The organism is Streptomyces sp. NPDC060049, assembly GCF_042736715.1.
GTDB lineage: Bacteria > Actinomycetota > Actinomycetes > Streptomycetales > Streptomycetaceae > Streptomyces.
In genome coordinates this window covers 55,851-112,317 of sequence record NZ_JBHWVV010000013.1, presented here as the reverse complement: position 1 = coordinate 112,317, position 56,467 = coordinate 55,851, and the positions used below count along the sequence as shown (strand labels likewise).

Below are 56,467 nucleotides of genomic sequence, written 5' to 3'. Positions count from 1 at the left end.
GGGTCCGGGGAGGGGCTGCCCGTGGGCCACCAGTCGTCGTCGCCCAGGCGGTTCTCGTAGGCGTACCAGAGGGCGTCACGGCCGAGTCGGAGCTGGCGGGAGGAGCCCGTGAGGCGGTTGCGGTCGGGGCGGAACGTGCCCTGGGCGGCGGCTATGAGCGCCGGGCGGGCCCGGTCGAAGGGGCCCGCCGGCGGGTCCCACGGCTCTTCGAGGGCGAGCAGCGCGGGCAGGGCGCCCTGCCTCCAGGCGGCCGCGCCCCGGGCTAGGTCGGTCGTACTGCGGCCCGTGGCGTGCGCCAGCTCCCGGTAGAGGGCGCGGGCCGCGCCGGTGAGCCCGGCCGTGGGATGCGCCGAGGCGAGCCGGACGGCGTCCTGCCAGCGGGTCAGCCCGGCCATGGGATCCTCGCCGGTGGTCAGCAGGGCCAGGGCGCGGGCGGCGGCGTCCGCGGCGAGCTGGTCCAGGGCCAGCGGGTCCGGGGCGGCGGGGTCGGACGGATAGGCGGGCGGCACACCGACGGCTGCGGGCGCCGCGAGCGCGGCGGGCAGAGGCGGCAGGACGGCGCGGCCGAGCGCCTCGCGGGCCGGCACACCGGGAAAGTCAGGGGCCGTGTCGGGCTGTTCGCGCGCCGCGTGGGCGGCGTTGCGGCGGGTGAGCTCCTCCAGCAGCTCCCGCTCGCCGCGCCCCCGCAGGAGCAGCAGGACGAAGGGGTCGCCGTCCAGGAGCCGGGCCGCGCGGTAGCAGAGGGCCGCGGCGTGCTTGCACGGCGGGCGACCGACGTCCGGGCAGGAGCAGTGCGCCCCGAGCTCGCCCGCGCCGGGCAGGACGGTCTGCGCCAGGGACTGCGGCACCTCCCGCTCCAGCAGCGCCGCGAGCGCCGTCGGATCGGCCGCGACGGCCTCCAGGAGCTCGCGCCACTCGGCGTCCGCGAAGACGCGCAGGGACAGCTCGGTACGGTACGGGCGTGGTCGGCTGCCCCGTACGTAGGCCACGATCCGGCCCGGCGTGACGGTGACGGCGTCGACGTGCCCCTCGGCGGCATACGTCCGCCCCCGGGCCAGACGGGCTCCGTCGCCCGCCGCCTCGAGGGCCGACACCCAGGCCCGGCCCCACCAGCTGACGGCCTCCACCCCGGGCGGCACGGCCTCGAAGGTGCGGCGGCGGTCGTCGCGTGCGGTGATCACGCGGGCCTGCGCAGGGAGACGAGGTCGGCCAGCTCGCGGTCGGTCAGCTCGGTCAGCGCCGCCTCGCCGGAGCCGAGCACGGCATCGGCCAGCGCCCGCTTCGCCTCCAGCATCTCGGCGATCCGGTCCTCCACGGTGCCCTCCGCGATGATGCGGTGCACCTGGACGGGCTGGGTCTGGCCGATGCGGTAGGCCCGGTCGGTGGCCTGTTCCTCGACGGCCGGGTTCCACCAGCGGTCGTAGTGGATGACGTGGGCCGCCCGGGTGAGGTTGAGACCGGTGCCCGCGGCCTTGAGGGAGAGCAGGAAGACGGGGACCTCGCCGGCCTGGAAACGGTCCACGAGCTCCTCGCGACGGGCCACGGGGGTACCGCCGTGCAGCAGTTGGTGGGAGATGCCGCGCGCCGTCAGGTGCCGTTCGATGATGCGGGCCATCGTCACGTACTGGGTGAAGACCAGCACCGAGCCGCCCTCGGCCAGGATCGTGTCGAGCAGCTCGTCCAGCAGGGCCAGCTTCCCGGAGCGGTGCGCGATCCGGGGAGGACCCTCCCTCCGGGTGTGCTCTTTCGGGCTCAGGCTGTGTTCTTTCAGGCTGTACTCATTCAGGCTGAGCTCCTTCAGATACTGCGCCGGGTGGTTGCAGATCTGCTTGAGCGAGGCGAGGAGCTTCATGATCATGCCGCGGCGCTCGATGCCCTCGCTCTCACTGATCACGGCCATCGCCTCGTCGACCGCCGCCTGGTAGAGCGAGGCCTGTTCGCGGGTGAGCGACACCGGGTGGTCGGTCTCCGTCTTGGGCGGCAGCTCGGGCGCGATCCCGGGATCGGACTTCTTGCGCCGCAGCAGGAACGGGCGGACCAGCGCGGCCAGCCGGGCGACCGCCGCCTCGTTGCCGCCGTCCTCCTCCGTCTGGTGCTCCACGGGCCGGGCGTGGCGGGCCCGGAACGCGGTGAGCGGGCCGAGCAGTCCCGGTGTGGTCCAGTCGAGGAGCGCCCACAGTTCGGAGAGGTTGTTCTCCACGGGGGTGCCGGTCAGCGCCACCCGTGCGGGCGCCGGGATGGTGCGCAGTGCCTTCGCCGTCGCCGAGTGCGGGTTCTTGACGTGCTGGGCCTCATCGGCGACGACCATGCCCCAGGGCTGTTCGGCCAGCCGGGCCGCTCCCGCGCGCATCGTCCCGTAGGTGGTGAGGACGAAGCCCCCGTCGAGACCTTCGAGGCTGCGGCCGGCCCCGTGGAAGCGGCGCACGGGCGTGCCGGGGGCGAACCTCTCGATCTCCCGCTGCCAGTTGCCGAGCAGTGAGGCGGGGCAGACCACCAGCGTCGGCTCGGGACGGGCGCGGTGCAGGTGGAGGGCGATCAGCGTGACCGTCTTGCCCAGCCCCATGTCGTCGGCGAGGCAGCCTCCGAGGCCGAGCGAGGTCATCAGGTCCAGCCAGGCCAGTCCACGCGCCTGGTAGTCGCGCAGGGTGGCCTTGAGCCCGGCGGGCTGGGGCAGCGGGGCGAGCTCCCCGGTCAGCCGGTCCCGCAGCGCGGCGAGCGCCCCGACGGGGACCGCCGCCACCGGCTCCCCCTCGACCTCGGTCGTCCCCGACAGGACGGCGGCCAGCGCGTCCACCGGATCCAGCAGACCCAGCTCGCGCTTGCGCGCCTTGCGCACGAGCTCCGGATCGACCCGCACCCACTGGTCGCGCAGCCGCACGACGGGCCGGTGGGCCTGCGCGAGTGCGTCCATCTCCCCGGGAGTGAGCCGGTCGCCGCCGAGCGCCAGCTCCCAGGAGAAGGCGAAGAGGTGATCGGCGTCGAAGAAGGCGGTGCCGTCGGTGGCGGAGCCCGGCGCGGTGGACCGTACGACGGCGGTCGCCGACAGCGTACGGGCCAGCTCGCGCGGCCAGTGGACGGGGACTCCGGCCGCCGCCAGCCCGGTCGCGGCGCGGCCGAGGAGGTCTTCGAGCTCGGGATCGGAAAGGGCCAGGACATCGGGTACGGGCTGGTCCAGCAGGCGCAGCAGCGGCGGCCAGACCCGGGCCGCCCGGCGCAGCGCGAGCACGGCGTCGATCCGGGCTCGGGGTCCGAAGCCGGCTGCGGCGGCGCCCGCCCAGAGCACGGAGGCGTCCGTGACCAGGGTCGGGTCGGCGAGGCTGTGCACCTGGACGACGGCGGCCCCGGCGCGGCGCATGTCTTCCCCGTGTCCCGCCTCGCCCTCGGCCTCGTCGAAGAGGCGGAAGGCGGACAGGTCGAGCCGCAGTGAGATCCCGACTCCGGTGTCCGCGCCGGAGGCGACCTGCGCCACCCAGTCCCCCATGTCGGGGACGTGCTGCGGCTCCCGGGCGGCGAACGGCCGGCCCGCGGCGAAGGGCGCGGCCGGGGTGCGGGGCAGGCTGTCGGCGACGGCGTCGAGGAACGCCCGGACCAGCGCCGCCGGTTCGGGCAGCTGGAGCGGGCGGCGCCCGGCGAGGGGCGTGGCGTACCCCTCGTGGGGCAGCGCGGCGGCGACCGCGCGCAGGTGCCCGATGTCCTCGGCGTCGAGTGGCCCGGCCCGCCAGGCGTCGATCCCCTCGGGGGTCAGGCCGGGCAGCAGGCGGCCCCGGGCCACGAGGGTGAGCGCCTGGACGGCGGCGGTCCCCCAGGCGCGGGTCGCCGGATGCGCGGCGGGGCTGCGGACCGCGCGGACGAGCAGGGGCAGGGCGGCGGTCACCGTGAGGGTGACGGCGGGTACGGTCCGGCTGCGGATCCCCTCGCCGTGCGGGCGGACGACCGTGAGCGGGGCCGGGGTGCCACCACGGCCGCCCCCCTCTCCGTCTCCGCTCCCGTCTCCGGTGGGCAGTAGGTCGCCGTCCGGGGCCCAGAAGGCGATGCGGCTCTCGCGGGGGACGGCGGCGGGCAGGAACACGGCGGCATGGCGGAGCAGCGCGGACGGCCTCGCCGGTGCTTGCCGCGTCATCGTGTCCCCCTCTCGCCGTCGGCCGGTCGGACGGATCCCGTCTGCCGCCGAGTCTAGGCGCGGCCACTGACAATCCCGCTGGCCTGCGCTTTCGTCCTAGTCCCGGGGCCGGCAGCACCGCGCGGCCGGCTGGGCGCGGACCGGGTGTTCAGCGGCCCCAGCGGCCCTGTTCGTACGCGAAGCCGTAGTCCGGCCGGTCCGGGCCGGCCGCGGAAACACGCCACGGGCGGCCGTCCTCGTCGACGCGGAGGGTGCCGGAACCCGTGGAGGAGGTCCATCGCAGGTCCAGGTACCAGTCGCAGTCGCAGCCGGTGGTGGTCGTCTCCACGCGCAGGACGGCCGGCTCGGCGGCCGAGACCCGGAGCGGGAAGGCGGGAGCCCCGATGGCCTCCCCCGCGTCGTTTCCGGCCACGGCCCTGGCCAGCGGGCGGGGGGCGTCCAGGTCGACCGCGAAGCCGGCCGGGGTGAGCGCCCCGCCGCAGCCCTGCGACATCCGGTACACGTTCCACGGCAGCGGGGCCCGCCGCGCGGCCACCCGTACCTGGAGGTCCTGAAGGACCACGGGATCCGGCCCCGTGCCGTGCAGGGTCACCTCGACGATCTGCGTCCCCGCGTGCACGGCCCCGCGGGCCGCCGCCCATCCGGGGGCGTCCGCCTCCACCGGCGGCGGGGGCACTGCCGAGGGGCCCGGTTCGGCGAGGTACGCGTGGTCGCAGCCGGACGCCCACACGTGCGACCGTACGGCCGCGCGCAGCGGCGGCGCCTGCACCGTCGGCGGGGCCCCGGAGCCTGGAGCGGTCGCGGCCGCGGTGGCTGTCGCGGTCGGCCCGGCCTGCGCGGGCCGCGGGTCCGGGCCCGGCCGGTCCGTCTGACCAGTCACCGTCAGAGCCACGGCTACCGCCGCGAGCGCCGCCGCCCCGGCGGCGACCGCCACCGCGGCCAGGAACCGGCGCCCGGGCCGCCGGCCGGGCAACGTCGGCCCGGCGGGTCCGGCGGGTCCGGCGGGTTCAACCGGTCCGGCGGGTTCAACCGGTCCGGCGGGTCCGGCCGGGACCACCGGCGCGGCGGCCACCACCGGCGCGCCCGCCGCCACGGGCGGCGCCTCCCGAGCCACCCGCCCCTCCCGTAACACCGGCACCTCCCGCACAACCGGCGCCACCATCACAACCGGCGCCTCCCGTGTCGGCGGCCCCACCAGCCCCTCCGGCTCACCCCGTGCCGCGGCCCTTCGCCTGGCGTCCGCGAGCAGCCACGCCCGGTGCAGGTCCAGTGCCTCCCCCCGCGTGGCCCCGCAGGCCCGCGCGAAGCGGTCCACCGCCGCGAACTCCACGGGCACCGCGTCTCCATTGCAGTAGCGGTGCAGGGTCGAGGTGCTCGTGTGGAGCCGCCTCGCGAGCACCCCGTAGCTCAGCCCGGACCGGTCCTTCAGGTCCCGCATCAGCCGTGCGAACGCCTCCGCCTCGGCCGGTCGCTCCGCCTCACCCACGATGTCCCCCGTCCCGCGACGTCCCGCGACCCCGTTCCATGCAGGGGGTGTTCCCCCAGGTGACGGCACGTACGGCCGTTCCAGTGTCCCGGTTCATCCACAAACCGTCGCCCGACGCCCCAAGCCGGGTAGAGGCTCTTCGCGGACACCACCGCACCGACAGCCGATACGGGGAGAACCGACCATGTTCCGACGCACCACCCGGGCCACCGCAGTCCTCGCGACAGTGGCTGCGGCCGCCGCCCTCGCCCTCACCTCTTCCACCACGGCCGCGGCCGCCACCGCGCCCGGGTTCATCGGCGGCGCCGACCTGCCCCCGCACCCGGGCTCGCCCTGGTTCGCCGGCAAGGTCACCAAGGGGCTGCCCGAGTCCCCGCCGTTCTGCCTGGACGGCGCGCTCCCGGCGGCCGGGAGCTGGCACCGCACGTTCGGCACCGAGTTCGACACGGGCGCGGTCCAGGTCTCCGTCCGCGCCTCCTCCACCGGCGCCGCCGCCGCGCTCGCCGCCTCCCTGGAGCGGAAGGTGGCCGCCTGCGCGGCCGACTGGCTGCGGACGACCCCGGGCGGGACGGCCTCCTGGCAGGACTACGGGAAGCTCACCGTCGAGGAGGGCGCGCACGTCTACGGGGTACACACCTCGGCCCCGGAATCCGAGCCCGGCGCGCACCTCTACGGGATCGGCCGCGACGGCGCCACCGTGACGGTCGTGAAGTGGGGGCAGATGGGGAACCTCTCCGACGCGCCCGTCCCGGCCTTCAAGAAGACGACGACCACGGCCGTGAACAAGCTCAGCCCCTGAGACGGCGCGCGCCTGACGCGGCGCGCCCCCGGTGGGACCATGGAAGGAGGCCGGGCGAAGCGCAACGACCACGTCGAGGCGGTGTCCATGCGAACAGGCAGCGAACCGGTGACCGCCCGCAGTGCACTGCGGCTGCGGTTCTGGCTGAGCTTGTGGGGGCTGATCTGGGCCGGCGGCGGGGCGGCGGCGTTCGCGTTGGCCGCCCGCCCCGGCTGGGCGGCGGCGTGCGCCGCCGTCGCCGTGATCGCCGCGGTGGACCTGGCCGTCGTCGTGCGCCACATCCACCAGGGCCCGCACTACCAGCCCGGCCGGGACATCCCACCGTACGAACCCCCGCGCGGGCGGTAGCAGGCAGCGGCGGGCCGAGGGGCTTCACAAGGGCTCCCGGACGGGGCTACTCCTCGAAGCGGGCGGCCGCCAGGTAGTCCGGCCGGGGATCGAGCGCGGCCGCCAGCCTGAAGTGCTTGCGGGCCTGCTCGGGACGGCCGGAGCGCTCGTGGGTCCGGGCCAGCGCGAAGTGGGCGAAGGCGTTGTCCGGCTCCCGCTCCAGCACCAGCTCGAACTCCAGCTCCGCCGGCCTGAGTTGGGCGGCGGCGAAAAAGGCCCGGGCGCGCAGCAGCCGGGCCGCGGTGTTCTCCGGGTGGGCGGCTATCACCGAGTCGAGCAGTTTCACCGCACCGCGCGGGTCGCGCGCGGCGAGCAGCCGCTCGGCGGCCCGGTAGTCGATGACGTGTGTCGCGGGAGACGGCGACGAGGACGGCGGGGGCGACGGGAGCTGCGGCGTGGTGTCGGACACGGTCTTGTCCTTCCCGCTCGGGGAGCGTTCAACGCCCCACGGCCCCTCCGCTATCGCGCCCGCGCCGTGAGGTCGTCCCACACCTTGCGCACCTGCGGCTCCAGCGCCTCCAGCGGCCCGTCGTTGTCGATCACGAGCGTGGCCACGGCGAGCCGCTGCTCCCGCGTGGCCTGCGCGGCCATCCGGGCCCGCGCCTCCCCTTCGTCCATGCCGCGCAGCGCGGTGAGCCGGGCCAGCTGGGTTTCGGGGGCGGCGTCCACGACGACGACCAGGTCGTACAGCGGCGCGAGCCCGTTCTCGGCCAGCAGCGGTACGTCGTGCACCACGATGGCGTCGGGTCCCGCGGCGGCTTCCAGCTCGGCGGACCTGGCCCCGACGAGCGGGTGCACGATCCCGTTGAGGATCCGCAGCTCGGCCGGGTCGGCGAACACGACCGATCCCAGCTTCGGCCGGTCCAGCTCGCCCGCGGGGGTCAGCACGGATTCCCCGAAGGCCGCCACGACGGCCGCGAGCCCGGGCGTGCCCGGCTCCACGACCTCGCGGGCGATCCGGTCGGCGTCCACGACGACCGCCCCGTACCCCGCCAGCAGCCGCGAGACCTCGCTCTTGCCGGCGCCGATTCCGCCTGTCAGGCCAACTTTCAACATGCCCGGCAGACTAACCTCCGCGCCCCGGGCCCCGTACAGCCCCCTGCCGGGGACGGGGCCCGAGGGCTCAGCCCTCGCCCTCGCGCTCCGCGAGGAACCGCTCGAACTCGCGCCCGATCTCGTCCGCCGACGGGATCTCGGCGGGCTCGGCGATCATGTTGCCCCGGGTCTCGGCGCCGGCCGCCGCGTCGTACTGGTGCTCCAGTCCCTGGACGAGGCTGACCAGCTCCTCGTCGCCTTCGCGGATCTGCCGGTCGATCTCCGTCTGGGTGCGGTGCGCCTCGGTGCGCAGCGCGTGCGCGACCGCGGGCAGGACCAGGCCGGTCGCGGCCGTGATCGCCTCCAGGACCGTCAGCGCGGCGTCCGGGTACGGCGAGCGCGCCACGTAGTGCGGTACGTGGGCGGCGACGCCCAGCACGTCGTGCCCGGCCTGGCCGAGGCGGAACTCCACCAGCGACTCGGCGCTGCCCGGCACCTGCGCCTCGTCGAACGGGCTGCGGTGGCCCGGCATGAGGTCGGTCCGGTTGCCGTGCGGGGTGATCCCGACGGGCCGGGTGTGCGGGACGCCCATGGGGATGCCGTGGAAGTTGACGGAGAGCCGGACGCCGAGGCGCTCGACGATCTGCCGGACGGCGACGGCGAAGCGTTCCCACTCCACGTCCGGCTCGGGGCCGGACAGCAGCAGGAAGGGCGCGCCCGTGGCGTCCTGGACCAGGCGGACCTCCAGGAGGGGCTCCTCGAACTCCGCCCAGTGGTCGCGCTGGAAGGTCAGCAGCGGGCGGCGTGCCCGGTAGTCGACCAGCCGGTCCGCGTCGAAACGGGCCACGACCTGGTGGGGCAGCGTGTCGAGCAGCCGCTCGACGATCTGCTCACCGGCCTCGCCGGCGTCGATGTACCCCTCGAAGTGGTAGAGCATGACCAGGCCGGCCGAGTCCTGGGCGAGCGCCAGGTCGGCCACCGCCAGGCCCTTGGCGTCCCATTCGTACAAACCTTGTGGATCAAGCACCGTCACCACTCCTCCTCGCCTCGTTCTCTGCGAAGAACGTCCAAGGAGCCGTGACCATTCCCCAGTTGGCGGTATTCACCGCGACCCGTGCGAACCGCGCGATCTTCGCGACCGGCCCGGCCCCGTATGAACCTGCCCGGTCCCGCCCGTACAACGCGGCGAGGCCCGCCCCCCGAAGGGGACGGGCCTCGCCGTTGAACATCAGCTCAGCTCACACCGCACGCGAGCGGGCGGCGCGTCGCGCTGCTGCGATCAGCTCTGGCCGCCGGCCAGCTTCTCGCGGAGCGCGGCCAGGGCCTCGTCCGACGCCAGGGCGCCGGAGGTCTCGTCCGCACCCTCGGAGGAGTACGAACCACCCGAGATGCCCGCACCAGCGCTGCTGCTGCCACCGGCGGCCGGAGCGGCCGCACCCTCGGCAGCGGCGGCCTCGTCGGCCTCGCGGCTCTTGATGACCTGCGCCTGGTGCTGCTCGAAGCGCTGCTGCGCCTCGGCGTACTGGGTCTCCCAGGCCTCGCGCTGCTTGTCGAAGCCCTCGAGCCAGTCGTTGGTCTCGGGGTCGAAGCCCTCGGGGTAGATGTAGTTGCCCTGGTCGTCGTAAGACGCGGCCATGCCGTACAGGGTCGGGTCGAACTCGACCGACGCCGGGTCGGCACCGAAGGACTCGTTGGCCTGCTTCAGCGACAGCGAGATCCGGCGACGCTCGAGGTCGATGTCGATGACCTTGACGAAGATCTCGTCGTTGACCTGGACGACCTGCTCCGGGATCTCCACGTGGCGCTCGGCCAGCTCGGAGATGTGGACCAGACCCTCGATGCCCTCGTCCACGCGGACGAACGCACCGAACGGAACCAGCTTGGTGACCTTACCCGGGACGACCTGACCGATCTGGTGCGTCCGGGCGAACTGCTGCCACGGGTCTTCCTGCGTCGCCTTCAGCGACAGGGAGACGCGCTCGCGGTCCATGTCGACGTCGAGGACCTCGACGGTGACTTCCTGGCCGACCTCGACAACCTCGGACGGGTGGTCGATGTGCTTCCAGGACAGCTCGGAGACGTGGACGAGACCGTCGACGCCACCCAGGTCCACGAAGGCACCGAAGTTGACGATCGAGGAAACGACGCCGGAGCGGACCTGACCCTTCTGCAGGGTGGTGAGGAACGTCTGGCGAACCTCGGACTGGGTCTGCTCGAGCCAGGCGCGGCGGGACAGGACCACGTTGTTGCGGTTCTTGTCCAGCTCGATGATCTTCGCCTCGAGCTCCTTGCCCACGTAGGGCTGGAGGTCGCGGACGCGACGCATCTCGACGAGGGAGGCCGGCAGGAAGCCGCGGAGGCCGATGTCGAGGATGAGACCACCCTTGACGACCTCGATGACGGTACCGGTGACGATGCCGTCTTCTTCCTTGATCTTCTCGATCGTGCCCCAGGCGCGCTCGTACTGCGCGCGCTTCTTGGACAGGATGAGACGGCCTTCCTTGTCCTCCTTCTGGAGAACCAGGGCCTCGATCTCGTCGCCGACCTTGACGACCTCGTTCGGGTCGACATCGTGCTTGATCGAGAGCTCGCGGCTCGGGATGACGCCCTCGGTCTTGTAACCGATGTCGAGGAGAACCTCGTCCCGGTCCACCTTCACGATGACGCCGTCGACGATGTCGCCGTCGTTGAAGTACTTGATCGTCTCGTCGATCGCGGCGAGGAACGCTGCCTCGTCACCGATGTCGTTGACCGCAACCTGCGGAGTGGTGGCGGTGGTCTCGGTGCTGCTCGTCATGTGGGTAAGGGCTCCGGTTACGGACAGAAAGTCGTAGGTACTGCTACGCCGGGAGCCCTTATCGGCATCTGCCGAAGAAGCCGGACAGCCAAGGAAGCCCCAGTTCCGCGAGAGCGGGGTGGGGGCCTCGAAAACCGAGGGGTCATCAACAGATACAAGCGCAGCCTGCTAGGTCTGAGGAGCACAGGCTCGCAGCGCAACTTGTAGCATACGGGGGCAGCCGGACAGGGTCAATGCGCGAAGGCGCACACCTCGGGCGGATCGCCGCACAACCGGCACAATTAGCGGGCGGGCAGAGGTCGATGACCCCTTCCGCATGCGTTCCGCAGAATATTCGCAGACTACGACGACGGGCCCCATGAACCAAGAGGACTACGCCCCCGAAGAAGCGTACGGAGCCGGCCCGGCCGCCGAGGACGACTCCGAGGCCACGCGGCGTGACGCCGGGGAAGCGGAGAGCAGCCGGGCGAGCCGCGGCTGGTGGGACCGCAACGCCGACGAGTACCAGAGCGAGCACGGAGCGTTCCTCGGCGACGACCGGTTCGTGTGGGGCCCCGAGGGCCTGGACGAGGCGGAAGCGGCCCTCCTCGGCCCCGCCGCCTCCCTCAAGGACAAGGACGTCCTGGAGATCGGCGCCGGCGCCGCCCAGTGCTCGCGCTGGCTGGCCGCGCGGGGGGCCCGCCCCGTCGCCCTGGACCTCTCCCACCGCCAGCTCCAGCACGCCCTGCGCATCGGCGAGGACGTCCCCCTCGTCGAGGCCGACGCCGGACGGCTCCCCTTCCGCGACGGTTCCTTCGACCTCGCGTGCTCCGCCTACGGCGCCGTCCCCTTCGTGGCCGACCCCGTGAACGTGATGCGCGAGGTGCGCCGCGTCCTGCGCCCCGGCGGCCGCTGGGTCTTCTCCGTCACCCACCCGATCCGCTGGGCCTTCCCCGACGAGCCCGGCCCCGAAGGGCTGTCCGTCTCCGCCTCCTACTTCGACCGCACCCCCTACGTCGAGCAGGACGAGCAGGGGCGCGCCGTGTACGTGGAGCACCACCGCACCCTGGGCGACCGGGTACGCGACGTGGTCGCGGGCGGCTTCCGCCTCGTCGACCTGGTCGAGCCCGAATGGCCCGAGTGGAACAGCCAGGAGTGGGGCGGCTGGTCCCCCCTGCGCGGCAACCTCATCCCCGGTACGGCGATCTTCGTGTGCGAGCGGGACTGAGACCGTGATCCGTACGGCCGACCTCGACTCCCTTCCCGTCCGGGAAGCCGTGCCCGCGCTCGTCTCGGCGCTGGACGCCCACGGCACCGCCGTGCTGTGCGCACCGCCCGGGACCGGGAAGACCACGCTGGTGCCGCTGGTGCTGGCGGGGCTGACCGGGGGCGGACCGCGCCGCCGTGTCGTCGTCGCCGAACCCCGCCGGATCGCCGCCCGCGCGGCGGCCCGCCGGATGGCCTGGCTGCTCGGCGAGCAGGTCGGCGCCTCCGTGGGCTTCACGGTGCGCGGCGAGCGGGCCGTCGGCCCCGGCACGGTGGTCGAGGTGGTCACCACCGGTGTGCTGCTCCAACGGCTCCAGCGGGACCAGGAGCTGTCCGGGACCGACCTGGTGGTCCTCGACGAGTGCCACGAGCGCCACCTGGACGCCGACACGGTCGCCGCCTTCCTCCTGGACGTACGCGAGACCCTGCGCCCCGAGCTGCGGCTCGTCGCGGCTTCGGCGACCACCGACGCCGCGGGCTGGGCCCGGGTCCTCGGGGGCGCCCCGGTGGTGGAGGCCGCCGGCGTCTCCTACCCGGTGGAGACCGTGTGGGCACCGCCGGCCCGGCCGGTGCGGCCGCCGCACGGCATGCGCGTGGACCCGGCGCAGCTGGCACACGTGGCCTCGGTGGTCCGGCGGGCCCTGACGGAACGTTCCGGCGACGTCCTGTGCTTCCTCCCCGGCGTCGGCGAGATCGCCCGGGTCGCCGGACAGCTCGGCGCGGCCGGCGCGGAGGTCCTGCAGATACACGGCCGCGCCCCGGCCGCCGTCCAGGACGCGGCGCTGTCCCCCTCGCCCCACCGACGGGTCATCCTCTCCACCGCCGTCGCCGAGTCCAGCCTGACCGTGCCCGGCGTGAGGATCGTCGTGGACTCGGGACTGGCCCGCGAACCCCGGGTCGACCACGCGCGGGGCCTGGGCGCGCTCGCGACCGTACGGGCGTCCCGCGCGGCCGGGCGGCAGCGCGCGGGACGGGCCGGGCGGGAGGCACCGGGCACGGTGTACCGCTGCTGGGCCGAAGCGGAGGACGGGCGGCTGCCCGCCTACCCGTCCCCCGAGATCCGGATCGCGGACCTGGCGCAGTTCGCGCTCCAGGCCGCCTGCTGGGGCGACCCCGACGCGACCGGGCTCGCCCTGCTCGACCCGCCGCCGGCCGGAGCGATGGCGGCGGCACGCGACGTACTGCTGGCCGTGGGCGCGGTGTCCCCGGCGGGGCAGCCCACCCCGCGCGGGGTGCGGATGGCCCGCCTCGGCCTGCACCCGCGCCTCGCCCGGGCGCTGCTCGACGGCTCCGCCGCGCTCGGAGCCCGACGGGCCGCGGAAGTGGTCGCGCTGCTGAGCGAGGAGCCGCCCCGGGAGTACGGGGACGACCTGGCCGCCGCCTGGCGCCGGGCCCGCGCGGGAGGCGACCCGTACGCGTCCCGCTGGCGGGCGGAGACCAAGCGCTTGGAGCGCGCCGCCACGGAGAGGGACCGTGCGGGCGGCATCAGCCAAAATCCACCTCCGGCGTTCGAGGAGCGGGGTCCGGGGCTGCGCCCCAGCAGCGGCGCCGCACCCGACGACGCCGCCGCCGGGCTGGTCGCAGCACTCGCGTTCCCCGAGCGGGTCGCCAAGGCCAAGGGCGCGGGGGCCTTCCTCATGGCCAACGGAACCGCCGCCGAGCTCCCCGACGGGTCACCGCTGCGCAGCGCGCCCTGGCTGGCCGTGGCCGTGGCCGACCGACCCCCGCATTCGGCGTCCGCCCGCGTCCGGCTCGGGGCCCTCATCGACGAGGACACCGCCCTGGCCGCCGCCGGCCACCTGCTGCGTTCGGGCGAAGAGGTGCACTGGGAGGACGGGGACCTCGTCGCCCGCTCGGTGGAACGCCTCGGCGCCGTCGAGCTCGCCGCGCGGCCGCTGCGCGACCCCGACCGGGCCCTCGTGCGGGCCGCCCTCCTCGACGGGCTGCGCACCGACGGCCTCGGCCTGCTGCGCTGGACCCCGGACGCGCGGGCGCTGCGCGCGCGGCTCGGCTTCCTGCACCGCACGCTCGGCGCGCCCTGGCCCGACGTCGCGGACGACGGGGACCTGCTGTCCCGCGCCGACGACTGGCTGGAACCCGAGCTGTCGCGGGCCCGCCGCCGCGCCGACCTCGCGCGGATCGACGCCGGGCAGGCGCTGAACCGGCTGCTGCCGTGGGCCACCGGCGAGGCCGGCCGGCTCGACGAGCTGGCTCCGGAGCGGATCGAGGTGCCGAGCGGCTCCCGGATCCGCGTCGACTACGCCGCCGAGCACGGTCAGCCCGTACTCGCCGTGAAGCTGCAGGAGCTGTTCGGGCTGGCCGAGACCCCCCGGGTCGCGGGGGTGCCCGTACTCGTCCACCTCCTGTCGCCGGCCGGGCGGCCCGCCGCCGTCACCGCCGACCTGGCGTCCTTCTGGCGGGGCGGCTACCTCGCCGTCCGCGCCGAGCTGCGCGGCCGCTACCCCAAGCACCCGTGGCCGCAGGACCCCGCGACCGCCGAGCCCACCCGGCACACCAACGCCCGGCTCAAGCGGTGAACGGGTCGCCGTCAACCCCGGGGCGGCGGCCGCGCGCCTCCAGCCACAGCGCGGACCCGAGGAGCGCGAGCCCTCCGGCCGCGAGGCCGATCGGCGCGTAGGTGTGCAGGGCGAGCACCTTGGTCCGGTTCGACTTGACCAGTGCGACCGTGTGGTCGCTGTAGTCCTCGCGCATCTTCACGTGCCCCGCGAAGACGGTGAGCTTGCCGTCGGGGCCGCCTGACGCGATGCCGCCGCGCATCTCCTGCTTGATCTCCTGCTCGGCGTTGACGGGCGCCCCGGTCACCGGGTCGACCCAGAACATCGCCTTGGTGGAGTACCAGAGGCTGGTTCCGGTGGTCTGCTCGAAGGTGGCCGGGTCGATGCCCTCGATCGGCATCTTCTTCGGCAGCGAGACCTTCGTCCAGGGGATGGTCTGCTCGTAGTAGTAGACGTCCATGCCCTTGAACGTGCGCGGCCCGACGTAGTGGATGGGCGAGGAGCTGCGGGTCTGCGCGTCGAAGTACAGGTAGTCGCGCGGCTCGGTGAAGAACGGCCACTTGAACTCGATGCCCTCGCGCCGGACCGCGTCCCCGTCGACCGCCTCGCCGGTGGCGTGCACCGGGTCCTGGGAGTGCGCGTCGAAGATGTAGCGCTCCGGGATCTGGGAGACCATCTTCCCGTCCGGGCCCATGATGTGGGTGAGCGTGTCCCAGACGACCACGTCCTTGCCGGCGCTCGCCTCGATCTCCTTCGACGCCTCGACGTTGCCCTTCAGGGTCTGGACGATGGTGACCTTGTCGACCTTCTTGGGCTCCATGCCCGTCGTGTAGTCGAGGAGGGTCGCGTCCTTCGCCTCCAGGACCACCTCCTGGTACTGGTTCGGCGGGATCTTCGCGAGCCTGGGGTACGCGTACCAGCGCAGCAGCGGCGCGAGGGCCGCGCAGAACACGGCTAGGGCCAGCAGGACAAGGCTTGCTCTGCGTCGCACGGCCGGTCCCTCCTCTACTTTCCGGGCGCGGCGGGCGCGGTGGTGAGCAGGGGCTTCGGTGAGGTCTTGCCTTCCGGAGCCCCCATCGCCGTGATGGCGAGGACGAGGAGCACCGCGAGGACGAGACCGCTGGCGGCGGCGACGATTGCGCGCATGCGGGGACCTCCGGAATCTGATGGGGCGTCAGGGCGGGGGCACCGTAGCAATGCGGGTGACAGATGAGAACCGTTTGCGCCACCGATCACGCGGTCCGCGTCCGGGACGGGGTTGCCGGCGCACCCGCGCTTCGCACGGCTCGCTCATACTGGACGCGCTGATCCAACAGTCCATTCGAGCCGAGGTGTCATGCCGTTCACGCTCAGCCACGCGGCCGCCGTACTCCCGGGCATCCGCCGGACCGGGCGTGCGCGGGGCCCCCTCGTCGCCTCGGCCCTGATCCTCGGGTCGTTCGCTCCGGACACCTTCTACTTCGCGGACACCGTCGTCTCGGGCCTCAGGCCGTACGGCACCTTCACGCACTCCCTGCCCGGCGTCGTGACCGCCGACGCGGTGCTGACCGCCGCCCTCGCGGCGTGCTGGCTGCTGCTGCGCGAACCGCTGGTCGCGCTCCTGCCGCGCCGTTGGCGGGGCCGGGTGCACACCTTCGTGCGGGGCGAGGAGTGGCGCGGGCGCCGACTGCCCGCACTGGCCCTCTGGTTCTACCTCTCGGCGGTCGCCGGCTCGCTCACGCACGTGGTGTGGGACAGCTTCACGCACATCGACCGCTACGGGACGCGCACGCTCCCGGAGTTGGGCCGGCCGCTCGCCTTCGGCCTGCCCCTCTACTCCTACCTGCAATACGGCACTTCGGCGCTCGCGGCCTGCGCCCTGCTCTGGTTCACGGTCACCGCGCTGCGCCGGCTGCCCGTCTCCCCGGCCCCCGCGTCCGTGCCGGTGCTCGGCCGGGCCGAGGTGTGGGGCGCGCTCGCGCTGGTCCTCGGGTGCGTGGCGGTCGGGGTCACGCTGCGCGTGCTGCGCTTCTTCACCTTCTTCGACCGCATCCGCACACCGCTCGACATCATCCCGACGATCTGCTTCGGCGCGGGCGGCGGCCTCGCCGTGGCCCTCCTGCTGTACGGAGCCCTGGTGCGTCTGCGCCACCGGCGGGGCCGCAGCCGCTCGGACTCGGGCTCGGACTCGGGCTCGGGCAGTGGCTCCGACTCGGACGAGGAAACGCGAACGCCCGTCCCGGCCGGTTAGGCGGGGACGGGCGCTGCCCGGACCGTGCGGCCTACGGGGCTCAGTGCGCGGCGGACTCCCAGTCGGGGCCGACGCCCACGGACACGTCCAGCGGGGCCCGGAGGTCGACGGCGGCGCCCATCTCGCGGCGCACCAGCTCCTCCACCTTCTCCCGCTCCCCGGGGGAGATCTCCAGCACGATTTCGTCGTGGACCTGGAGCAGGATCCGCGACTTCAGCCCGGCCCCCGTGATCGCCTTGTCGACGCGCAGCATCGCGACCTTGACGATGTCGGCCGCGGTGCCCTGGATCGGCGCGTTCAGCGCCATCCGCTCGGCGGCCTCGCGGCGCTGGCGGTTGTCGCTGTTGAGGTCGGGGAGGTAGCGGCGGCGGCCGAAGACCGTCGCCGTGTAGCCGGTCGCGCGGGCTTCCTCGACCACGCGGCCCAGGTAGTCCCGGACCCCGCCGAACCGCTCGAAGAACGTCTCCATCAGGCCCCGGGCCTCGCCGGGCTCGACACCCAGCTGCTGGGCGAGGCCGAAGGCGGAGAGCCCGTAAGCGAGCCCGTACGACATGGCCTTGATCTTGCGGCGCATCTCGGCGTCGACCTGCGACCGCTCCACGCCGAACACCTGGGAGGCGACGGTGGTGTGCAGGTCCTCGCCCGACAGGAACGCCTCGATCAGGCCCTCGTCCTCCGAGAGGTGGGCCATGACGCGCAGCTCGATCTGGCTGTAGTCGGCGGTCATGAGGGACTCGAATCCCTCGCCGACGACGAAGCCGCGACGGATGGCCCGGCCCTCGTCGGTGCGCACCGGCACGTTCTGCAGGTTGGGGTCGGTGGAGGACAGGCGTCCGGTGGCGGCGACGGTCTGGCTGAAGCTGGTGTGCACCCGGCCGTCGGCGGCGAGGGTCTTGACCAGGCCCTCGACGGTCACCCGCAGCTTGGCCTGCTCCCGGTGGCGGAGCATGATCACCGGCAGTTCGTGGTCGGTCTGCGTGGCCAGCCAGGCCAGCGCGTCCGCGTCCGTGGTGTAGCCGGTCTTGGTCTTCTTCGTCTTCGGCAGGTCCAGCTCGCCGAAGAACACCTCCTGGAGCTGCTTGGGCGAGCCGAGGTTGAACTCGTGGCCCACCGCCGCGTGCGCCTCCTTCACCGCCTGCTGGACCGCCGCGGCGAACTGCTGCTCCATCGCCTCGAGGTGGCTGCGGTCGGCGGCGATGCCCGCCCGCTCCATCCGGGCCAGCAGCTCGGAGGTGGGCAGCTCCATGTCGTGCAGCAGTTCGGCGGCGCCCACCTCGGTCAGCTTGACCGTGAAGGCGTCCCCGAGGTCCAGGACGGCGCGGGCCTGCGCCATCAGGGCCTCCGCCTCGGCGGTGTCGTCGGCGCCGAAGGCGAGCTGCCCGTCCACGGCGGCGGGTGCCAGCTCGCGGTGCAGGTACTCCATGGACAGCACGTCCAGCGCGAAGGAGCGCCGGCCGGGCTTGACGAGGTAGGCGGCGAGCGCGGTGTCCATGGCGACCCCGGCCAGGGTCCAGCCGTGCTCGGGGAAGACCCGCATCAGGCCCTTGGCGTTGTGCACGACCTTGGGCCTGGCGGCGTCGGCGGCCCAGGCGGCGAAGGCCCGCTCGTCGGCCTCGTCCAGCTCGGACGGGTCGAACCAGGCGGCCGGGCCGCCCGCGGAGGCCAGCGCGATCTCGGAGACGTTGCCGGTGCCGAGCGCCCAGCTGTCGACGGTGGAGATGCCGAGCGGTGCGCCGGCGTGGGTCTCCAGCCACGGCGCGAGCTCTCCGGCGGCCAGCACGGAGGCGTCGAGCGGTACGGCGGCCGCCACCGGGGCCGGGGCCGCTTCCTCGGCGGCGCCCGGGTCGACGGCGAGCAGGCGCTCGCGCAGCGAGGCGTTGCGGATCTCCAGTACGTCCAGGACACCGGTGACGGCGGTCCGGTCGTAGGGGGCGCGGGCCAGGTCGGCGGGGGTCTTGGCGAGGGCGACGTCCTTGACCATCTCGGTCAGGACGCGGTTGAGCTTCACGGACTCCAGGTGGTCGCGGAAGTTCTGTCCCGCCTTGCCCTTGACCTCCTCGGCGCGCTCGACGAGCTCCTTGAACGACCCGAACTGGGTGATCCACTTGGCCGCGGTCTTCTCGCCGACGCCCGGGATGCCGGGGAGGTTGTCGGACGGGTCGCCGCGCAGTGCCGCGAAGTCCGGGTACTGCCGGGGCGTGAGGCCGTACTTCTCCTCGACCTTCTCGGGGGTGAACCGGGTCAGCTCGGAGACGCCCTTGGTCGGGTAGAGCACGGTGGTGTGCTCGGAGACCAGCTGGAAGGAGTCCCGGTCACCGGTGACGATCAGCACGTCGAAGCCGAGGGCCTCGGCCTGCGTGGCCAGCGTCGCGATCACGTCGTCGGCCTCGAAGCCGTCGACCGCGAAGCGCGGCACGCTCATCGCGTCGAGGAGCTCGCCGATCAGCTCGACCTGCCCCTTGAACTCGTCGGGGGTCTTGGAGCGGTTCGCCTTGTACTCGGGGAACTCCACCGACCGCCACGTCTTGCGGGAGACGTCGAACGCCACGGCGAAGTGCGTGGGCGCCTCGTCGCGCAGCGTGTTCGCCAGCATCGAGGCGAACCCGTAGATGGCGTTGGTCGGCTGCCCCGTCGCGGTCGTGAAGTTCTCCGCGGGCAGCGCGAAGAACGCCCGGTACGCCAGGGAGTGCCCGTCCATGAGCATCAGGCGGGGGCGGTCCGCTGCGGTCGGCTGGTCGGTCTTCTTCGATGCTGAATCTGCCACGCCCCCGATCCTAGGCCGCCGCACTGACAATTCCGGCGTCGGCCATCTCGGCGGTCCGTGACAGGATCGAGGTGTACCCGCGTTTCCACGCAGCACCGCCGCTGCCACGCAGGACCGTACGACTGCTCGAAGGGGAGCGACATGGCCGCCAAGCCGCCCGCAGGGGATCCCGTACAGGACGCACCGCAGGTGACGCCCCCCAAGCACGCGGCCGCGGGCCTGCCCGCCATCGGCCACACCTTGAAGGTCGCGCAGCGGCAGATGGGGCTGGCCCGCACGGCCCGGACCCTCCTCAAGGTCAACCAGAAGGACGGCTTCGACTGCCCCGGCTGCGCCTGGCCCGAGGGCGAGAAGCGGCACACCGCCGAATTCTGCGAGAACGGCGCCAAGGCCGTCGCGGAGGAGGCGACGCTGCGCCGGGTCACCCCGGAGTTCTTCGCCGCGCACCCGCTGGCCGATCTCGCCGCCCGGTCCGGCTACTGGCTGGGCCAGCAGGGGCGGATCACCGAGCCGATGTACCTGCCCGAGGGCGCCGACCGCTACGAGCCGGTGACCTGGGAGCGGGCCTTCGCGATCATCGCGGAGGAGCTCGAGGCGCTCGCCTCCCCCGACGAGGCCCTCTTCTACACCTCGGGCCGCACGAGCAACGAGGCCGCCTTCCTCTTCCAGCTCTTCGTCCGCGAATTCGGCACGAACAACCTTCCCGACTGCTCGAACATGTGCCACGAGTCGTCGGGCTCCGCGCTGAACGAGACGATCGGCATCGGCAAGGGCAGCGTCTCCCTCGAGGACCTCCACCAGGCCGACCTGATCATCGTGGCCGGACAGAACCCGGGCACCAACCACCCGCGCATGCTGACCGCGCTGGAGCAGGCCAAGTCCGCCGGCGCGAAGATCATCTCGGTGAATCCGCTGCCCGAGGCCGGCATGGAGCGCTTCAAGAACCCGCAGAGCCCCTTCGGCATGCTCAAGGGCACCGCTCTGAACGACCTCTTCCTCCAGATCCGCATCGGCGGCGACCAGGCCCTCTTCCGCCTCCTGAACAAGCTCGTCCTCGAGGCCGACGGCGCCACCGACGAGGAGTTCATCCGCGAACACACCCACGGGTACGAGGAGTTCGCGGCCGCCGCCAAGGAAACCGACTGGGCCGAGACGCTCACCGCGACCGGTCTGACCCGCCCCGACATCGAGCGCGCCCTGGCCATGGTCCTGGCCTCGAAGCGCACCATCGTCTGCTGGGCCATGGGCCTGACCCAGCACAAGCACTCCGTCGCCACCATCCGCGAAGTCGTCAACCTCCTGCTGCTGCGCGGGAACATCGGCCGCCCCGGGGCCGGCGTCTGCCCCGTGCGCGGCCACTCCAACGTGCAGGGCGACCGCACCATGGGGATCTTCGAGCGCCCCGCGCCCGCGTTCCTCGACGCCCTCGACAAGGAATTCGGCATCACCTCGCCCCGCGAGCACGGCTTCGACGTCGTCCGCTCCATCCAGGCCCTGCGCGACGGCGAGGCCAAGGTGCTCTTCGCCATGGGCGGCAACTTCGTCGGCGCCACCCCCGACACAGAGGTCACCGAGGCCGCGGTCCGCCGCGCCTCCCTGACCGTGCACGTGTCCACCAAGCTCAACCGCTCCCACGCGGTCACCGGCCGGCGCGCCCTGATCCTGCCCACCCTCGGCCGCACCGACAAGGACGTCCAGGCCGCCGGCAAGCAGTTCGTGACCGTCGAGGACTCCATGGGCATGGTCCACGCCTCGCGCGGCAACCTCGCCCCCGCCTCCCCGCACCTGCTCTCCGAGCCCGCGATCGTGGCCCGCATGGCCCGCGCCGTCCTCGGCGAGGCCTCGAAGACCCCGTGGGAGGAGTTCGAGCGCGACTACGCCGCCATCCGCGACCGGATCTCCCGCGTCGTCCCCGGCTTCGAGGACTTCAACGCCCGCGTCGCCCGTCCCGGCGGCTTCCAGCTCCCCCACGGCCCGCGCGACGAGCGCCGCTTCGCCACGGCGACCGGCAAGGCCAACTTCACGGCCGCGCCCGTGGAGTACCCGCACGTCCCGGCGGGCCGGCTGCTCCTGCAGACCCTGCGCAGCCACGACCAGTACAACACCACGATCTACGGCCTCGACGACCGCTACCGCGGCATCACCGGCGGCCGCCGCATCGTCATGGTCAACCCCGAGGACGCCGCCGAGCTCGGGCTCGCCGACGGCTCGTACACCGACCTGGTCGGCGAGTGGCGCGACGGTGTCGAGCGGCGCGCCCCCGGATTCCGCGTCGTGCACTACCCGACGGCCCGCGGCTGCGCCGCCGCCTACTACCCCGAGACCAACGTGCTGGTGCCGCTCGACTCCACCGCGGACACCAGCAATACCCCGGCGAGCAAGTCCGTCGTCGTGCGCTTCGAGACCGCCTGATAGAACGACCTGAGGACAAGATGGTTAACGAGCGTTGACGAACGGAGTCGGCCCATGGGCGAGCAGCACGCGGTGAAGTTCCCGCAAGAGGTCCTCGACGAGTACACGGCCCTGGGCATCGACCTGCCCTCGCTGTTCTCGGCGGGCGACCTCGGCAAGCGGATGGACATCCAGATCCTGGAGGCCTCCGCCGAGCGCGTGGTCGCCACCATGCCGGTCGAGGGCAACACCCAGCCCTACGGCCTCCTGCACGGCGGGGCCTCCGCCGTGCTCGCCGAGACCCTCGGCTCGGTCGGCGCGATGATGCACGGCGGCATCACCAAGGTCGCCGTCGGCGTCGACCTGAACTGCACCCACCACCGCGGTGCGCGTTCCGGCCTGGTCACCGGGGTCGCCACCCCCGTGCACCGCGGCCGCACCACCGCCACCTACGAGGTCGTCATCACCGACGAGCAGGACCGCCGGGTCTGCACCGCCCGCCTCACCTGCCTGCTGCGCGACGTGAACCCGCAACAGGACGGCAACAACTAGCCGTTGCCCTCGCAGCAGCGCCGGTCTAGCGTTCCCGACATGGGATCCGGACCGGCGCCGCGGCGCGCCTTGGCCGCGGCGGCGACGGCGGCACTGCTGGCCGCCGCACCGCTCGGCTGCGCCTGCGGCACCCCTTCGGCCGGGGCCGCGCGCCCCGGGCCGGCCGGGGCCCCGGAGCCGACCCCGCCCCAGCGGCTGTGCGCCGACCTGATCACCCACTGGGCCGGCGTGATCCTCGACGCCGGCGAGGGCCGCGACGCCGTCCACCTCGACTACCAGGCCATGGGCCTGTCCGGCGGCCAGAACGAGATCCTGCTCGCCGTCCTGGCCGGCGCCCGCGCCGAGCAGCGCGCCCAGGGACCGGCCGCCGCCCGCGAGTTCACCGCCCGGGAGGCGGAGCGCCGCTGCGCGGAGCGCTACCGCTCGGGCGTCCCGACCGGCGGTCCCTGGCAGTGAGCGGGGGCATCGGCCCGGTCGAGCCCGGAGAGGGCACCGAGGCCCACGAGAGTCCGCGCCCCGGCCCCCGCACGCCTCCGGGCCCCCGGTGGGCCCGCGAGCTCTACGCGGGCCACCGGCGAGCCGTCCTGACCCTCGGGGCCCTGACCTGTGCCTCCGCTCTGGCGGCCGGCGGCGCCGCGCTCCACGCCGCCCGGCCGCGGCCCGTCCCGTACGCGCCGCCCGCGCCCTCGCAGGTCTTCTCCCTGACGTACGTCGCTCCGGTCGAGCCGGCCCCCGCCGACGGGTCCTTCGTGTTCACCGTGCGTGTGCGCGCCGCGTCCGGGCCGACCATCACGCTGGAGCGGCTGTCGCAGCCCTCGCGGGCCCTGACCGTCGAGATCGAGCCATCGCTTCCGGCCACGGTCGCGGCGGGCGAGGGGCGCGACCTCGTCGTGCGGATTCGCGCGGCCGACTGCGTGCATGTAGCACGGAATTCCGGACTTCCCTTCCTTGAAGTAACCCTGAGTAATGGATTCCAGAAAGAAGAGCACAGCTACATCCCCGGTGACCGTTATGCCGGGGATCTTTCCACCGCTCTGACCAGGGCCTGTCCCGCAACGCGAGACGCGAGCGCCCCGCCGCCGTCATGACCAAAAGGGCCCAGAGTCCTGGCGGGACAGGACTCAAACCGCTCGATGGTCCTCACGCGTCTCAGCATGCGGACAAGACGAACCGGCCGGAATTCCCCCGTTCCACCCCCAGAGATCCGCTATGTATTACGCCGTGGCATAACAAGAGAGTCACATCATTGGCCTCAGCCCTCCATAACGTCCTAAGACCCGCCTAGAGTCACGGCCAGTCACCGCGACCAGCCGGATTTCCTTCAGTTCGGTTCCCCGCGTTCGACACGGTGCGTCCCACGGGGGACGCAGTGCCAGGAAAGGACTGATCGTGCGTCAGCGTTCTCTCATTGCCGTGACCGCCGCGCTCGCCGCGGGCGCCCTCACTCTCACCGCCTGCGGTTCGCGTGACGACAAGGCCGGCGGCACCGGCGACGGTGGCGACACCACGGTCGTCATCGGCGTAGACGCCCCCCTGACCGGCGACCTCTCGGCGCTCGGCCTCGGCATCAAGAACTCCGCCGACCTCGCGGCCAAGCAGGCCAACGAGAAGAAGTACGTCAAGGGCGTCACCTTCAAGATCCAGGCGCTCGACGACCAGGCCCAGGCCTCCTCCGGCCAGCAGAACGCCACCAAGCTCGTCGCCGACAAGGACGTCCTCGGTGTCGTCGGCCCGCTGAACTCCTCCGTCTCGGAGTCCATGCAGAAGGTCTTCGACGACGCCAAGCTCGCCCAGATATCCCCCGCCAACACCAGCCCCTCCCTCACCCAGGGGCCGAAGTGGGCGGCCGGCGAGAAGGTCCGCACCTACAAGAGCTACTTCCGCACCGCCACCACGGACGCCGTCCAGGGTCCGTTCGCGGCGCAGTACCTCTTCAACAAGGCGGCCAAGAAGAAGGTCTTCATCATTGATGACAAGAAGACCTACGGCGCGGGTCTCGCCGGCACCTTCAAGGGCGAGTTCACCAAGCTCGGCGGCCAGGTCGTCGGCGAGGGCCACATCGACCCGGAGAGCAAGGACTTCTCCGCGATCGTGACCGAGGTCAGGAGCTCCGGCGCCGACGTCGTCTACTACGGTGGCGAGTACCCCGCGGCCGGCCCGCTCAGCAAGCAGATCAAGGCTTCCGGCACCAACATCCCGCTCATCGGCGGTGACGGCATCTACGACAAGAAGTACGTCGAGCTCGCCGGCGCCGGCGCCGCGGGCGACCTGGCCACCTCGGTCGGCGCCCCCGTCGAGAGCCTGCCCTCCGCCAAGGACTTCGTCGCCAACTACACCAAGGCCGGATACAAGGAGCCCTTCTCCGCCTACGGCGGCTACTCCTACGACTCCGCCTGGGCCATCATCGAGGCCGTCAAGGCCGCGGTCGACGGCAACGACGGCAAGCTCCCCGCCGACGCCCGCGCCAAGGTCCTCGCCGCCGTCCAGGGCGTGTCCTTCGACGGTGTGACCGGCAAGGTCTCCTTCGACGAGTTCGGTGACGCCACCAACAAGCAGCTCACCGTCTACAAGGTCGAGGGCACCGACTGGAAGTCCGTCGAGTCCGGCACCCTCGGGGGCTGACCTCCGCCTTTCACCATCCGTTGGCCGGTAGTCCGCTCGAACGGCCGGCCAACGGAGCACCACCACACCTGCCGCGCGGGGCGCGCACAAAAAGCGCCCCGCGCGGTGTCACATCCGTCGAAAGACTCGGAGGACCTGCGGTGCACGAACTGCCGCAACAGCTGGTCAACGGCCTGCTACTGGGATCCATGTACGGGCTCGTCGCCATTGGCTACACGATGGTCTACGGCATCGTCCAGCTCATCAACTTCGCGCATGGCGAAATCTTCATGACCGGCGGATTCGGAGCCCTCACCGTCTGGCTGATGCTCCCCGGGGGCACCACCATGTGGATAGCCCTCCCGCTCATGATCATAGGCGCGGTCATCGTCGCCACCCTGATCGCCGTAGGCGCCGAACGCTTCGCCTACCGACCCCTGCGCAGCGCCCCCCGGCTCGCCCCGCTCATCACCGCCATCGGGCTCTCCATCGCCCTCCAGCAGGCGGTTTGGGCCTGGTACCCCGGCGCGGAAGCCTCGTTGATCTTCCCCGAGATCCCCGGCGGTCCCTTCCACCTCGGCAGCATCACCATCCAGACCGGTGACGTCTTCCTCCTGATCGCAGCCCCCATCTCCATGGCCTTCCTCGGGTTCTTCGTCAAGAAGACCCGCACCGGCCGCGGCATGCAGGCGACCGCCCAGGACCCCGACACCGCCAAGCTCATGGGCATCAACACCGACCGCATCATCACCACCGCGTTCGCGCTCGGAGCCGTCTTCGCCGCCATCGGAGCCGTCGCCTACGGCCTCAAGTACGGCGAGGTCCAGTTCAAGATGGGCTTCCTGCTCGGCCTCAAGGCCTTCACGGCCGCCGTCCTCGGCGGCATCGGCAACATCTACGGCGCCATGGTCGGCGGCCTCGTCCTCGGCCTCGCCGAAACCCTGACCACCGTCTACGTCGCCGACATCCCCGGCTTCGAACAGCTCGGCGGCCAGTCCTGGGGTAACACCTGGGCGTTCGTACTTCTCATCCTCGTGCTCCTCTTCCGGCCACAAGGCCTGCTGGGCCAGCGCGTGGCGGACAGGGTGTGACATCCATGACGACCATCACCGCGGACACCGCGAAGACCACCACCGCACCGGCCACGGGCTTCATCGCCCTCTCCGAGAAGACGGCCCGCGCACTCGCCACCGCAGGCGGAGGCCTCACCGTCGTCTCGGCGTTCCTCGCCTGGACCTGGACCACCGCCTACCCCGGAGACCTCACCGTCTACGGCTACCCCGGCGGCCTCCAGTGGCTCGTCCTCATCGGCGGCGCCCTCACGGCCCTCTTCGGCCTCGCCTCCTACGGGACCAAGGGCCTGCGCTGGCTCACCCCCGCCGGCGCCGACGCCGCGATCAAGCTCGCCGCGCTCGCCGCGTTCGTCACCACCTGGTACACCGTCGTCTCGATCGTCGCCGAACTCGGCGCCGTCGTCGACCTCGAACCCGGAGCCGGCTTCGCCGCCCTGGTCAGCCTCCTCGCCGTCGTCGGCGCCTTCGCGCTCCCCTTCGAGCGCCCCGCACTCGAAGGCCCCGACCCCGACGACACCGGCTGGGAGAAGTTCAAGCACGAAGCCGGCAACCGCTGGACGACCTTCAAGGCCGCCTTCACCTCCGGCCCCATCACCCCGGCCCGCACCCTGCCGGCCTGGGCGGAGATCCTCCTGATCGCGGCCGTCCTCGGCCTCGCGCTCACCGTCTTCACCTACGGCATCACCACCCCGTACCAGGAGCTCTTCGTCGGCTTCCTGATCACTGCCGGGTTCGGTGCCGCCGCGCTCAACAAGGCGGGCCTCCTCGCCCGCGTCACCACCCTCACCAACCGCCACCGCAACGTCGCCCTCGTCGGCGCCTTCGCAGCCGCGGCCGCCTTCCCCCTCACCCAGACCGACGACCAGTACGCGAACCTCGGCGTCAACATCCTGATCTTCGCCACCGTCGCACTCGGCCTGAACATCGTCGTCGGCCTCACCGGCCTCCTCGACCTCGGTTACGTCGCCTTCCTCGGCGTCGGCGCCTACACCGCGGCCCTGGTCTCCGGCTCGCCCAACTCGCCCTTCGGCGTGCACTTCCCCTTCTGGGCCGCACTCCTCATCGGCGCGGCCGCCTCCATGGTCTTCGGCGTCCTCATCGGTGCACCCACCCTGCGTCTGCGCGGCGACTACCTCGCCATCGTGACGCTCGGCTTCGGTGAGATCTTCCGCATCTCCATGAACAACCTCGACGGCGTCTCCGGGCCCGACATCACCAACGGCCCCAACGGCATCGCGAACATCCCGAACGTCAACCTCTTCGGATTCGACTTCGGCGCCTCGCACACCATCGCCGGATTCACCATCGGCCGGTTCGCGAACTACTTCCTGCTGATGCTGCTGATCACCCTCATCGTGATCCTCGTCTTCCGCCGCAGCGCGGAGTCCCGCATCGGCCGCGCCTGGGTCGCCATCCGCGAGGACGAGACCGCCGCCGAAGCCATGGGCATCAACGGCTTCCGCGTCAAGCTCATCGCCTTCGCCCTCGGCGCCACCCTCGCCGGTCTCGCCGGAGCCGTCCAGGCACACGTCCAGTACACGGTCACCCCCGACCAGTACACCTTCGCCAACGCCGTGCCCCCGAACTCCGCGTTCCTGCTCGCCGCGGTGGTCCTCGGCGGCATGGGCACCATCTCCGGACCCCTCGTCGGCGGATCGCTGCTCTTCCTGATCCCCAACAAGCTCCAGTTCCTCGGCGAATACCAGCTCCTCGTCTTCGGCTTCGCCCTCATCGTCCTGATGCGACTGCGCCCCGAAGGCCTCATCCCCAACAAGCGCAACCAGCTGGAACTCCACGAGTCCATGCACGCGCCCACGGTCCTCGGCAAGGCAGGGGTCTGACCCATGACGACCACCACCACCGAAACCCCCGCCGCCGCCACCGCGGCGGAGACCGTCCTCGACGCACGCGGCGTCACGATGCGCTTCGGCGGCCTCACCGCCGTCAAGAACGTCGACCTCACCGTGCGCAGCGGCGAGATCGTCGGACTCATCGGCCCCAACGGCGCCGGCAAGACCACCTTCTTCAACTGCCTCACCGGCCTCTACATCCCCACCGAGGGTGAAGTCCGGTACAAGGACAAGGTCCTGCCGCCCAAGTCGTACAAGGTCACCGCGGCCGGTGTCGCCCGCACCTTCCAGAACATCCGTCTCTTCAACAACATGACGGTCCTGGAAAACGTCCTCGTCGGACGCCACACCCGCACCAAGGTCGGCCTCTGGGCCTCCCTCCTGCGCCTCCCCAGCTTCGGCCGGGAAGAAGCGGCGAGCCGCGAGAAGGCCATGGAACTCCTGGAGTTCATCGGCCTCGCGCACAAGGCCGAACACCTCGCCCGCAACCTCCCCTACGGCGAACAGCGCAAGCTCGAGATCGCGCGCGCGCTGGCCAGCGACCCCGGCCTCATCCTCCTGGACGAGCCCACCGCCGGCATGAACCCGCAGGAGACCCGGGCGACCGAAGAGCTCATCTTCGCCATCCGGGACCAGGGCATCGCCGTCCTCGTCATCGAGCACGACATGCGCTTCATCTTCAACCTCTGCGACCGCGTCGCCTGCCTGGTCCAGGGCGAGAAGCTCATCGAAGGCACCGCCGCCGAGGTCCAGGGCGACGAGCGCGTCATCGCCGCCTACCTCGGCGAGCCCTTCGAAGGCGCCCCCGGCGCCGAAGAGATCGCGGAGGTCGAAGCGGCGGAGGCACACAGCACCACCAGCACGGACGGAGAAGACCGGTGACCGCACTCCTCGAGGTCGAAGACCTCCGTGTCGCCTACGGCAAGATCGAAGCCGTCAAGGGCATCTCGTTCAGCGTGGACGCCGGTCAGATCGTCACCCTCATCGGCACCAACGGCGCCGGCAAGACGACGACCCTGCGCACCCTCTCGGGCCTGATCAAACCGCGCGGCGGCCAGATCAAGTTCCAGGGCAAGTCACTGAAGAAGACTCCCGCGCACGACATCGTCGCGCTCGGACTCGCCCACTCCCCCGAGGGGCGGCACATCTTCCCGCGCATGACCATCGAGGACAACCTCCTCCTCGGCGCCTTCCTCCGCAAGGACAAGGACGGCATCCAGAAGGACGTCCAGCGTGCCTACGACCTCTTCCCGATCCTGGGCGAGCGTCGCAAGCAGGCCGCCGGCACCCTCTCGGGCGGCGAGCAGCAGATGCTGGCCATGGGCCGCGCGCTCATGTCCCGGCCGAAGCTGCTCATGCTCGACGAGCCGTCGATGGGCCTCTCGCCGATCATGATGCAGAAGATCATGGCGACCATCGCCGAGCTCAAGTCCCAGGGCACCACCATCCTGCTGGTCGAGCAGAACGCCCAGGCCGCGCTCTCGTTGGCCGACCAGGGCCACGTGATGGAGATCGGCAAGGTCGTCCTGTCGGGCCCGGGCCGCGAGCTCCTCGTGAACGAGGACGTCCGCAAGGCGTACCTCGGCGAGGACTGAGCCCTACCCGTACGAGTGAGGCCCGCCCCCGGATCCTGGATCCGGGGGCGGGCCTCACTCTTTCCGCGCTTCTACAGAAGGTCCTACTCGCCCTTGCCGGCGGCGGCCTTCTTCTCCTCGGCGTCCTCGATGACCGCCTCGGCGACCTGCTGCATGGACATCCGGCGGTCCATGGAGGTCTTCTGGATCCAGCGGAAGGCCGCCGGCTCGGAAAGCCCGTACTGGGTCTGCAGGATGCTCTTGGCCCGGTCCACGAGCTTGCGGGTCTCCAGGCGCAGCGAGAGGTCGGCGACCTCCTTCTCCAGCGCGCGGAGCTCGGCGAAGCGGGAGACGGCCATCTCGATGGCGGGCACGACGTCGCTCTTGCTGAACGGCTTCACCAGGTACGCCATGGCCCCGGCGTCGCGGGCCCGCTCGACGAGGTCGCGCTGCGAGAACGCGGTGAGCATCAGCACGGGCGCGATGGACTCCTCCGCGATCTTCTCGGCGGCGGAGATCCCGTCCAGGACGGGCATCTTCACGTCGAGGATCACCAGGTCGGGGCGGTGCTCCCGGGCCAGCTCGACGGCGGTCTGCCCGTCACCGGCCTCACCGACGACGGCGTAGCCCTCCTCCTCGAGCATCTCCTTGAGGTCGAGACGGATGAGCGCCTCGTCCTCGGCGATGACGACGCGCGTCGTCAGCGGCGGAACATGCGACTGGTCGGCGTCGGGCATGGGCGTCGACTCGTGCTCGGCGGTCACGGGGGGCTCCTCTTTGCGGGGCATATCAAGCTCCCCCGAGCCTACCTAGCTACGGTATGGTGGACACGCAGCGGGTCGCAGTTAACCTTCGATTCGCGGGGCCCCGGTAGCCCAATTGGCAGCAGGCGATGGATTCAAAACCCATTCAGTGTCGGTTCGAGTCCGACCCGGGGCACTTTTCCTTCTTTTCCAAGGTCACGCGATATCGCGTGACCTTCACTCGTTTCAGCGAAGCCCTCCGCAATGCGCAAAGTGAGCGAATTGCGTACGTCAGCGTCGACCGCATGTACGACACGGCCACCCGCCTCCAGACGCTGTCGCTGCTCCGTGACGGACGCAGCATGAACTCCGTCAGCAAGGAGACCGGCATTTCCCGGTCCGCGATCCGGGCATGGCTGACCCGGGTGGATCCCCTTCCTCGCCTGCGCGATCTGGCCACGCCGTGCGCAGCGCCCACCGACACGTCCTCGTACGCGTACCTGCTGGGCCTCTATCTCGGCGACGGATGCATCAGCCCGCAGCCCCGTGGTGGGTACCAGCTCCGGATCGCTTGCGCCGACGCGTGGCCCGGGCTCATAGATCAGTGCCGCGCAGCGATCACCGCCGTACGACCCGGCGCCAGGGTCTACTTGTCACAACGCCAGGGCTGTGTCGCCGTGACGAGCTACGGACGGCACTGGACTTGCCTATTCCCCCAGCACGGGCCCGGCAGGAAACACGACCGCCGCATCACCCTCGAGGACTGGCAGCGGGAGATGGTCGCAGCCCACCCCTGGGACTTCGTCCGGGGACTCATCCACTCCGACGGATGCCGGACCATCAACTGGACCACCCGGGTGATCCGCGGGGAGCGCAAGCGCTACGAGTACCCCCGGTACTTCTTCACCAACAGGTCTGCGGATATCACCGCGCTCCTGACCAGCACGCTGGACCGGCTCGGCGTCGAGTGGAAACAGGCGAACACCTGCAACGTCTCCGTCGCCCGCAGGGCGTCGGTCGCGCTGATGGACGAGCACATCGGCCCGAAGTACTAGGGCAGGTCACCGCACCGCTCCCGCGGAAGGCAGGTTCGCGCGCGGGCCGTGCACGTCCCTCACATGCGGCTCGTGAGGCCTTGGAGGACGGTGGCCACGTGCGCGGGGGCGTCCGCGGGGTCCAGGGGGGCGTGCGCGACGAGGAGGCGGTACCAGAAGGGGCCGAAGACGAGGTCGACGGCGTGGGCGATGTCGGTGTCGGCGGGGAGTTCCTCGCGGGTGACGGCCCGGGTCAGCAGGGTCGCGACGGTCTCGCGGCGGTCGGCGGCCCAGGCGCGGAAGGGTTCGGCGAAGGCGGGGTCGAGCTGGGCTTCTGCCATGAGGCCGGTGAGGGCACTGGTGCGGACGGGGTCGTGGCCGATGCGGTAGAGGTCGGCGACGAAGGCGGTGAGGTCGCCGGCGAGGGTGCCTGTGCCGGGTTCGGGGGCGCGGGGGGCGGTGCCGTGGGTGTAGGCGTCCATGACGAGGGCGGGCTTGGACTTCCACCAGCGGTAGACGGTGCTCTTGGCCACGTTGGCCCGCTTGGCGACGCCTTCGATGGTGAGGGCGCCGTAGCCCGTCTCGACGAGGAGGGCCGCGGCGGCTTCGAGGACGGAGTGGTGGGCGTCTTCGTTGCGGAGGCGGCCGCCGGTGCGCGGGGTGCCCGAAGGAGTGATTGACACGCCATCACGATAAGCCCTAGCGTTTATCGAAACGCTGCGTAGCGTTTCGATTGAAGACCGGATGGATGGGCCGACGACTGGATCAGGGGGCGGAGTCATGGGCGACATCGCGATCGCGCACGGGTGCGAGTACGAGTACGAGTACGGGGATGGTTACGAGTACGGGGATGGGTACGGGGGGAACGGCGGGGAGCATTGGTATTCAGCGGTGGGTGAGGAGTTCGCCGCCGAGGGGCATGAGGTGCGGATCCCGAACTTCCCCGAGCCGTTCGCTCCGGAGGCCGATGCGTGGCTGCCGGCCTGGGAGGCGGAGAGCGCGGCGGGTGCGGAGGAAGTACCCGCGGGCGGGACGGTGCTGGTGGGTCACGGCCCGGCGGAGCGCGCGTGCCGCGGTTGCCGCAGCGGCGACACGACACGGAGACCGAGGGGGCGTTCGCGGGGGTGGTGTTCGCCGCGTCACTGTCGGGCGGGGTGGGGTGTGCGGCGTTGGCACCGTTCTTCACGCCGGAGTTCGACTGGCGCAGGATCCGCGAGGCGGCGCGGGAATCCCTGGCGCCGCGGGCGGCGGATGGCCCGGTGACCGGGGAGAAGGCCGGTGAGCAGGTTGGGCGGTTGGTGCGGGGCGCTGGGGCGCGGGTGACCGCGTCGGGCGGGCGCTTCCCGAGTTCGGGTGGGAGCCGGTTGGAGTTGCCCGACGCGGTGCGTCTCATACGTGGGGTGCCGTAGGCCTGCGGGCGGTGTCAGCGGACCGCGTCGCCGATGTGGTGGACGCGGACCAAATTGGTGGATCCGGTGACACCGGGGGGCGAGCCGGCGGTGATGACGACGACGTCGCCGGGTACGCAGCGGCCGATGCGCAGGAGCTCTTCTTCGACTTGGGCGACCATGGCGTCGGTGGAGTCGACGTGGGGGCCGAGGAAGGTTTCCACGCCCCAGGTGAGGTTGAGCTGGGACCGGGTGGAGGCGTCGGGGGTGAAGGCGAGGAGGGGGATGGGTGAGCGGTAGCGGGAGAGCCTGCGGACGGTGTCTCCGCTCTGGGTGAAGGCGACGAGGAATTTGGCGCCGAGGAAGTCACCCATTTCGGCGGCTGCTCGGGCTACTGCTCCTCCTTGGGTGCGGGGCTTGTTGCGGTCGGTGAGTGGGGGGAGGCCCTTGGCGAGGATGTCTTCTTCGGCGGCTTCGACGATGCGGGCCATGGTGCGGACGGTTTCGACGGGGTATTTGCCGACGCTGGTCTCTCCGGAGAGCATGACGGCGTCGGTGCCGTCGATGACGGCGTTGGCGACGTCGGATGCTTCGGCGCGGGTGGGCCGGGAGTTGTCGATCATCGAGTCGAGCATTTGGGTGGCGACGATGACGGGTTTGGCGTTGCGCTTGGCGAGTTTGACGGCTCGCTTCTGGACGATGGGGACGTGCTCCAGGGGCATTTCGACGCCGAGGTCGCCGCGGGCGACCATGATGCCGTCGAAGGCGGCGACGATGTCGTCGATGTTCTCGACCGCCTGGGGCTTTTCGACCTTGGCGATGACGGGGAGGCGGCGGCCTTCCTCGTCCATGACGCGGTGGACGTCTTCGATGTCGCGGCCGCTGCGGACGAAGGAGAGGGCGATGACGTCGGCGCCGGTGCGCAGGGCCCAGCGGAGGTCTTCGATGTCCTTTTCGGAGAGGGCGGGTACCGAGACTGCGACACCGGGGAGGTTGAGTCCCTTGTGGTCGGAGACCATGCCGCCTTCGAGGACGAGGGTGTGGACGCGGGGTCCGTCGACCGCGGTGACTTGGAGGGTGACGCGGCCGTCGTCTACGAGGATGCGTTCGCCGGCAGTGACGTCGGCGGCGAGGCCTTTGTAGGTGGTGCCGCAGGTGTGGCGGTCGCCTTCGTGGTCTTCGACGGTGATGGTGAATTCGTCGCCGCGTTCAAGGAGTACGGGTCCTTCGCGGAAGCGGCCCAGGCGGATCTTCGGGCCTTGAAGGTCTGCGAGGACGCCGACGCTGCGGCCGGTTTCGTCGGAGGCTTTGCGTACGCGCTGGTAACGCTCCTCGTGTTCGGCGTAGGTGCCGTGGCTGAGGTTGAAGCGGGCGATGTCCATTCCGGCTTCGACCAGGGCTTTGATCTGGTCGTATGAGTCGGTGGCGGGGCCCAGGGTACATACGATTTTCGCTCGGCGCATGGGGCGAGCGTATGCCCCTACCAGGGAGTAGGAAATTGGTTCCGGGTGTCCACTCAACAACCTTTGAGCAAAAGGTTGTTGACAATTGTTGAATGTGCATGGGGATGCTCTGATGAGCACCCCCGGGGCACCGTTTTCTCAGGATTTCACAACTGGGGAGGGGTCATCGTGAAGCGTGCGTTCACCTGTGCGTAGACGGTCTGACGCTGGGGTTCGAGGTCGAGGGCGGGGGCCCCGGCGTCTTCCGTGACGCTGAAGGCCATGGTGCGCATGCCGCTGCCGGTCGCCTGGAAGGGCACGGCGTTCTCGGCTCCGAGGTCGGCGAGTTCGACGAGGGCGGCGAGGTTCGCGCCGAGGGCGGTGGCATATTCGCGGGCCCGCTGGACGGCTTCGAGTACGGCTTGGCGGCGGGCTTCCCCGTGGGCGGGCGAGGTGGGGCGCAGGGCCCACCAGGGGCCGTCGACTTGGGTGAGTTCGAGGTCGGCGAGGCGGGTGGTGAGTTCACCCAGGGTGGTGAAGTCATTGAGTTCGGCGGTGAGGTGTACGCGTCCGTGGTAGGCGCGGACGCGTTCGCCGCGGCCGTGGCGGGTGAGTTCGGGGGTGATGGAGAAGGCGCCGGTCTCGAGCTTCTCGACGGGGTCGCCGTAGCTCTTGACGAGGTCGAGGACGGCGTTGTTGCGGCGGGTGAGGTCTTCGAGGGCGGTGCGCCGGTCGGTGCCGCGGGCGCTGACGGTGATGCCGATCCGGGCGATCTCCGGATCGACTTCGAGGCGGGCTTCGCCGCGGACTGCGACGCGGGGGACTTCGGGGGTTCCGTAGGGCTGGTGCGATGCGTCCTGGGTCATGGCTTCACTGTCGCACTGCCGGTCGTACGGGTGTGGTCATCGGATCGAAACCTTGTGGGGGTGTTGCGGCTTGTTACTGCTGGGTCAGAATCTACGCGCGTTGTTCGCGCTCACAAGGGGAGATGGCATGGCATTGGACCGTAGGACTTTTCTGGGCACTTCGGCTGCTACCGGCGCCGCTGTGGCGTTGGCGGGGGCCTCGGGCACCCCGGCCGCCGCGGCCGACAAGGCCGTCGGGGCCGCTTCGGCCGCGCGGCCGAAGACGTACGCGTTCACGGTGATGGGGACGACGGACCTGCACGGGAACGTCTTCAACTGGGACTACTTCACGGACAAGGAGTTCGACGACAAGGCGCACAACGACGTCGGTCTGGCGAAGATCTCCACGCTGGTCAATGAGGTGCGGGAGCAGAAGGGGCGGGGCAACACGCTGCTGATCGACGCTGGTGACACCATCCAGGGCACGCAGCTGTCGTACTACTACGCGAAGGTGGATCCCATCACCGCGCGGCGCGGTCCGGTGCATCCGATGGCGCAGGCGATGAACGCGATCGGCTATGACGCGGCGGCTCTGGGGAACCACGAGTTCAATTACGGCATTCCGGTGCTGCGGAAATTCGAGGAGCAGTGCGACTTCCCGCTGCTGGGGGCGAACGCGCTGGACGCGAAGACGCTGCGGCCGGCGTTCCCGCCGTACAGCATGCACCGGCTGCGGACTCCGCACGGGCGGGACGTGAAGGTGGCGGTGCTCGGGCTGACGAACCCGGGGATCGCGATCTGGGACAAGGCGAACGTGCAGGGGAAGATGACGTTCCCGGGCCTTGAGGAGCAGGCGGCGAAGTACGTTCCGCGGCTTCGGTCGTTGGGTGCGGACGTGGTGATCGTGTCGGCGCACTCGGGGTCGAGCGGTACGTCGAGTTACGGGGACCAGCTTCCGCACATCGAGAACGCGGCGGGTCTGGTGGCGGAGCAGGTGCCGGGGATCGACGCGATCCTGGTGGGTCACGCGCACACGGAGATCCCGGAGTACCGGGTGAAGAACAAGGCGACCGGCAAGGACGTGGTGCTGTCGGAGCCGTTGAAGTGGGGCCAGCGGCTGACGCTGTTCGACTTCGAGCTGACCTGGGCGAAGGGCTGCTGGTCGGTGGCGAAGGTGTCGGCCCGGGTGCTGAACTCGAACACGGCGGTGGAGGACCCGAAGATAGTGGGGCTGCTGTCGGACGAGCACACCAAGGTCGTGGCCTACGTGAACCAGGTGATCGGTACGTCCACGCAGGCGATGTCCTCGGCGGACGGTCCGGTCAAGGACGTGGCGATCATCGATCTGATCAACCACGTGCAGGCTGAAACGGTGAAGGGCGCGCTGGCGGGTACGGAGTGGGCGGCGCTTCCGGTGCTGTCGCAGGCCTCGTGCTTCTCCCGGACGGCGGCGATCCCGGCCGGGCAGGTGACGATCAAGGACGCGGCGGGTCTGTACCCCTTCGAGAACACGCTGGAGGCGCGGCTGCTGACCGGAGCGCAGCTGAAGGCGTATCTGGAGTATTCCGCGAAGTACTACGTGCGGACGGCACCCGGTGAGGTCGTGGATCCGGCGAAGCTGACGAACGCGGAGGGCACGCCGGACTACAACTACGACGCGGTGTACGGGCTGACCTATGACATCGACGTCTCGGAGCCGGCCGGTTCGCGGATCACGGGGCTGTCGTTCCAGGGCCAGCCGGTGGATCCGGCGGCGCAGTTCGTTCTGGCGGTGAACAACTACCGGGCTTCGGGCGGCGGCAACTTCCCGCACGTGGCACAGGCCAAGCAGCTGTGGGCGAATTCGGAAGAGATCCGGAACACGATCATCCAGTGGGTGAAGGCGAAGGGGACGGTGGATCCGGCCCAGTTCGCGTCCGTGGACTGGCGACTGACCCGGGCCGGGATACCCCTGTTCTAAACGTTTCTTCCTACGGGTGCTCGACCAGCGGGAGCAGTTCTCCGGCGGGTTGGGGGCGTGTGTGCTCCCGCTGTTCGAGTCCGAAGGTGGTGAAGGCGGTGCGGGTGGGCTGCGGGTAGGGCTCCTTGCCCGTGAGGGTGTTCAGGATGGCGGCGCTGCGCCAGGCGGCGAGGCCGAGGTCGGGGGCTCCGACGCCGTGGGTGTGGCGCTCGCCGTTCTGGACGAAGACGCTGCCGGTGACGCTGGGGTCGAGGATCATCCGGTAGCGGTCGTCGATGCGGGGGCGGCCGGAGGAGTCCTTGCGCAAGTAGGGGTCGAGGCCGGCGAGGAGGCTGGCGAGGGAGCGTTCGCGGTAGCCGGTGGCCAGGACGACGGCGTCGGTGGTGAGGCGGGAGCGGGTGCCTTGTTCCACGTGTTCGAGGTGCAGTTCGACCTTGGTGGTGGCGACGCGGCCGGCGGTGCGGACGCTGACTCCGGGGGTGAGGACGGCGTCGGGCCAGCCTCCGTCGAGGGTGCGGCGGTAGAGCTCCTCGTGGATGGCGGCGATGGTGGCGGCGTCGATGCCCTTGTGGAGCTGCCACTGGGCGGGGACGAGCCGGTCGCGGACCGGTTCGGGCAGGGCGTGGAAGTAGCGGGTGTAGTCGGGGGTGAAGTGCTCCAGGCCGAGCTTGGAGTACTCCATGGGGGCGAAGGAGGGGGTGCGGGCGAGCCAGGTGAGGCGTTCGCGGCCGGCGGGGCGGGAGCGGAGCAAGTCGAGGAAGACCTCGGCCCCGGACTGGCCCGATCCGATGACGGTGACGTGTTCGGCCCCGAGGACGCGCTGCCGGTTGTCGAGGTAGTCGGCGGAGTGGATCACCGGGACGGCGGGCGCTTCGGCGAGGGGGCGCAGCGGTTCGGGGATGTAGGGGGCGGTCCCGATGCCGAGGGCGAGGTTGCGCGTGTAGGTGCGCCCGAGGGCTTCGGCTTCGCCGCCGGCGTCGAGCTGGGTGTAGTCGACTTCGAAGAGGCCGCGTTCGGGGTTCCAGCGGACGGCATCGACCTGGTGGCCGAAGTGGAGTCCGGGCAGGCGGCCGGCGACCCAGCGGCAGTAGGCGTCGTATTCGGCGCGCTGGATGTGGAAGCGCTCGGCGAAGTAGAAGGGGAAGAGCCGTTCCTTGTGCTTGAGGTAGTTGAGGAAGGACCAGGGGCTGACCGGATCGGCGAGGGTGACGAGGTCGGCGAGGAAGGGGACTTGGAGCGTCGCTCCGTCGAGGAGGAGTCCGGGATGCCAGCGGAAGTCGCGGCGCTGGTCGTAGAAGGCGGTGGCGAGTTCCCCGGCGCCTAGGTGGGGCAGCCCGTGGGCAAGGGCGGCGAGGGAGAGGTTGAAGGGTCCGATGCCGATTCCGACGAGGTCGTGGGGTGCATCGAGCAGGGCGGTCATCGGTGGGTGCTGCCTTCCAGAAGGTTCACGAGGACATCCAGGTCCCCCGCCGTGGTGTGGGGGTTGAGCAAGGTGGCTTTGAGCCACAGGCGGCCGTCGGCGCTGGCCCGGCCCAGTACGGCGCTGCCGCCGAGGAGGAGGGTGCGTCGCAGGGCGGCGATCCGCTTGTCGTCGGCGTGGGTGGGCCGGAACAGGACGGTGCTGATGGTGGGCGCGGCGTGGAGTTCGAAGGCGGGGTGTGCTTCGAGGAGCCGGGCGAGTTGCCCGGCGAGCGCGCAAGTGCGGTCGATGAGCTGGGTGATGCCGTCGCGGCCCAGGGAGCGCAGGGTTGCCGCGATCTTGAGGACGTCGGCGCGGCGGGTGGTGCGCAGGGAGCGGCCGAGGAGGTCGGGTAGGCCCGCGTCGGTGTCGTCCTGGGCGTTGAGGTAGTCGGCCCGGTGGGACAGGGGTGCCAGCAGAGCGGTGTCGGGGACGGTGAGGATGCCGGCGGCGACGGGCTGCCAGCCGAGTTTGTGCAGGTCGAGGGTGATCGAGCGGGCGCGGTCGAGGCCGGCGAGTTTGTGGCGGTGGCGGGGGCTGAGGGCCAGGAGGCCGCCGTACGCGGCGTCGACGTGCAGGTCGGCGCCGTACTGGTCGCAGAGGTCCGCGAGGGGGCCGAGGGGGTCGATGAGGCCGGCGTCGGTGGTGCCGGCCGTGGCGGCGACGAGGACGGGGCCGGTGGTGGCGGCGAGGGCCTCGGCGAGGGTGGCGGGTGCCAGGGTCCCGGTGGGGGTGGGGAGGGCGCGGGCGGGCGGCAGGCCGAGGAGCCAGGCGGCGCGCGGGACGGAGTGGTGGGCGTTGGCGCCGTGCAGGACGGTGAGGCGCGGGCCGTGGCGTTCGCGGGCGAGGAGGAGGGCGAGTTGGTTGGCTTCGGTGCCGCCGGTGGTGAGGACGGCGTCGGGATGGGGGGTGTCGTGGAACTCGGCGGCGAGGGCGCGGGTGAGGAGCGCTTCGATCGTGGAGGCGGCGGGGGCCTGGTCCCAGGAGTCGAGGGAGGGGTTGAGGGCGCCGGCGGCGAGGTCCGCGGCGACCGCGACGGCGAGCGGCGGGCAGTGCAGGTGGGCGGCGCACAGCGGATCGGCGGGGTCCGCGGCGCCGGCGGCGAGGGTGTGCACGAGGGTCCGCAGCGCTTCGTGGTCCCCGTGCCCGTGTTCGGGGAGTACGTCGCCCAGCGCGGCCTCGACTCGGGCGGTCACGGCGTCGGGCCCGCCGGCCGGGAGCGGTCCGCCGCGTGCGCGGGCTCCGGTGCGCAGTGCGTCGAGGACGGTGTCGAGGAGCGGCCGCAGGGCCTCGGCCCCGTGGATGCCGCCGGCGAGCGGAGCTGTGCCTGTGCCTGTGCCTGTGCCTGTGCCGGGGGACGCTGTCATGCGGTTGTCCTCACGGGAACGGATCGGCGGCGGGCGTTGCCGCGGTGATGGGGTGGGGCACCCGAGCGGTACAACGATCCGACCCGAATGGGGTAACCGCCCGGGTTTGTGGCGTGGGTGATTTCCCGCCGCGGGTGCCCTGACCGGGCGCTGAAGGGCCGGCCCGGCCCCGCCCGGCGCGCAGGGCGGCCCACCAGGCCCGGGGCCGGGATCCCGCCCGGGACCGAATCCACCGGACCGGCGTCAAAGCCGGGACCCCGGGCGGCTGGAGCGGAGGCGGACACGGCGAGGCGGGGCCGCCGGCGGCCGGGGCGGAGGTGGACGCGGAGAGTCGGCGGCATGACGGCCCGTAGGGCCGGGTGGGGAAGCCGGGGACGACGGCCGGCCGGTGGCCGGAGGGAGGGCCGGGGCGGACGTCGAGGGTGGCGGCCGACCGGCGGGGAAAGGCGGGACGTCGAGGGGCGGCCGACCGGCGGGGAAAGGCGGGACGTCGAGGGGCGGCCGACCGGCGGGGAAAGGCGGGACCTCGAGGGGCGGCCGGCCGGAGGCCGGCGGGGAGAGGCGGGACGTCCCGGGGAGGGGCGGCGGCGGTGGGTGGTGGGGTGGGGCGGGGCCCTGCCGGGTTCTCGTGGAGGGCAGGGCCCCTGGGGTTAGGGGTGGGTCCGGAGGGCGCGGGCCAGGTCGTCCAACTGGTCCACGAGCTTGCGGCGCAGGAGCGGGGTGATGTCCGGGTCGGCCAGGCAGGCCCGGCCGGCTTCGAGGTTGGCTTCCGTGATCTCGTGGTCGGGGAAGCACCAGCGGCCCGCGGCGTCGGCGATGGCCGGGCCGCGGCGGGCACCGAGGGCGACGGCCTCGGGGTAGTAGCGCGGCACGTACGCCCGTACCAGATCGGCTTGCTCGGGCTGCCAGAAGCCCTGGGCGGTGGCGGTGAAGAGGTAGTTGGACAGGGTGTCGTCGTGGAACAGCCGGTCCCAGGCGGCGGCCTTGGCCTCGGCCGTCGGGAGGGCGGCACGGCAGCGGGCGGCGCCTTCCTGGCCGGTGGCGCTGGGGTCGGCCGCGAGGGCGCCGTCGATCTCGGCTTCGCCGACCGCTCCGAGGACCGACAGGCGGGAGAGGATGCGCCAGCGCAGCTCGGGGTCGAGTTCGGGGCCTCCGGGTACGGTGCCTTCGGCGAGCCAGGCGGCGGGGATCTCGGGCCGGGTCGCGCTGTCGATGAGGGCGCGGACCGCGACCAGCCGCAGGCCGGGGTCGGAGCCGTCCTCGGTGCGCCGCAGCAGGGCGCGGGCGATCGAGGTGAGCGTGGCGAGGGCACCGGTGCGGTGTTCGGGGGTGAGGTAGCGGGTGGCGATGTGGGTGCGCGCGAAGCCCAGTACGTTCTGGACGATGTCCAGCTCCGTTTCCTCGGGCAGGTGGGCCTCGGCGGTCGCCAGGTAGTCGGCGGCCCCCAGTTCCCCGTCGCGGACCATGTCGCGCAGGGAGTTCCAGACGACGGCGCGGGTGAGCGGGTCGGGGATGCGCGAAATGCCGCGCAGGGCGGTTTCCAGGGAGGTTCCGTCGAGGCGGACCTTGGCGTAGGTGAGGTCGCCGTCGTTGAGGACGAGGAGGGCGGGACGCGGGCCGTCGACCGAGACGACCTCGTCGGAGGGGACGTCGAGGGCGAGGACTTCGCGTGGTTCGAGGACTCCGTCGGGGCCGTGGTCGTAGAGGCCGGCCGCGATGTGGTGGGGGCGGCTGCCGGTGCGGTCGACGGTGAGTGTCCAGCCTCCGCGGCTCTCCTCGACGCGCGGGCTGAGGGTGTCGATGCCGGTGGTGCGCAGCCAGATCTCGGCCCAGGCGTGGACGTCCCGGTCGGTGTGGGCGGCGAGGGAGTCCACGAAGTCGGCGAGGGAGGCGTTGGCGAACTTGTGGCGGGCGAAGTGGGTGTTGATGCCGGCCAGGAAGTCCTTCTCGCCGAGCCAGGCGACGAGTTGGCGCAGCGCGGAGGCGCCCTTGGCGTAGGAGATGCCGTCGAAGTTGAGGAGCGCGGAGGCGGTGTCGGGGACGGCTGCGGCGTCCGGGGCGACGGGGTGGGTGGAGGGGCGTTGGTCGGCGTCGTAGCCCCAGGGCTTGCGCTCCATCCCGAATCCGGTCCAGGTCTCGGTGAAGCGGGTGGCTTCGATGAGGGTCTGGTAGCCCATGTACTCGGCGAAGGACTCGTTCAGCCAGATGTCGTCCCACCAGCTGAGGGTGACGAGGTCGCCGAACCACATGTGTGCCATCTCGTGCGCGATGGTCACGGCCCGCCGTTGGCGTTCGGCGTCGGTGACGGCGGAGCGGAAGACGTACTCGTCGCGGAAGGTGACGAGGCCGGGGTTCTCCATGGCGCCGGCGTTGAACTCGGGCACGAAGGCCTGGTCGTAGGAGTCGAAGGGGTAGGGCTCGGTGAACTTCTCGTGGTACCGGTCGTAGCAGGCTGTGGTGAGGTCGAGGATTTCCCGGGCGTCCGCGTCGAGGTGGGGGGCCAGCGAGCGGCGGCAGTGGATGCCGAAGGGGAGGCCGGCGTGTTCGGTGCGGACGCTGTGCCAGGGGCCTGCGGCGACGGCGGCGAGGTAGGTGGAGATGACGGGGGTGGGCGCGGACTTCCAGATGCCGTCCCCGGCTCCGGCGCCGGCTCCGGCTCCGGCGCCTTGGTCGTCGGTGCCGTGGTCACCGTCACGGTCACGGCCGCCGTCACGGTCGCGCGAGCCGACGCGCGTGGTGATGCCGTTGGCCAGGACCGTCCAGCCCGCGGGAGCGGTGACGGTGAATTCGAAGACGGCCTTGAGGTCGGGCTGGTCGAAGGCCGGGAAGACGCGCTGGACGTCGTCCATGAACATCTGCGTGTAGACGTACGTCTCCCCGTCCGCGGGGTCGGTGAAGCGGTGGAGGCCCTCGCCGGTGCGCGAGTAGCGCATGCGGGCTTCGACGCGCAGCTCGTGGGGGCCTTCGGTGAGGCCGGTGAGCGGGAGGCGGCCGTCGGTGAGGCCGGCCGGGTCCAGGGGGTGTCCGTCGAGCTCGACGGAGCGCAGCTCCTCCGGTTTCAGCTCGACGAAGGTGTCTCCGGCGGTGCGGGCGGCGAACCGGATGACGGTGCTGGATTCGAACGTCTCGTCGCCGGTGGTGAGGTCGAGGGCGACCTCGTAGTGCCGGACGTCGAGGAGCTTGGCTCGGAGCTGCGCTTCGTTGCGCGTCAGTGCGGACATGGGGCCCATGCTGCCGGATGACGGTGCCGGGCCCCAGGGCGGCTACTCCTCGCCCGCTGCGATCGTCTCGTGGTGGCGGATGACCTCGGCGATGATGAAGTTCAGGAGCTTCTCGGCGAAGGCCGGGTCGAGCTTGGCGTTCTCGGCGAGCTGGCGCAGCCGGGCGATCTGGCTGGCCTCGCGGCCCGGGTCGGCAGCGGGCAGCTGGTGGCGGGCCTTGAGGTGGCCGACCTGCTGGGTGCACTTGAAGCGCTCGGCGAGCATGTGCACCACGGCCGCGTCGATGTTGTCGATGCTGTCCCTCAGACGGGCCAGCTCGGCGGTGACGCTCTCGTCGATGTCGCTGGTGTTCATGGTTCCCGAGAATACGGGGCGCACGGGAGTGGTTCCTCGGCCAGTCGGCCAGTGAGACGGCGGCGCGTCCGTGCCGCGCGGCGCCGTGTCCGGTCCGGGCCGATCTGTGCGGATCGGCCCGGACCGAGCCGAGTACCTCCTCGGGCGGCAGACGCCGTACCGGGTGCCCAGGCCGGGGTACGGGGCCGGGCGCGGCGGGCCGGGTACGGGGTTGGGTGCGGCGGGTCGGGTGCGGCGGGCCGGGTGCGGCTGGCCGGGGTGGACGCGACGAGCTGGGTACCGGGTCGGACGCGACGGGCCGGATTCGGGTACGGGGTCGGGTGCGGCCGGCCGGGTGCGGGGCGGGGTGGACGCGACGAGCCGGGTGCCGGGTCGGACGCGCGGGCCGGGTTCGGGGTCGGACGCGACGGGCCGCAGCTCTGTGCCCCGTCGGCTCGTGTGCGGTACCGGGGAGGCCGGGTGCGGTGCCGGGGCGGCACCCGGCTGCCGGGGAGTGGGCTCGGCCTACAGCGGCAGGATCGCCGTGACCAGCCAGCCGCCTTCGGGGGCGGGGCCGGCGGTGAGGGAGCCGCCGAGGGCTTCTGCCCGTTCGGCCATGCCGACGAGGCCGTAGCCGCCGCCGCGGGCGTTCTCGGAGAGCCTGGCCGAGCGGCCGCCGTCATCGGCGACGCGGACTTCCAGGCCGGGCGGGACGGTGCGCAAGCCGATCCGGACGGCGGTGGCGGTCGCGGCGTGCTTGCCGATGTTGGTGAGGGCTTCGAGAACGATGCGGTGGGCGGTGGCGGCGACGTCGGCGGGGAGCCGGGTCTCCAGGCCGTCCTCGATGTAGAGGACGACGGGCGGGCCGGTCATGGCGAACCGTTCCGCGAGCCCGCGGATCTCGCGGAGGCCGGCGACGGGGGCGGTGCCCGCGCCCGGCCCGGCGCCGCCCTCCTCGGCGCCCCGCGCGCCCTGTGTGCCCTGTGCGCCCTGTGCGCCCTGTGCGCCCTCGCGGAGGATCTTGACCAGGCGTCGCATGGAGCCGAGCGCCTCGGCACCGGAGCTCTCGATGCGGCCGAAGATCTCGCCGGCGCGTTCGGCGGAGACCTTGGTGTAGCGGGCGGCCCGCGCCTCGACGACGATCCCGGTCACGTGGTGGGCGACAAGGTCGTGCAGCTCGCGCGCCAGCTCCAGGCGCTCGGCGCTGCGTACGGCGCTCAGCTCGCGCAGGCGCTCGACGGACTGCATGCGCAGCAGCAGGGAGTACGCCCCGACGACGACGGCGAGCACGGAGAAGAGCAGCGTGAACCGGCCCGGGTCCGTGTCCCGGACGGGCACGGCCATGCAGCCGAGGCCGAGCAGGGGGCCGAGTACGGCGGCGGTACGGACGGGGGCGCGCAGCAGGACCTGGCTGAGGAAGAAGAGGAGGGCGACGGCCTCGCCCCCGCCCCAGACGACGATGGGGTGGTTGCTGAAGAGCAGCAGGATCGTGACGGTCCAGCTGACGGTGGCGGCGAACCAGGCCCGTACGAGGAGCGGGATCCCGGGCCAGGGCGCGGCGCTGAGGCAGACGAGCATGCCGGACACCCAGACGGCGGCGTGCGGGACGCTGGGCTGACGGGCGAGGACGACGCCCTCGAAGGTGACGAGGGCGAGGAGGGCGACGGAGAGGATGATGCTGATCCAGGTCGCGGCGCGGGGGTGACGGCGGGCCCATCGCCCCAGCGGACTCACGGGGACCGCCTGGCCGTACGGCGCCCCGGACGGTTGGCTCCACCGGTTGTGCCGGTGGCCGTGCCCGGCACCCGCGCGGTTGCCGCACCGGCTCCGCCGGCCCCTCCGCGCAGGAGACGAAGGGCGCCGGGGCGCCCGCCCGGCGCCGAGCGCGCACCGGGACAGGGTCCCCTCACGCCAGGCCGCCCGCCCGGCCGCTCCCCCGGCGCCGAGCGCGCACCGGGACAGGGTCCCCTCACGCCGGGGTGCCCGCCAGGCCGCTTTCCCAGGCCCATGCGGCGATTTCGACGCGGTTGCGGGCGTCCAGTTTGGCCTGGACGTTGGCCAGGTGGGTCTTGACCGTGGAGAGGGAGACGAAGAGCTCGCCCGCGATCTCGGCGTTGGTCAGGCCGCGCGCGAGGCAGCGTACGACCTCGCGCTCCCGGTCGGTCAGCGGCTCCGCCGGGCGGCGGGCCGCTTGGGCGGCCGGGATGCGGCGGGCCATTTCCCGCAGCAGCCGGACGGTGATGGCGGGTGAGACGAGGGAGTCCCCGACGGCCGCGGCCCGGACCGCTTCAACCAGCATGGCCGGACTCGCGTCTTTGAGGAGGAAGCCGGACGCTCCGCCGTGGAGTGCCGCGTGGACGTACTCGTCGAGGTCGAAGGTGGTGACGATGACGATGCGGGGGCCGTCGCTGCCGGCGAGCCTGCGGGTGACTTCGAGCCCGTCGAGTCTGGGCATGCGGATGTCGAGGAGCAGGACGTCGGGCCGGTGTGCGGCGACTGCCGCGAGGGCGGCTTCGCCGTCGACGACGTCCGCGACGACCTCGATGTCCGGCTGGCTCTCGAGGATCATCCGGAAACCGGTCCTGACCATCTCCTGGTCGTCCGCGATGACCACTCTGATCGCCATGCGCTGCCTGCCCCACTGTCGCCCGCTGCCTGTGTCGTCCCGGCGGTCCCGGCTTTCCCGGCCGTCCCGCTGTTTCCGGCGGCCCCGGCCGTCCCGGTCCTCCCAACCGGTGCGTTCCCACCCGGTGCGTTCCCACCCGGTGGGTTCCCACCCGGTCGGTTCCCACCCGGTCGGTTCTTCCCATGGGACCTTCGGCCGCCCCGGCCCGCAACCGCGCGGCCGAGCGCCCGGAGCGTGCCGCGGGGCCGGAACGATGCCGCCGACGACTCGCGGGGCTCCGGTGGGCCTCGCGTGCATTCGGGGCACAGCGCCTCGTCCTTTCGGCCCGTGCGCGCCGCACAGGGGCCGAAAGGACGAGGGACGCAGACGCAGCGAGGGGGAGTGCGGGCTGTCAGAGGGTGGCGGCCGCGTTCTTGATCGCTGCGGCGAAGGTGGAGACCTCGGTGTAGACGCCGGGGTAGTCGGGCCGGGCGCAGCCCTCGCCCCAGCTGACTATGCCGACCTGGATCCAGGCGTTCGCGCTGTCGCGGCGGAACATGGGGCCGCCGGAGTCGCCCTGGCAGGTGTCGACGCCTCCTTGGTCGAACCCTGCGCAGATCTCCTCGGCGGGCACCAGGGAGCTGCCGTAGGAGGCCTGGCAGGAGGCGTCGGAGACGAACGGGACGGTGGCCTTGCGCAGGTAGCGCTGCTGGCCGCCGCCTTCGCGGGTGGCGCCCCAGCCGGCGACGGTGAAGGTTCCGTTGTCGTAGGCCTTGGTGTCGGCGATCTTGAGGGTGGGCAGGTTGATGGGCTTGGCGAGCTTGATGAGGGCCCAGTCCTTGCCCGTGCCGTTGTAGCCGGGGGCCTGGAGGACCTTGGTGGACTTGACCTTGATGGCGCTGGCGCTGTTGAGGTCGACGACTCCGGCGGTGACGGTGATGGAGGTGTTGTTGCCGGAGCCGCTGACGCAGTGGGCGGCGGTGAGGACGATCTGCTGGCTGTAGAGGGCGCCGCCGCAGCCCATGGAGAGGCGGACCATGAAGGGGAACTCGCCCTGGGCGGCGCGGGTTCCGCCGACGACGGGGGCCTGGGACGCGGTGGCGGAGCCGGGCTGGAGGCTGACGGCGGCGAGGGCCACCGCGCCGACGGCGAGGGTGCGCTTGAGGGCACTGACGAGGGTGGACACTGTCGACACACTGCCTTTCGTGGGGGGTTGGGCCGTGCGCGTCATCGGGTGCATGACGGGGACATGACACAACGCAGCCACGGGCGCCATCAAGAACGCGTTTTCGGACAACTTCCGGCAGGAGACGCCTCATGACGGACAACAGTCGGCACAGCAGTCCGGTCCAGCACGGATTTCCGCATCTGGAGACGGTCCGCGAGGCCGTGAACGCACTGTTCCGCCGGCTCTCCGATGACGGGATCCGCGCCTACGGCACGCCCTTCGCCCCCGCCGACGCGGCCTTCGGCGACGCCGACGACCTGTACCTCGGCGCGCACCGGGTGGCCTCCGCGATGGTCCGGGCGCTGCGGCTGCCCGACGCGCGCATCGTGGTGGGTTTCCGCGCCATGCGGGACGCGGCCAGTGTCGAACTGGCCGCCGGACCGGAGTACTTCGTCGAGGTCAACGACCGCTTCCGCACGCACCGCCGCGATCTGGCGGCCGCCCTCGCCCACGAGGTCACGCACGTCCTGCTGCACCGCCTGGGCCTGCGCTTCCCCACCACCGCGGGCGACGAGATCCTCACCGACACCGCCGCCGCCTACCTCGGGGCGGGCTGGCTGCTGCTCGACGCCTACCGCGAGGACGACCTCACCCACCAGAAGCTCGGCTACCTCACCCCGGAGGAGTTCGGCTTCGTCCTGGCCAAACGCGAGCGGTTCATCGGAGGTGAGGACCTCTCCGCGTGGTTCACCAGCCCGCAGGCGTACGAGGCGTACGTGCGCGGCCGCGCCATGGCCCGACGGGACCTGCGCCGGGCTCCCCTGGCGGCCGCGGGCAGGGCGGAGCGGTGGCGCTACGCCCGGGACCGCAGAGCGGCTCCGGCCCCGCCGGGGCGCGGGGCGGCGTACCGGTTCGAGGTGCACGCCGACGGGCCGCGGGTGAGCTTTCCGTGCCCGGTGTGCGAGCAGCGGCTGCGGCTGCCGGCCGACCGGGGGCCGCTCCGGGCCCGCTGCGGGCTGTGTCACACGGTGCTGGACTGCGACACCTGAGCGCCGGCCGGCCTGGGAGCACCGGGCAGCCCGGGCGGGCCGGGAGCACCGGGCGGGCCGGGAGCACCGGCCGGCCTGGGAGCACCGGGCAGCCCGGGCGGGCCGGGAGCACCGGGCGTGCCGCGAGCGCCGGGAGTCCCCCCGCGGGTGCTCAGTCTCCGCAGCCGCCGCCACTGCCGCTGCCGCAGTTGTCTCCCCCGCCGCAGCCACCGTCGCCGCCACCGCTGTCACTGCCGCCACGCGGCCTGGGCCTCGACGCGGACTGCCGGTTGGCCGCCAGAAAGACGGTTCCCCAGCCGAGCACGGTCAGGGTCAGGACTATCAGGAAGGCCGAGGCTTCGCTCATAGGGGCGGTGTGCCCGGCCCTTGCGGCCGGAACACACCCCTCCGCCGACGCCTCCGCCCGGCTGTCCCAGCTTCGAAGGCGACCGCGGAAGGCGACCGCGCGATCGCGTTGACGCCCCCGCCGGGCCAACTCGCGATCTGCAGGCGCCCGTTGCCTGGCGGGAGATGGACAACATGATGGGGTGGCTGCGGTTCAGCGAGTGGATGTAGTGGGTAGTGGTACTCCATCGCACGAAGGAAGGACCCGGGCCCGACCCCTCGCCAGGGGGCCGGGACCGGGTCCTTCCGCTTGTGGCGTGTCCGAGAGCGCATGCGCTCCTCGCGGGAACGAGGATCCGTGCCGCAGGGCCGTGCGGCTCTCCTCTCCGGAGCCGGCGGGGCCGTTCTCCCGGTCACCGTGAAGGGCCGTCGCGAAAGGCCCCCGAAGCGGAGCGGCCGCGCGGCCGGTAGCGGGCCCCTCCCGTCACCGCGCCCCGTACACCGGCTGCGGCCGCTCGGACCGCGCGAGGAGTTTCAGCGCCGCCTCCCCCGCCTCCCACGGCGTCCAGCGCGCGCCGCGGTCCGCCGTGGGACCGGGCCGCCAGCCCTCCATCACCGTGATGCGCCCGCCCTCCGTCTCGAAGACACGGCCCGTGACCCCGGCCGACGCGTCGGAGCCCAGCCACACCACCAGCGGTGACACGTTCTCCGGAGCCATCGCGTCGAAGGCCCCGGCTTCGGGGGCGGCCATGGTGTCCGCGAAGGTCCCTTCCGTCATCCGGGTCCGCGCGGCCGGGGCGATGGCGTTCACCTGGACCCCGTAACGGCCCATCTCCGCCGCCGAGACGAGCGTCAGCCCGAGGATCCCGGCCTTGGCCGCGCTGTAGTTGCCCTGGCCCACGGAGCCGAGCAGGCCCGCACCGGAGGACGTGTTCACGACCCGCGCGGCCACGTGGCGGCCTTCCTTCGCCTCCGCCCGCCAGTACGCCGCCGCGTGCTTCAGTGGCAGGAAGTGCCCCTTGAGGTGCACCCGCATCACGGCGTCCCAGTCGTCCTCGTCGAGGTTCACGAGCATCCGGTCGCGCAGGAACCCCGCGTTGTTGACCAGCGTGTCCAGGCGCCCGAAGGTCGAGACGGCCGTCTCGACCAGCGAGGCCGCGCCCCGCGCCGTCGCGATGTCCCCGCCGTGCGCGACCGCTTCCCCGCCCAGTTCGCGGATCTCGGCGACCACGAGCGCCGCCGGGCCGTCAGGCCCCGGCAGGCCGTCCAGGCCGACCCCGAGGTCGTTCACCACCACGCGCGCGCCTTCCGCGGCGAAGGCCAGCGCGTGGGCCCGGCCCAGTCCCCGTCCCGCGCCCGTCACGATGACCACACGGCCTTCGGCAAGTCCCATGTCAGCTCTCCTTGTTCACAGTTGCCGCATCCAAGAACGCCGGGCGCTCGCCGCCCCCGTGCACGAGGAGGCTCGCGCCGCTGACGTAGCCCGCACGGTCGGAGGCCAGGAAGACCGCCGCGTCGCCCACGTCCGAGGGTTCGGCGAGCCGCCCGAGCGGGACGGTCGCGCCGACCGCCGCGATGCCGGTCTCGTCGCCGTAGTGCAGGTGTGACAGCTCGGTCCGCACCATGCCCAGGACCAGTGAGTTGACCCGTACGTCGGGGGCCCATTCGACGGCCATGGAGCGGGCGAGGTTCTCCAGTCCGGCCTTCGCCGCCCCGTACGCCGCCGTACCGGGCGAGGGCCTGGTCCCGCTGACGCTGCCGATCATGACGACCGAGCCGCGCGCCCGGCGCAGCCACGGGTAGGCCGCGAGCGAGGCGGCCATCGGGGCGGTCAGGTTCAGTTCCAGCACCCTCGCGTGGTGTTGCGCCCCGCCTTCGCCGAGCAGCCGGTACGGGGTCCCGCCGGCGTTGTTGACCAGGCAGTCGAGGCGCCCGTAGCGCCGGGCGACCGATCCGAAGAAGTCCTGGACGGCGGCCGGGTCCCGCAGGTCGAGGGCGTCGTACGACGCCGAACGACCCTGCGCCCGCACTGGTTCCGGCGGTGGTCGGCGCGCGCAGACGACGACCTCGGCGCCCGCCGTGAGGAACGACCGCGCGATCCCGGCGCCGACGCCGCGGGTTCCGCCGGTGACGACGACGACCCTCCCGTTGAGCTCCATCGGCTGCTACCTTCCTCACCTAACAAATGTTTGGTGGAAAGGTAGCTGATCCGCTCATGGGTGTCTCCACCTCAAGCCCCGACAAGGGCATCGCGCTCATCACAGTCGACTTCCCACCCGTCAACGCCCTCCCCGTGCAGGGCTGGTTCGACCTCGCGGACGCCCTGCGCACGGCCGGCCGCGACCCCGGGGTGCGGTGCGTGGTCCTCGCCGCCGAGGGCCGCGGCTTCAACGCCGGGGTCGACATCAAGGAGATGCAGCGCGACACCGGCCACGGCTCACTCGTCGGCGCCAACCGGGGCTGCTACGAGGCCTTCGCCGCCGTGTACGAGTGCGAGGTGCCCGTCGTGGCGGCCGTGAACGGTTTCTGCCTCGGCGGCGGCATCGGCCTCGTCGGCAACGCCGACGCGATCGTCGCCTCCGACGACGCGACCTTCGGCCTGCCGGAGCTGGACCGGGGCGCCCTCGGGGCCGCCACCCACCTGGCCCGGCTCGTCCCGCAGCACATGATGCGCACCCTGTACTACACCTCGCGCACCGCGTCCGCCGCCGAACTGCACGCGCACGGCTCGGTCTGGAAGGTGGTCCCGCGCGGGGAACTGCGCGCGGCCGCCCTGGAGCTGGCCGCCGAGATCGCAGAGAAGGACGGCTACCTCATCCGGCTCGCCAAGGCGGCCATCAACGGCATCGACCCGGTGGACGTGCGCCGCAGCTACCGCTTCGAACAGGGCTTCACCTTCGAGGCCAATCTCAGCGGTGTCGCCGACCGGGTCCGCGACACCTTCGGCAAGGAGGGACCGGCATGACCGGCCAGAGCGACAAGACGATGACCGCCGACGAGGTGGTCGGGCGGCTGCGCAGCGGGATGACGATCGGCATCGGCGGCTGGGGTGCGCGGCGCAAGCCCATGGCCCTGGTGCGCGCGCTGCTGCGCTCCGAGGTCACCGGTCTCACCGTGGTCTCGTACGGCGGCCCCGACGTCGGCCTGCTCGCGGCCGCCGGGAAGATCGCCAAGCTGGTCACGCCGTTCGTCACCCTCGATTCCATCCCGCTGGAGCCGCACTACCGGGCCGCCCGCGAGAGCGGAGCCTTCTCCCTCACCGAGCTCGACGAGGCCATGTTCATGTGGGGTCTGCACGCCGCCGCCAACCGGCTGCCCTTCCTCCCCGTCCGCGCCGGCCTCGGCTCGGACGTCATGCGCGTCAACCCCGAGCTGCGCACCGTCACCTCCCCCTACGCCGACGGCGAGGAGTTCGTCGCCGTTCCCGCCCTGCGCGTGGACGCCGCCCTGGTCCACCTGAACCGCGCCGACCGGCACGGCAATGCCCAGTACCTGGGCCCGGACCCGTACTTCGACGACCTGTTCTGCGAGGCCGCCGACGCCGCGTACGTCAGCTGCGAGCAGCTCGTCGAGACCGCCGAGCTCTCCAAGGCGGGGCCCCCGCAGTCCCTGCTGGTCAGCCGCCACTCGGTCACGGGCGTCGTGGAGACGCCGAACGGCGCCCACTTCACCTCCTGCGCCCCCGACTACGACCGGGACGAGGCCTTCCAGAAGCTGTACGCGACCACCCCCTGGCCCGAGTTCGCCGCGCGATTCCTCTCCGGCGGCAGCGAGCACGCCTACCAGTCGGCCGTCCAGGCCTGGCACGAGGAGCAGCAGTGAGCGGTACGACGACCACCGTGAGCCGGGCGGAGTACTGCGTGATCGCCTGCGCCGAGGCCTGGCGGGACAACGGCGAGGTGCTGGCCAGCCCGATGGGCCTGGTGCCCTCCTTCGGAGCCCGGCTGGCGAAGCGGACCTTCTCCCCCGACCTGCTGCTGACCGACGGCGAAGCCATGCTGGTCGGCCTCGACGGGACGGCCGAGGGCTGGCTTCCGTACCGCCGCCACCTGACCATGGTCACCGGCGGGCACCGGCACGTGATGATGGGCGCCAGCCAGATCGACCGGTACGGCAACCAGAACATCTCCTGCATCGGCGACTGGGAGCGGCCGGCCCGCCAGCTCCTCGGGGTGCGCGGCGCTCCGGTGAACACCCTGAACAATCCGGTGAGTTACTGGATCCCCAAGCACTCGACCCGGGTGTTCGTCGAGCGCGTCGACATGGTGAGCGGCGTGGGCTACGACCGTGCCGGGGCGGCCGGGGTGACCCGCTACCACCGCCTCCCCCGGGTCGTCAGCGACCTCGGCGTCTTCGACTTCACCGGTCCGGACCACTCGATGCGCCTGGTCTCCGTGCACCCGGGCGTCACGGTGGACCAGGTCCGGGCGGCCACCGGCTTCGAGCTGGCCGTCGCGGACGGGACCCCGTACACCCGGGAGCCGGGCGCCGAGGAGCTGCGGCTGATCCGGGAGGTCATCGACCCCGGGGGGCTGCGCGACCGGGAAGTGCGGGCCTGATCCGATGGAGACGGCGTTCACCAAGTTGGTCGGGGTCAGGTACCCGATCGTGCAGACGGGCATGGGCTGGGTGGCGGGTCCGCGCCTGGTGTCGGCGGCGGCGGGCGCGGGCGCGCTCGGCATCCTGGCCTCGGCGACGATGACGATGGACCAGCTGCGGGCCGCGGTGCGCGAGGTCAAGTCCCGTACGGACGCCCCCTTCGGGGTCAATCTCCGGGCGGACGCCGGGGACGCGGCCGAGCGCGCCCAGCTGATCATCGACGAGGGCGTCCGGGTGGCGTCGTTCGCGCTGGCCCCGTCGAAGGAGCTGATCGCGCGGCTGAGGGACGCGGGTGTCGTCGTGATCCCCTCGATCGGGGCCCGCCGGCACGCCGAGAAGGTCGCGGCGTGGGGTGCGGACGCGGTGATCGTGCAGGGCGGCGAGGGCGGCGGGCACACCGGCGACGTGGCCACGACGGTGCTCCTGCCGCAGGTGGTGGACGCGGTCGACATCCCGGTGATCGCGGCGGGCGGCTTCAGCGACGGGCGGGGGCTGGTCGCGGCGCTGGCCTACGGGGCCGCCGGCATCGCCATGGGCACCCGGTTCCTGCTGACCTCCGACTCGACGGTCCCGGACGCGGTCAAGGCCGAGTACCTGAAGGCCGGCGTCAAGGACGTCACCGTCACGACGGCCGTCGACGGCCTGCCCCACCGGATGCTCCGGAGCGAGCTGGTCGCTTCCCTGGAGCGGGCGGGCCGGGCGAGGGCTCTGGCCAGGGCGGTGCGGCACGCGGCCGGCTTCAAGAAGCTCTCGGGCCTGTCCTGGGCGCGGATGGTGCGGGACGGCCTCGCGATGAAACACGGCAAGGACCTGTCCTGGAGCCAGGTGCTGCTCGCCGCGAACACCCCCATGCTCCTCAGGGCTTCCATGGTCGAGGGCCGTACGGACCTCGGTGTCATGGCATCGGGCCAGGTCGCAGGCGTGATCGACGATCTTCCGTCGTGTGCGGAGCTCGTCACCCGCGTCATGGCCGAGGCGCAGACCGTGCTGGAAGTCCTGCACGGTCTGGGCTCCTCCCGCCCCGACCCCGCACACTTCCTCCCCCCGCACCCGCTCGGCACCCTGCCACCACCAGGGTGATCCCCCTTCTCCGTTACGGGAGTTGCCCCAGATGAGCCGTGCACGAATCCGTCTGGCGACCGCGCTGCTCGCCTCCGCCCTCGCCATCGGGACCCTGCCCGCCGCCGCGCACGCCGCGCCGGCGGGCGGTGCCACCGCCTCGCTCCACCACCAGCGGTGGCAGTCGCAGACGATCCGCCAGATCCCCCTCCAGGGCGCGGTGAACGTCCGCGACCTCGGCGGGTACCGCACCTGGACCGGCGGCACGGTCCGCCAGGGTCTGGTCTACCGCTCCGACGCGCTGGGCAAGCTGACCGCGGCGGACCTCACCTCGGTCTCCGGGCTCGGCCTCACGAAGGTCGTCGACTTCCGCATCCCGATGGAGGTCCAGTACGACGGCGCCGACAAGCTGCCCGCCGGCCTGGCCGCCACCGCCCGGCCGGTCAGCGACCTCGGGCTGTACGGGACCCTGGTCGGCGCGATAGCCAGCGGAGACCCGGTCAAGCAGGAGCAGATGCTCGGCGGCGGCCGCGCCGAGGCGTACATGCGCGACATCTACGAGACGTTCGTGACCAGCCCCGAGAACCGTGCGCAGTTCGCGGCCACCGTCCGCGAGGCCGCCGACGGCAGGCAGGGCCCGATGCTCTACCACTGCACCTCCGGCAAGGACCGGACGGGCTGGATGAGCTACGTCCTGCTGCGCGCCCTGGCCGTCCCCGAGGGCGCCGCCGAGAGCGACTACCTGGCCTCGAACACCTTCCGCGCGGCGTACGACGCCCAGGTGCGGGCGGGTCTCAAGCAGTCCGGGCGGATGCAGAACCCCGACCTGCTGATCCCGCTCCAGGAGGTCCGCCAGGACTACCTGGACGCGGCGACCGCGCAGCTGGAGGCCGACTACGGCAGCTTCTACGGCTACCTCACCGAAGGGCTCGGCCTGGACCTGAAGACCCTCGCGAAGCTCCAGGCCAAGATGGTCCGCTGACCGCCCGGACACACGAAAGCGCCGGGCGGCGCGTGGATCGCGCTGCCCGGCGCAGTGGTGCCTACTTCGTCACTGATCAGGCGGAACGGCGTCGGGCCTGGCCCGCGCCACCGACCCGGCTGCGGGCCGAAGCTGCGGCGGCGCCACCGGAGGTACCGCCTCCGGTGCGTCGGCCGCGCTCGCCGGAGCCGCCCGCGGCTCCGCCCTGACCGGCCTGGGCGCGGCGCGGCTGCCCGGACCCGGAGGCCGCGGACTGACCGGCGGCAGCGCCGCCGGCGCCGGCACGACGGCCGCGGCCACCGCCACCGGCGGCCGGAGCGGCGCCCGTACCGGAGCCCGTACGCGGACCGCCCGAACGGCGGCGCGCGCCGGAGCCCGAGCCCGAGCCGCCCTGGCCGGCGGAGCGCTGGCGCGGCGGAGTCGGCTGCGGCACGTCCAGCACGATCGGGATGCCCGAGGGCTCCTTGGCGCCGGTGATGCGTGCCAGTTCCTCGTCGGAGGACTTGATCTGAGCGGTGCGCGGGGAGATCCCGGCGTCCGACATCAGGCGGGTCATGTCGCGCTTCTGGTCCGGCAGGACCAGGGTGACGACACTGCCGGACTCGCCCGCGCGGGCGGTACGGCCGCCGCGGTGCAGGTAGTCCTTGTGGTCGACCGGCGGGTCCACGTTGACGACGAGGTCCAGGTCGTCGATGTGGATGCCGCGGGCGGCGACGTTGGTGGCGACCAACGCGGTGACCTCGCCCGTCTTGAACCAGTCCAGGGTCCGGTTGCGCTGGGGCTGCGAGCGCCCGCCGTGCAGGCCGGAGGCGCGGACGCCGTCCGCGAGGAGCTTCTTGACCATGCGGTCGACCCCGCGCTTGGTGTCGACGAACATGATCACCCGGCCGTCGCGGGCGGCTATACGCGTCGCCACGGCCTTCTTGTCGGTCTCGTCCATGACGTACAGGACGTGGTGCTCCATGGTGGTGACCGCACCGGCCGACGGGTCGACGGAGTGGCCGACCGGGTCGTGCAGGAACATCTTGACGAGTTTGTCGATGTTCTTGTCGAGGGTCGCCGAGAACAGCATGGTCTGGCCCTCGGGCTCGACCTGCTTGAGCAGCGCGGTGACCTGCGGCATGAAGCCCATGTCGGTCATCTGGTCGGCCTCGTCGAGGACCGTGATGGCGACCTGCGAGAGGTCGGCGTCACCGCGGTCGATGAGGTCCTTGAGGCGGCCCGGGGTGGCGACGAGCACCTCGGCGCCGCGGCGCAGGGCGCCGGACTGCCGGTTGATCGACATGCCGCCGACGACGGTCGCGATGCGCAGGTTGACGGACGTGGCGTACGGGGCCAGCGCGTCGGTGACCTGCTGCGCGAGCTCGCGGGTCGGTACGAGGACCAGCGCGAGCGGCTGCTTCGGCTGCGCGCGGCGGCCGCTGGTGCGGGCCAGCAGCGCCAGGCCGAAGGCCAGCGTCTTGCCGGAG

Annotated in this window: 47 protein-coding genes and 1 tRNA gene (2 of these 48 only partly in view); 23 read left to right on the top strand and 25 right to left on the bottom strand. The window is 72.1% G+C overall.

The genetic code is table 11. From position 1 onward, the window contains the following. The 3 genes from ACFWBY_RS24265 to ACFWBY_RS24255 all read right to left on the bottom strand — a co-directional run. Window positions 1-1,181, bottom strand: the 5' portion of a protein-coding gene (locus ACFWBY_RS24265) for an SWIM zinc finger family protein (RefSeq protein WP_385342436.1). It extends 22 nt beyond the left edge of the window; 1,181 of the gene's 1,203 nt are visible here — the first part of the coding sequence; the start codon lies at window positions 1,179-1,181; its stop codon lies off the left edge, out of view. Beyond that, window positions 1,178-4,120, bottom strand: a complete 2,943-nt coding sequence (locus ACFWBY_RS24260; RefSeq protein WP_385342434.1) for a DEAD/DEAH box helicase — start codon at window positions 4,118-4,120, stop codon at window positions 1,178-1,180. Before ACFWBY_RS24260 ends, ACFWBY_RS24265 begins: the two co-directional genes overlap by 4 nt. A 148-nt stretch (window positions 4,121-4,268) precedes the next feature. Beyond that, window positions 4,269-5,606 carry a helix-turn-helix domain-containing protein gene (locus ACFWBY_RS24255; RefSeq protein ID WP_385409698.1) on the bottom strand — a complete coding sequence of 446 codons (1,338 nt, stop codon included), beginning with the start codon at window positions 5,604-5,606 and terminating at the stop codon, window positions 4,269-4,271. A 184-nt stretch (window positions 5,607-5,790) separates the two neighbouring features. On the opposite strand from ACFWBY_RS24255, the gene ACFWBY_RS24250 reads away from it, so the two are divergent. Both ACFWBY_RS24250 and ACFWBY_RS24245 read left to right on the top strand, forming a co-directional pair. Further along, on the top strand, window positions 5,791-6,405 hold the full coding sequence (locus ACFWBY_RS24250) for a hypothetical protein (RefSeq protein WP_385343150.1): 615 nt from the start codon (window positions 5,791-5,793) through the stop codon (window positions 6,403-6,405). Window positions 6,406-6,492: 87 nt separating this feature from the next. Then, a complete protein-coding gene (locus tag ACFWBY_RS24245) occupies window positions 6,493-6,753 on the top strand; it encodes a DUF6343 family protein (protein ID WP_385343152.1) in 261 nt (86 codons plus the stop codon). 46 nt (window positions 6,754-6,799) lie between these two features. Here ACFWBY_RS24245 and ACFWBY_RS24240 read toward each other — a convergent pair whose 3' ends face one another. From ACFWBY_RS24240 to rpsA, 4 genes are all read right to left on the bottom strand, one after another. Then, window positions 6,800-7,201, bottom strand: coding sequence for a tetratricopeptide repeat protein (locus tag ACFWBY_RS24240; RefSeq protein ID WP_385343155.1), 402 nt, complete (start codon window positions 7,199-7,201; stop codon window positions 6,800-6,802). 50 nt (window positions 7,202-7,251) lie between these two features. Then, on the bottom strand, window positions 7,252-7,848 hold the full coding sequence (coaE, locus tag ACFWBY_RS24235) for a dephospho-CoA kinase (protein ID WP_385343158.1): 597 nt from the start codon (window positions 7,846-7,848) through the stop codon (window positions 7,252-7,254). 67 nt (window positions 7,849-7,915) lie between these two features. Beyond that, complete coding sequence (locus ACFWBY_RS24230) at window positions 7,916-8,854, bottom strand: PAC2 family protein (RefSeq protein ID WP_385343161.1); 939 nt, start codon at window positions 8,852-8,854, stop codon at window positions 7,916-7,918. 252 nt (window positions 8,855-9,106) lie between these two features. Then, window positions 9,107-10,624 carry a 30S ribosomal protein S1 gene (rpsA, locus tag ACFWBY_RS24225; RefSeq protein WP_385343164.1) on the bottom strand — a complete coding sequence of 506 codons (1,518 nt, stop codon included), beginning with the start codon at window positions 10,622-10,624 and terminating at the stop codon, window positions 9,107-9,109. 358 nt (window positions 10,625-10,982) lie between these two features. Here rpsA and ACFWBY_RS24220 point away from each other — a divergent pair, with 358 nt between their 5' ends. Beyond that, a complete protein-coding gene (locus ACFWBY_RS24220; protein WP_385343167.1) occupies window positions 10,983-11,831 on the top strand; it encodes a class I SAM-dependent methyltransferase in 849 nt (282 codons plus the stop codon). A gap of 4 nt (window positions 11,832-11,835) precedes the next feature. Continuing rightward, window positions 11,836-14,406 carry an ATP-dependent helicase HrpB gene (hrpB, locus tag ACFWBY_RS24215; RefSeq protein WP_385343169.1) on the top strand — a complete coding sequence of 857 codons (2,571 nt, stop codon included), beginning with the start codon at window positions 11,836-11,838 and terminating at the stop codon, window positions 14,404-14,406. Here the strand turns inward: hrpB and ACFWBY_RS24210 are convergent. After that, window positions 14,396-15,376, bottom strand: coding sequence for a DUF3068 domain-containing protein (locus ACFWBY_RS24210; protein WP_385343172.1), 981 nt, complete (start codon window positions 15,374-15,376; stop codon window positions 14,396-14,398). The two genes, hrpB and ACFWBY_RS24210, sit on opposite strands and share 11 nt — an antisense overlap. A 14-nt stretch (window positions 15,377-15,390) precedes the next feature. Next, window positions 15,391-15,531: an SPW_0924 family protein gene (locus ACFWBY_RS24205; RefSeq protein WP_112450779.1), complete on the bottom strand. Its 141-nt coding sequence runs from the start codon at window positions 15,529-15,531 to the stop codon at window positions 15,391-15,393. Between the two features lie 190 nt (window positions 15,532-15,721). On the opposite strand from ACFWBY_RS24205, the gene ACFWBY_RS24200 reads away from it, so the two are divergent. Beyond that, window positions 15,722-16,615 (top strand): DUF4184 family protein, encoded by an 894-nt coding sequence (locus tag ACFWBY_RS24200; RefSeq protein WP_385343175.1) that lies wholly within the window; start codon window positions 15,722-15,724, stop codon window positions 16,613-16,615. Between the two features lie 40 nt (window positions 16,616-16,655). On the opposite strand, the gene polA is transcribed toward ACFWBY_RS24200, so the two are convergent. Further along, the gene (gene polA, locus ACFWBY_RS24195) at window positions 16,656-19,379 is read right to left on the bottom strand and encodes a DNA polymerase I (protein WP_385343177.1); all 2,724 of its coding nucleotides are present in this window, start codon (window positions 19,377-19,379) and stop codon (window positions 16,656-16,658) included. Window positions 19,380-19,520: 141 nt separating this feature from the next. Between polA and ACFWBY_RS24190 the strand changes: the two genes are divergently transcribed. From ACFWBY_RS24190 to ACFWBY_RS24150, 9 genes are all read left to right on the top strand, one after another. Then, a complete protein-coding gene (locus tag ACFWBY_RS24190; protein WP_385343180.1) occupies window positions 19,521-21,791 on the top strand; it encodes an FdhF/YdeP family oxidoreductase in 2,271 nt (756 codons plus the stop codon). Between the two features lie 54 nt (window positions 21,792-21,845). Next, window positions 21,846-22,322: a PaaI family thioesterase gene (locus tag ACFWBY_RS24185; protein ID WP_385343183.1), complete on the top strand. Its 477-nt coding sequence runs from the start codon at window positions 21,846-21,848 to the stop codon at window positions 22,320-22,322. A 39-nt stretch (window positions 22,323-22,361) separates the two neighbouring features. After that, window positions 22,362-22,778, top strand: coding sequence for a hypothetical protein (locus tag ACFWBY_RS24180; protein ID WP_385343186.1), 417 nt, complete (start codon window positions 22,362-22,364; stop codon window positions 22,776-22,778). Continuing rightward, a complete protein-coding gene (locus tag ACFWBY_RS24175) occupies window positions 22,775-23,410 on the top strand; it encodes a Tat pathway signal sequence domain protein (RefSeq protein WP_385343189.1) in 636 nt (211 codons plus the stop codon). Before ACFWBY_RS24180 ends, ACFWBY_RS24175 begins: the two co-directional genes overlap by 4 nt. Window positions 23,411-23,711: 301 nt before the next feature. Further along, on the top strand, window positions 23,712-24,944 hold the full coding sequence (locus ACFWBY_RS24170) for a branched-chain amino acid ABC transporter substrate-binding protein (RefSeq protein ID WP_385343192.1): 1,233 nt from the start codon (window positions 23,712-23,714) through the stop codon (window positions 24,942-24,944). Between the two features lie 140 nt (window positions 24,945-25,084). Next, window positions 25,085-26,014 (top strand): branched-chain amino acid ABC transporter permease, encoded by a 930-nt coding sequence (locus ACFWBY_RS24165; protein ID WP_385343195.1) that lies wholly within the window; start codon window positions 25,085-25,087, stop codon window positions 26,012-26,014. Further along, the gene (locus ACFWBY_RS24160; protein WP_385343198.1) at window positions 26,011-27,837 is read left to right on the top strand and encodes a branched-chain amino acid ABC transporter permease; all 1,827 of its coding nucleotides are present in this window, start codon (window positions 26,011-26,013) and stop codon (window positions 27,835-27,837) included. Before ACFWBY_RS24165 ends, ACFWBY_RS24160 begins: the two co-directional genes overlap by 4 nt. 3 nt (window positions 27,838-27,840) lie before the next feature. Continuing rightward, window positions 27,841-28,728 (top strand): ABC transporter ATP-binding protein, encoded by an 888-nt coding sequence (locus tag ACFWBY_RS24155; RefSeq protein WP_385343201.1) that lies wholly within the window; start codon window positions 27,841-27,843, stop codon window positions 28,726-28,728. Further along, window positions 28,725-29,441, top strand: coding sequence for an ABC transporter ATP-binding protein (locus tag ACFWBY_RS24150; RefSeq protein ID WP_385343203.1), 717 nt, complete (start codon window positions 28,725-28,727; stop codon window positions 29,439-29,441). The genes ACFWBY_RS24155 and ACFWBY_RS24150 overlap by 4 nt, the downstream gene beginning before the upstream one ends. 83 nt (window positions 29,442-29,524) lie before the next feature. Here ACFWBY_RS24150 and ACFWBY_RS24145 read toward each other — a convergent pair whose 3' ends face one another. Next, window positions 29,525-30,157 (bottom strand): ANTAR domain-containing response regulator, encoded by a 633-nt coding sequence (locus ACFWBY_RS24145; RefSeq protein WP_385409702.1) that lies wholly within the window; start codon window positions 30,155-30,157, stop codon window positions 29,525-29,527. Between the two features lie 127 nt (window positions 30,158-30,284). Here ACFWBY_RS24145 and ACFWBY_RS24140 point away from each other — a divergent pair. Together ACFWBY_RS24140 and ACFWBY_RS24135 are read left to right on the top strand one after the other, a co-directional pair. Next, window positions 30,285-30,359, top strand: a tRNA-Leu gene (locus ACFWBY_RS24140). A gap of 109 nt (window positions 30,360-30,468) precedes the next feature. Then, window positions 30,469-31,218: a transcriptional regulator gene (locus ACFWBY_RS24135; RefSeq protein ID WP_385339481.1), complete on the top strand. Its 750-nt coding sequence runs from the start codon at window positions 30,469-30,471 to the stop codon at window positions 31,216-31,218. Window positions 31,219-31,277: 59 nt separating this feature from the next. Here ACFWBY_RS24135 and ACFWBY_RS24130 read toward each other — a convergent pair whose 3' ends face one another. The 3 genes from ACFWBY_RS24130 to ACFWBY_RS24120 all read right to left on the bottom strand — a co-directional run bounded on the left by ACFWBY_RS24130 (window position 31,278) and on the right by ACFWBY_RS24120 (window position 34,893). Beyond that, window positions 31,278-31,880: a TetR/AcrR family transcriptional regulator gene (locus tag ACFWBY_RS24130; protein WP_385339483.1), complete on the bottom strand. Its 603-nt coding sequence runs from the start codon at window positions 31,878-31,880 to the stop codon at window positions 31,278-31,280. 740 nt (window positions 31,881-32,620) lie between these two features. Next, on the bottom strand, window positions 32,621-34,048 hold the full coding sequence (gene pyk / locus ACFWBY_RS24125; protein WP_385339486.1) for a pyruvate kinase: 1,428 nt from the start codon (window positions 34,046-34,048) through the stop codon (window positions 32,621-32,623). A gap of 146 nt (window positions 34,049-34,194) precedes the next feature. After that, a complete protein-coding gene (locus ACFWBY_RS24120; protein ID WP_385339489.1) occupies window positions 34,195-34,893 on the bottom strand; it encodes an SIMPL domain-containing protein in 699 nt (232 codons plus the stop codon). 127 nt (window positions 34,894-35,020) lie between these two features. On the opposite strand from ACFWBY_RS24120, the gene ACFWBY_RS24115 reads away from it, so the two are divergent. Then, window positions 35,021-36,832 (top strand): bifunctional metallophosphatase/5'-nucleotidase, encoded by a 1,812-nt coding sequence (locus ACFWBY_RS24115; protein WP_385339492.1) that lies wholly within the window; start codon window positions 35,021-35,023, stop codon window positions 36,830-36,832. A gap of 10 nt (window positions 36,833-36,842) precedes the next feature. Here ACFWBY_RS24115 and ACFWBY_RS24110 read toward each other — a convergent pair whose 3' ends face one another. The 7 genes from ACFWBY_RS24110 to ACFWBY_RS24080 all read right to left on the bottom strand — a co-directional run bounded on the left by ACFWBY_RS24110 (window position 36,843) and on the right by ACFWBY_RS24080 (window position 47,048). Then, the gene (locus ACFWBY_RS24110; protein ID WP_385339495.1) at window positions 36,843-38,252 is read right to left on the bottom strand and encodes a lysine N(6)-hydroxylase/L-ornithine N(5)-oxygenase family protein; all 1,410 of its coding nucleotides are present in this window, start codon (window positions 38,250-38,252) and stop codon (window positions 36,843-36,845) included. Continuing rightward, window positions 38,249-39,658 carry a pyridoxal phosphate-dependent decarboxylase family protein gene (locus ACFWBY_RS24105; protein ID WP_385339497.1) on the bottom strand — a complete coding sequence of 470 codons (1,410 nt, stop codon included), beginning with the start codon at window positions 39,656-39,658 and terminating at the stop codon, window positions 38,249-38,251. Before ACFWBY_RS24105 ends, ACFWBY_RS24110 begins: the two co-directional genes overlap by 4 nt. A 650-nt stretch (window positions 39,659-40,308) precedes the next feature. After that, window positions 40,309-42,879, bottom strand: coding sequence for an aminopeptidase N (gene pepN / locus ACFWBY_RS24100; protein WP_385339500.1), 2,571 nt, complete (start codon window positions 42,877-42,879; stop codon window positions 40,309-40,311). A gap of 42 nt (window positions 42,880-42,921) precedes the next feature. Then, a complete protein-coding gene (locus tag ACFWBY_RS24095; RefSeq protein WP_385339502.1) occupies window positions 42,922-43,233 on the bottom strand; it encodes a chorismate mutase in 312 nt (103 codons plus the stop codon). Window positions 43,234-43,737: 504 nt separating this feature from the next. Continuing rightward, complete coding sequence (locus ACFWBY_RS24090) at window positions 43,738-44,946, bottom strand: sensor histidine kinase (protein WP_385339504.1); 1,209 nt, start codon at window positions 44,944-44,946, stop codon at window positions 43,738-43,740. 235 nt (window positions 44,947-45,181) lie between these two features. Beyond that, window positions 45,182-45,838 carry a response regulator gene (locus tag ACFWBY_RS24085; RefSeq protein WP_385339506.1) on the bottom strand — a complete coding sequence of 219 codons (657 nt, stop codon included), beginning with the start codon at window positions 45,836-45,838 and terminating at the stop codon, window positions 45,182-45,184. 391 nt (window positions 45,839-46,229) lie between these two features. Further along, window positions 46,230-47,048: a serine protease gene (locus tag ACFWBY_RS24080; RefSeq protein ID WP_385339509.1), complete on the bottom strand. Its 819-nt coding sequence runs from the start codon at window positions 47,046-47,048 to the stop codon at window positions 46,230-46,232. Window positions 47,049-47,134: 86 nt separating this feature from the next. Here ACFWBY_RS24080 and ACFWBY_RS24075 point away from each other — a divergent pair, with 86 nt between their 5' ends. Beyond that, window positions 47,135-48,034, top strand: coding sequence for a hypothetical protein (locus ACFWBY_RS24075; protein ID WP_385339512.1), 900 nt, complete (start codon window positions 47,135-47,137; stop codon window positions 48,032-48,034). Between the two features lie 151 nt (window positions 48,035-48,185). Here the strand turns inward: ACFWBY_RS24075 and ACFWBY_RS24070 are convergent, their stop codons facing one another. From ACFWBY_RS24070 to ACFWBY_RS24060, 3 genes are all read right to left on the bottom strand, one after another. Beyond that, on the bottom strand, window positions 48,186-48,380 hold the full coding sequence (locus ACFWBY_RS24070) for a hypothetical protein (RefSeq protein WP_385339514.1): 195 nt from the start codon (window positions 48,378-48,380) through the stop codon (window positions 48,186-48,188). Between the two features lie 462 nt (window positions 48,381-48,842). Then, window positions 48,843-49,751: an SDR family oxidoreductase gene (locus ACFWBY_RS24065; protein WP_385339517.1), complete on the bottom strand. Its 909-nt coding sequence runs from the start codon at window positions 49,749-49,751 to the stop codon at window positions 48,843-48,845. Window position 49,752: 1 nt separating this feature from the next. Then, the gene (locus ACFWBY_RS24060; RefSeq protein WP_385339520.1) at window positions 49,753-50,517 is read right to left on the bottom strand and encodes an SDR family oxidoreductase; all 765 of its coding nucleotides are present in this window, start codon (window positions 50,515-50,517) and stop codon (window positions 49,753-49,755) included. Between the two features lie 56 nt (window positions 50,518-50,573). Here ACFWBY_RS24060 and ACFWBY_RS24055 point away from each other — a divergent pair, with 56 nt between their 5' ends. From ACFWBY_RS24055 to ACFWBY_RS24035, 5 genes are read left to right on the top strand one after another with little or no spacing between them, the layout of a single operon-like run. After that, on the top strand, window positions 50,574-51,323 hold the full coding sequence (locus ACFWBY_RS24055; protein ID WP_385339522.1) for an enoyl-CoA hydratase family protein: 750 nt from the start codon (window positions 50,574-50,576) through the stop codon (window positions 51,321-51,323). After that, window positions 51,320-52,180, top strand: coding sequence for a CoA transferase subunit A (locus ACFWBY_RS24050; RefSeq protein WP_385339525.1), 861 nt, complete (start codon window positions 51,320-51,322; stop codon window positions 52,178-52,180). The genes ACFWBY_RS24055 and ACFWBY_RS24050 overlap by 4 nt, the downstream gene beginning before the upstream one ends. Beyond that, complete coding sequence (locus ACFWBY_RS24045) at window positions 52,177-52,917, top strand: CoA-transferase subunit beta (protein WP_385339527.1); 741 nt, start codon at window positions 52,177-52,179, stop codon at window positions 52,915-52,917. Before ACFWBY_RS24050 ends, ACFWBY_RS24045 begins: the two co-directional genes overlap by 4 nt. Before the next feature lie 4 nt (window positions 52,918-52,921). Beyond that, on the top strand, window positions 52,922-54,037 hold the full coding sequence (locus ACFWBY_RS24040) for an NAD(P)H-dependent flavin oxidoreductase (protein WP_385339530.1): 1,116 nt from the start codon (window positions 52,922-52,924) through the stop codon (window positions 54,035-54,037). Between the two features lie 31 nt (window positions 54,038-54,068). Further along, window positions 54,069-54,998: a tyrosine-protein phosphatase gene (locus tag ACFWBY_RS24035; protein ID WP_385339532.1), complete on the top strand. Its 930-nt coding sequence runs from the start codon at window positions 54,069-54,071 to the stop codon at window positions 54,996-54,998. A 76-nt stretch (window positions 54,999-55,074) separates the two neighbouring features. On the opposite strand, the gene ACFWBY_RS24030 is transcribed toward ACFWBY_RS24035, so the two are convergent. Beyond that, window positions 55,075-56,467: the 3' portion of a DEAD/DEAH box helicase gene (locus ACFWBY_RS24030; RefSeq protein ID WP_385339535.1), read on the bottom strand. Its footprint extends 308 nt past the window's final position; 1,393 of the gene's 1,701 nt are visible here — the last part of the coding sequence; its start codon lies off the right edge, out of view; the stop codon is at window positions 55,075-55,077.

Bases quoted from the DNA above. Each gene is read 5' to 3' on its own strand.
- ACFWBY_RS24260 (WP_385342434.1), bottom strand. From the start codon at position 4,120: ATGACGCGGCAAGCACCGGCGAGGCCGTCCGCGCTGCTCCGCCATGCC.
- ACFWBY_RS24250 (WP_385343150.1), top strand. From the start codon at position 5,791: ATGTTCCGACGCACCACCCGGGCCACCGCAGTCCTCGCGACAGTGGCT.
- ACFWBY_RS24245 (WP_385343152.1), top strand. From the start codon at position 6,493: ATGCGAACAGGCAGCGAACCGGTGACCGCCCGCAGTGCACTGCGGCTG.
- coaE (WP_385343158.1), bottom strand. From the start codon at position 7,848: ATGTTGAAAGTTGGCCTGACAGGCGGAATCGGCGCCGGCAAGAGCGAG.
- rpsA (WP_385343164.1), bottom strand. From the start codon at position 10,624: ATGACGAGCAGCACCGAGACCACCGCCACCACTCCGCAGGTTGCGGTC.
- ACFWBY_RS24220 (WP_385343167.1), top strand. From the start codon at position 10,983: ATGAACCAAGAGGACTACGCCCCCGAAGAAGCGTACGGAGCCGGCCCG.
- ACFWBY_RS24205 (WP_112450779.1), bottom strand. From the start codon at position 15,531: ATGCGCGCAATCGTCGCCGCCGCCAGCGGTCTCGTCCTCGCGGTGCTC.
- ACFWBY_RS24200 (WP_385343175.1), top strand. From the start codon at position 15,722: ATGCCGTTCACGCTCAGCCACGCGGCCGCCGTACTCCCGGGCATCCGC.
- ACFWBY_RS24190 (WP_385343180.1), top strand. From the start codon at position 19,521: ATGGCCGCCAAGCCGCCCGCAGGGGATCCCGTACAGGACGCACCGCAG.
- ACFWBY_RS24185 (WP_385343183.1), top strand. From the start codon at position 21,846: ATGGGCGAGCAGCACGCGGTGAAGTTCCCGCAAGAGGTCCTCGACGAG.
- ACFWBY_RS24180 (WP_385343186.1), top strand. From the start codon at position 22,362: ATGGGATCCGGACCGGCGCCGCGGCGCGCCTTGGCCGCGGCGGCGACG.
- ACFWBY_RS24155 (WP_385343201.1), top strand. From the start codon at position 27,841: ATGACGACCACCACCACCGAAACCCCCGCCGCCGCCACCGCGGCGGAG.
- ACFWBY_RS24145 (WP_385409702.1), bottom strand. From the start codon at position 30,157: ATGCCCGACGCCGACCAGTCGCATGTTCCGCCGCTGACGACGCGCGTC.
- ACFWBY_RS24135 (WP_385339481.1), top strand. From the start codon at position 30,469: ATGTACGACACGGCCACCCGCCTCCAGACGCTGTCGCTGCTCCGTGAC.
- pyk (WP_385339486.1), bottom strand. From the start codon at position 34,048: ATGCGCCGAGCGAAAATCGTATGTACCCTGGGCCCCGCCACCGACTCA.
- ACFWBY_RS24120 (WP_385339489.1), bottom strand. From the start codon at position 34,893: ATGACCCAGGACGCATCGCACCAGCCCTACGGAACCCCCGAAGTCCCC.
- ACFWBY_RS24115 (WP_385339492.1), top strand. From the start codon at position 35,021: ATGGCATTGGACCGTAGGACTTTTCTGGGCACTTCGGCTGCTACCGGC.
- ACFWBY_RS24110 (WP_385339495.1), bottom strand. From the start codon at position 38,252: ATGACCGCCCTGCTCGATGCACCCCACGACCTCGTCGGAATCGGCATC.
- ACFWBY_RS24105 (WP_385339497.1), bottom strand. From the start codon at position 39,658: ATGACAGCGTCCCCCGGCACAGGCACAGGCACAGGCACAGGCACAGCT.
- pepN (WP_385339500.1), bottom strand. From the start codon at position 42,879: ATGTCCGCACTGACGCGCAACGAAGCGCAGCTCCGAGCCAAGCTCCTC.
- ACFWBY_RS24095 (WP_385339502.1), bottom strand. From the start codon at position 43,233: ATGAACACCAGCGACATCGACGAGAGCGTCACCGCCGAGCTGGCCCGT.
- ACFWBY_RS24085 (WP_385339506.1), bottom strand. From the start codon at position 45,838: ATGGCGATCAGAGTGGTCATCGCGGACGACCAGGAGATGGTCAGGACC.
- ACFWBY_RS24080 (WP_385339509.1), bottom strand. From the start codon at position 47,048: ATGACGCGCACGGCCCAACCCCCCACGAAAGGCAGTGTGTCGACAGTG.
- ACFWBY_RS24075 (WP_385339512.1), top strand. From the start codon at position 47,135: ATGACGGACAACAGTCGGCACAGCAGTCCGGTCCAGCACGGATTTCCG.
- ACFWBY_RS24070 (WP_385339514.1), bottom strand. From the start codon at position 48,380: ATGAGCGAAGCCTCGGCCTTCCTGATAGTCCTGACCCTGACCGTGCTC.
- ACFWBY_RS24065 (WP_385339517.1), bottom strand. From the start codon at position 49,751: ATGGGACTTGCCGAAGGCCGTGTGGTCATCGTGACGGGCGCGGGACGG.
- ACFWBY_RS24060 (WP_385339520.1), bottom strand. From the start codon at position 50,517: ATGGAGCTCAACGGGAGGGTCGTCGTCGTCACCGGCGGAACCCGCGGC.
- ACFWBY_RS24055 (WP_385339522.1), top strand. From the start codon at position 50,574: ATGGGTGTCTCCACCTCAAGCCCCGACAAGGGCATCGCGCTCATCACA.
- ACFWBY_RS24050 (WP_385339525.1), top strand. From the start codon at position 51,320: ATGACCGGCCAGAGCGACAAGACGATGACCGCCGACGAGGTGGTCGGG.
- ACFWBY_RS24040 (WP_385339530.1), top strand. From the start codon at position 52,922: ATGGAGACGGCGTTCACCAAGTTGGTCGGGGTCAGGTACCCGATCGTG.
- ACFWBY_RS24035 (WP_385339532.1), top strand. From the start codon at position 54,069: ATGAGCCGTGCACGAATCCGTCTGGCGACCGCGCTGCTCGCCTCCGCC.